52 protein-coding genes and 1 riboswitch (1 of these 53 cut by a window edge) are annotated in these 57671 nt (G+C 34.1%); of the genes, 30 read left to right on the top strand and 22 right to left on the bottom strand.

Annotation, left to right across the window (positions count from 1 at the left end; translation table 11 throughout):
- The first annotated feature begins 92 nt into the window (after nt 1-92).
- Complete coding sequence (locus P6733_RS14515; RefSeq protein ID WP_306353652.1) at nt 93-530, top strand: MarR family winged helix-turn-helix transcriptional regulator; 438 nt, start codon at nt 93-95, stop codon at nt 528-530.
- A gap of 32 nt (nt 531-562) precedes the next feature.
- Complete coding sequence (locus tag P6733_RS14510; protein WP_306353651.1) at nt 563-985, top strand: organic hydroperoxide resistance protein; 423 nt, start codon at nt 563-565, stop codon at nt 983-985.
- Between the two features lie 80 nt (nt 986-1065).
- Here the strand turns inward: P6733_RS14510 and P6733_RS14505 are convergent, their stop codons facing one another.
- The 3 genes from P6733_RS14505 to P6733_RS14495 are packed head-to-tail and all read right to left on the bottom strand — an operon-like array spanning nt 1066 to nt 3565.
- Nucleotides 1066-1497 (bottom strand): hypothetical protein, encoded by a 432-nt coding sequence (locus tag P6733_RS14505; RefSeq protein ID WP_306353650.1) that lies wholly within the window; start codon nt 1495-1497, stop codon nt 1066-1068.
- An 11-nt stretch (nt 1498-1508) separates the two neighbouring features.
- Nucleotides 1509-2204, bottom strand: a complete 696-nt coding sequence (locus P6733_RS14500; RefSeq protein ID WP_306353649.1) for a response regulator transcription factor — start codon at nt 2202-2204, stop codon at nt 1509-1511.
- On the bottom strand, nt 2201-3565 hold the full coding sequence (locus P6733_RS14495) for a sensor histidine kinase (RefSeq protein ID WP_306353648.1): 1365 nt from the start codon (nt 3563-3565) through the stop codon (nt 2201-2203). The genes P6733_RS14500 and P6733_RS14495 overlap by 4 nt, the downstream gene beginning before the upstream one ends.
- 275 nt (nt 3566-3840) lie before the next feature.
- Here P6733_RS14495 and P6733_RS14490 point away from each other — a divergent pair, with 275 nt between their 5' ends.
- The gene (locus P6733_RS14490) at nt 3841-6234 is read left to right on the top strand and encodes an outer membrane beta-barrel family protein (RefSeq protein WP_306353647.1); all 2394 of its coding nucleotides are present in this window, start codon (nt 3841-3843) and stop codon (nt 6232-6234) included.
- A 317-nt stretch (nt 6235-6551) separates the two neighbouring features.
- On the opposite strand, the gene gcvP is transcribed toward P6733_RS14490, so the two are convergent.
- Entirely contained in the window at nt 6552-9401 is a 2850-nt protein-coding gene (gcvP, locus tag P6733_RS14485) for an aminomethyl-transferring glycine dehydrogenase (protein WP_306353646.1), read from the bottom strand.
- Nucleotides 9402-9540: 139 nt separating this feature from the next.
- Here gcvP and P6733_RS14480 point away from each other — a divergent pair, with 139 nt between their 5' ends.
- A complete protein-coding gene (locus P6733_RS14480) occupies nt 9541-10371 on the top strand; it encodes a UbiA prenyltransferase family protein (RefSeq protein ID WP_306353645.1) in 831 nt (276 codons plus the stop codon).
- A 4-nt stretch (nt 10372-10375) separates the two neighbouring features.
- Here the strand turns inward: P6733_RS14480 and P6733_RS14475 are convergent, their stop codons facing one another.
- The 12 genes from P6733_RS14475 to thiS form a co-directional block, all read right to left on the bottom strand.
- The gene (locus P6733_RS14475; RefSeq protein ID WP_306353644.1) at nt 10376-10750 is read right to left on the bottom strand and encodes a hypothetical protein; all 375 of its coding nucleotides are present in this window, start codon (nt 10748-10750) and stop codon (nt 10376-10378) included.
- A 100-nt stretch (nt 10751-10850) separates the two neighbouring features.
- Nucleotides 10851-12878, bottom strand: a complete 2028-nt coding sequence (locus P6733_RS14470) for a M3 family metallopeptidase (RefSeq protein WP_306353643.1) — start codon at nt 12876-12878, stop codon at nt 10851-10853.
- 160 nt (nt 12879-13038) lie between these two features.
- Nucleotides 13039-13524 carry a 5-(carboxyamino)imidazole ribonucleotide mutase gene (gene purE / locus P6733_RS14465; protein WP_306353642.1) on the bottom strand — a complete coding sequence of 162 codons (486 nt, stop codon included), beginning with the start codon at nt 13522-13524 and terminating at the stop codon, nt 13039-13041.
- Between the two features lie 54 nt (nt 13525-13578).
- A complete protein-coding gene (locus P6733_RS14460; protein WP_306353641.1) occupies nt 13579-14730 on the bottom strand; it encodes a 5-(carboxyamino)imidazole ribonucleotide synthase in 1152 nt (383 codons plus the stop codon).
- A gap of 58 nt (nt 14731-14788) precedes the next feature.
- Complete coding sequence (locus P6733_RS14455; protein WP_306353640.1) at nt 14789-15862, bottom strand: HesA/MoeB/ThiF family protein; 1074 nt, start codon at nt 15860-15862, stop codon at nt 14789-14791.
- A 3-nt stretch (nt 15863-15865) separates the two neighbouring features.
- Nucleotides 15866-16972: a 2-iminoacetate synthase ThiH gene (gene thiH, locus P6733_RS14450; RefSeq protein ID WP_306353639.1), complete on the bottom strand. Its 1107-nt coding sequence runs from the start codon at nt 16970-16972 to the stop codon at nt 15866-15868.
- 4 nt (nt 16973-16976) lie between these two features.
- Nucleotides 16977-17750: a thiazole synthase gene (locus tag P6733_RS14445; RefSeq protein WP_306353638.1), complete on the bottom strand. Its 774-nt coding sequence runs from the start codon at nt 17748-17750 to the stop codon at nt 16977-16979.
- A complete protein-coding gene (locus P6733_RS14440) occupies nt 17740-18369 on the bottom strand; it encodes a thiamine phosphate synthase (RefSeq protein ID WP_306353637.1) in 630 nt (209 codons plus the stop codon). Before P6733_RS14440 ends, P6733_RS14445 begins: the two co-directional genes overlap by 11 nt.
- Nucleotides 18366-19121, bottom strand: a complete 756-nt coding sequence (locus P6733_RS14435; protein WP_306353636.1) for a hydroxymethylpyrimidine/phosphomethylpyrimidine kinase — start codon at nt 19119-19121, stop codon at nt 18366-18368. Before P6733_RS14435 ends, P6733_RS14440 begins: the two co-directional genes overlap by 4 nt.
- Nucleotides 19111-19683, bottom strand: a complete 573-nt coding sequence (locus tag P6733_RS14430) for a thiamine phosphate synthase (RefSeq protein ID WP_306353635.1) — start codon at nt 19681-19683, stop codon at nt 19111-19113. The genes P6733_RS14435 and P6733_RS14430 overlap by 11 nt, the downstream gene beginning before the upstream one ends.
- Nucleotides 19683-21536, bottom strand: a complete 1854-nt coding sequence (gene thiC, locus P6733_RS14425) for a phosphomethylpyrimidine synthase ThiC (RefSeq protein ID WP_306353634.1) — start codon at nt 21534-21536, stop codon at nt 19683-19685. Before thiC ends, P6733_RS14430 begins: the two co-directional genes overlap by 1 nt.
- A gap of 30 nt (nt 21537-21566) precedes the next feature.
- Entirely contained in the window at nt 21567-21776 is a 210-nt protein-coding gene (gene thiS / locus P6733_RS14420) for a sulfur carrier protein ThiS (protein WP_306353633.1), read from the bottom strand.
- 113 nt (nt 21777-21889) lie between these two features.
- Nucleotides 21890-21982: riboswitch (TPP riboswitch) on the bottom strand.
- A 316-nt stretch (nt 21983-22298) separates the two neighbouring features.
- Between thiS and hpt the strand changes: the two genes are divergently transcribed.
- From hpt to P6733_RS14380, 8 genes are all read left to right on the top strand, one after another.
- Complete coding sequence (gene hpt, locus P6733_RS14415) at nt 22299-22826, top strand: hypoxanthine phosphoribosyltransferase (protein ID WP_306353632.1); 528 nt, start codon at nt 22299-22301, stop codon at nt 22824-22826.
- Nucleotides 22827-22843: 17 nt separating this feature from the next.
- On the top strand, nt 22844-23416 hold the full coding sequence (locus tag P6733_RS14410; RefSeq protein ID WP_306353631.1) for an adenylate kinase: 573 nt from the start codon (nt 22844-22846) through the stop codon (nt 23414-23416).
- Between the two features lie 79 nt (nt 23417-23495).
- Nucleotides 23496-24719 (top strand): hemolysin family protein, encoded by a 1224-nt coding sequence (locus P6733_RS14405; RefSeq protein WP_372339305.1) that lies wholly within the window; start codon nt 23496-23498, stop codon nt 24717-24719.
- A gap of 12 nt (nt 24720-24731) precedes the next feature.
- Entirely contained in the window at nt 24732-25187 is a 456-nt protein-coding gene (locus P6733_RS14400) for a hypothetical protein (RefSeq protein WP_306353629.1), read from the top strand.
- A 111-nt stretch (nt 25188-25298) separates the two neighbouring features.
- Nucleotides 25299-26300 (top strand): GTPase ObgE, encoded by a 1002-nt coding sequence (obgE, locus tag P6733_RS14395; RefSeq protein WP_306353628.1) that lies wholly within the window; start codon nt 25299-25301, stop codon nt 26298-26300.
- Between the two features lie 233 nt (nt 26301-26533).
- Complete coding sequence (locus tag P6733_RS14390; protein ID WP_306353627.1) at nt 26534-28684, top strand: S46 family peptidase; 2151 nt, start codon at nt 26534-26536, stop codon at nt 28682-28684.
- Between the two features lie 150 nt (nt 28685-28834).
- Complete coding sequence (locus P6733_RS14385; protein WP_306353626.1) at nt 28835-29770, top strand: N-acetylmuramoyl-L-alanine amidase; 936 nt, start codon at nt 28835-28837, stop codon at nt 29768-29770.
- Between the two features lie 125 nt (nt 29771-29895).
- Entirely contained in the window at nt 29896-31257 is a 1362-nt protein-coding gene (locus tag P6733_RS14380; RefSeq protein ID WP_306353625.1) for a UDP-N-acetylmuramate--L-alanine ligase, read from the top strand.
- A 46-nt stretch (nt 31258-31303) separates the two neighbouring features.
- Here P6733_RS14380 and P6733_RS14375 read toward each other — a convergent pair whose 3' ends face one another.
- Entirely contained in the window at nt 31304-31885 is a 582-nt protein-coding gene (locus P6733_RS14375) for a DUF1287 domain-containing protein (protein ID WP_306353624.1), read from the bottom strand.
- 90 nt (nt 31886-31975) lie between these two features.
- Between P6733_RS14375 and radC the strand changes: the two genes are divergently transcribed.
- The 6 genes from radC (at nt 31976) to P6733_RS14345 (ending at nt 36606) form a co-directional block, all read left to right on the top strand.
- Nucleotides 31976-32671, top strand: coding sequence for a RadC family protein (gene radC, locus P6733_RS14370; protein ID WP_306353623.1), 696 nt, complete (start codon nt 31976-31978; stop codon nt 32669-32671).
- Between the two features lie 101 nt (nt 32672-32772).
- Nucleotides 32773-33402, top strand: a complete 630-nt coding sequence (locus P6733_RS14365) for an ABC transporter ATP-binding protein (RefSeq protein ID WP_306353622.1) — start codon at nt 32773-32775, stop codon at nt 33400-33402.
- On the top strand, nt 33399-34667 hold the full coding sequence (locus P6733_RS14360; protein ID WP_306353621.1) for an ABC transporter permease: 1269 nt from the start codon (nt 33399-33401) through the stop codon (nt 34665-34667). The genes P6733_RS14365 and P6733_RS14360 overlap by 4 nt, the downstream gene beginning before the upstream one ends.
- Nucleotides 34660-35154, top strand: a complete 495-nt coding sequence (locus tag P6733_RS14355) for a hypothetical protein (RefSeq protein WP_306353620.1) — start codon at nt 34660-34662, stop codon at nt 35152-35154. The genes P6733_RS14360 and P6733_RS14355 overlap by 8 nt, the downstream gene beginning before the upstream one ends.
- 8 nt (nt 35155-35162) lie before the next feature.
- Complete coding sequence (locus P6733_RS14350; RefSeq protein ID WP_306353619.1) at nt 35163-35852, top strand: YjjG family noncanonical pyrimidine nucleotidase; 690 nt, start codon at nt 35163-35165, stop codon at nt 35850-35852.
- 4 nt (nt 35853-35856) lie between these two features.
- Nucleotides 35857-36606 (top strand): hypothetical protein, encoded by a 750-nt coding sequence (locus P6733_RS14345; RefSeq protein ID WP_306353618.1) that lies wholly within the window; start codon nt 35857-35859, stop codon nt 36604-36606.
- Between the two features lie 31 nt (nt 36607-36637).
- On the opposite strand, the gene P6733_RS14340 is transcribed toward P6733_RS14345, so the two are convergent.
- Nucleotides 36638-37915 (bottom strand): replication-associated recombination protein A, encoded by a 1278-nt coding sequence (locus P6733_RS14340; RefSeq protein ID WP_306353617.1) that lies wholly within the window; start codon nt 37913-37915, stop codon nt 36638-36640.
- A 165-nt stretch (nt 37916-38080) separates the two neighbouring features.
- On the opposite strand from P6733_RS14340, the gene P6733_RS14335 reads away from it, so the two are divergent.
- On the top strand, nt 38081-38839 hold the full coding sequence (locus P6733_RS14335) for a rhomboid family intramembrane serine protease (RefSeq protein WP_306353616.1): 759 nt from the start codon (nt 38081-38083) through the stop codon (nt 38837-38839).
- Between the two features lie 59 nt (nt 38840-38898).
- Here P6733_RS14335 and rlmB read toward each other — a convergent pair whose 3' ends face one another.
- From rlmB to P6733_RS14320, 3 genes are all read right to left on the bottom strand, one after another.
- The gene (rlmB, locus tag P6733_RS14330; protein WP_306353615.1) at nt 38899-39636 is read right to left on the bottom strand and encodes a 23S rRNA (guanosine(2251)-2'-O)-methyltransferase RlmB; all 738 of its coding nucleotides are present in this window, start codon (nt 39634-39636) and stop codon (nt 38899-38901) included.
- A 73-nt stretch (nt 39637-39709) separates the two neighbouring features.
- Nucleotides 39710-41284: a SusD/RagB family nutrient-binding outer membrane lipoprotein gene (locus P6733_RS14325; RefSeq protein ID WP_306353614.1), complete on the bottom strand. Its 1575-nt coding sequence runs from the start codon at nt 41282-41284 to the stop codon at nt 39710-39712.
- Between the two features lie 18 nt (nt 41285-41302).
- Nucleotides 41303-44428: a SusC/RagA family TonB-linked outer membrane protein gene (locus tag P6733_RS14320; RefSeq protein ID WP_306353613.1), complete on the bottom strand. Its 3126-nt coding sequence runs from the start codon at nt 44426-44428 to the stop codon at nt 41303-41305.
- Nucleotides 44429-45073: 645 nt separating this feature from the next.
- On the opposite strand from P6733_RS14320, the gene P6733_RS14315 reads away from it, so the two are divergent.
- Nucleotides 45074-48172, top strand: coding sequence for a SusC/RagA family TonB-linked outer membrane protein (locus tag P6733_RS14315; RefSeq protein WP_306353612.1), 3099 nt, complete (start codon nt 45074-45076; stop codon nt 48170-48172).
- A gap of 11 nt (nt 48173-48183) precedes the next feature.
- The gene (locus P6733_RS14310; RefSeq protein ID WP_306353611.1) at nt 48184-49728 is read left to right on the top strand and encodes a SusD/RagB family nutrient-binding outer membrane lipoprotein; all 1545 of its coding nucleotides are present in this window, start codon (nt 48184-48186) and stop codon (nt 49726-49728) included.
- Nucleotides 49729-49835: 107 nt separating this feature from the next.
- On the opposite strand, the gene P6733_RS14305 is transcribed toward P6733_RS14310, so the two are convergent.
- Nucleotides 49836-51503, bottom strand: coding sequence for a BamA/TamA family outer membrane protein (locus P6733_RS14305; RefSeq protein WP_306353610.1), 1668 nt, complete (start codon nt 51501-51503; stop codon nt 49836-49838).
- Between the two features lie 181 nt (nt 51504-51684).
- Between P6733_RS14305 and rpsL the strand changes: the two genes are divergently transcribed.
- The 9 genes in view from rpsL to rpsS are tightly spaced (at most 27 nt apart) and all read left to right on the top strand, a layout consistent with a single transcriptional unit that may run on beyond the window.
- Nucleotides 51685-52065 carry a 30S ribosomal protein S12 gene (gene rpsL, locus P6733_RS14300; RefSeq protein ID WP_306353609.1) on the top strand — a complete coding sequence of 127 codons (381 nt, stop codon included), beginning with the start codon at nt 51685-51687 and terminating at the stop codon, nt 52063-52065.
- Between the two features lie 27 nt (nt 52066-52092).
- The gene (rpsG, locus tag P6733_RS14295) at nt 52093-52569 is read left to right on the top strand and encodes a 30S ribosomal protein S7 (RefSeq protein WP_306353608.1); all 477 of its coding nucleotides are present in this window, start codon (nt 52093-52095) and stop codon (nt 52567-52569) included.
- A 19-nt stretch (nt 52570-52588) separates the two neighbouring features.
- A complete protein-coding gene (gene fusA / locus P6733_RS14290) occupies nt 52589-54745 on the top strand; it encodes an elongation factor G (RefSeq protein WP_306353607.1) in 2157 nt (718 codons plus the stop codon).
- A 10-nt stretch (nt 54746-54755) separates the two neighbouring features.
- Complete coding sequence (gene rpsJ / locus P6733_RS14285) at nt 54756-55061, top strand: 30S ribosomal protein S10 (RefSeq protein ID WP_274782155.1); 306 nt, start codon at nt 54756-54758, stop codon at nt 55059-55061.
- A 24-nt stretch (nt 55062-55085) separates the two neighbouring features.
- On the top strand, nt 55086-55703 hold the full coding sequence (gene rplC, locus P6733_RS14280) for a 50S ribosomal protein L3 (protein ID WP_306353606.1): 618 nt from the start codon (nt 55086-55088) through the stop codon (nt 55701-55703).
- Nucleotides 55703-56332 (top strand): 50S ribosomal protein L4, encoded by a 630-nt coding sequence (rplD, locus tag P6733_RS14275; RefSeq protein ID WP_306353605.1) that lies wholly within the window; start codon nt 55703-55705, stop codon nt 56330-56332. The genes rplC and rplD overlap by 1 nt, the downstream gene beginning before the upstream one ends.
- Before the next feature lie 6 nt (nt 56333-56338).
- On the top strand, nt 56339-56629 hold the full coding sequence (gene rplW / locus P6733_RS14270; protein ID WP_306353604.1) for a 50S ribosomal protein L23: 291 nt from the start codon (nt 56339-56341) through the stop codon (nt 56627-56629).
- Between the two features lie 9 nt (nt 56630-56638).
- The gene (gene rplB, locus P6733_RS14265) at nt 56639-57463 is read left to right on the top strand and encodes a 50S ribosomal protein L2 (RefSeq protein ID WP_306353603.1); all 825 of its coding nucleotides are present in this window, start codon (nt 56639-56641) and stop codon (nt 57461-57463) included.
- A 10-nt stretch (nt 57464-57473) separates the two neighbouring features.
- A protein-coding gene (gene rpsS, locus P6733_RS14260) for a 30S ribosomal protein S19 (protein WP_306353602.1) crosses the window boundary here: on the top strand, nt 57474-57671 show its 5' portion. Its footprint extends 81 nt past the window's final position; 198 of the gene's 279 nt are visible here — the first part of the coding sequence; the start codon lies at nt 57474-57476; its stop codon lies off the right edge, out of view.

Here is a 57671-nt window from a genome sequence, read left to right as displayed (position 1 = left end):
AATTTTAAAATGAAGAATGTTAATGTTGTTATAAAACAATTGTATTTTGATTGTGCACAATATAATTTTACACAATCAAAATAATTCATCACATGGAAAATCTAAAACTTGACAACCAACTTTGTTTCCCGGTATATGCTTTATCAAGACAGATAACAGCGTTATACAGGCCTTACCTCGAGAAATTAGGATTAACATATCCACAATATTTGGTAATGTTGGTACTATGGGAAAAAGAAAAAGCAACCGTAAAAGAGTTAGGACAATCCCTCTGGTTAGATAGTGGAACGCTGACACCTTTATTAAAAAGAATGGAAGAGAACGGAATGGTGAGCAGAACCCGATCGGAAATGGATGAACGTGTTGTCAATGTAAATATTACTGCAAAAGGTCAAGCTTTGAAAGCAGAAGCGGCAGCAATACCAGAGAAGATGATGGTACACTTTGGATCCAATGAGCAGGAAATTCTACAATTACGAGAACAATTAAAACTAATATTGGCAGCTACTTCTGCTGAATGTAAACAATAAGTAACAAATTTAATTACTATAAATCAATAAATATGGAAGCATTATATACAGCAGTAGCAACCGCTACAGGAGGAAGAAATGGACACGTGAAAAGTTCAAACGGAGTATTAGATCTTGAAGTACGTATGCCAAAAGGTTTAGGTGGAGCAAATGATGACTATGCAAATCCAGAAATGCTGTTTGCAGCAGGATATTCAGCTTGTTTCGACAGTGCATTAAGTTTGGTGTCAAAAATGAATAAAATTAGTACAGGAGTTACGACAGTGACTGCTGAAGTGACAATTGGGAAAAACAATGAAGGTGGATTTGGCTTAGCAGCAAATTTAGTTGTAAATGTACCTGGAGTAGATCAGGCACAAGCAGAAGATTTGGTTGCAAAAGCACACCAAGTTTGTCCTTATTCTAATGCCACTCGTGGGAACATCGATGTGAAGTTTACGGTGACAAATAATTAATTCGCAAAATAAGTACCGATTATAAAAAAAACCGACAGATTCAATAGAATCTGTCGGTTTTTTTAAATAAGAAAGATAAATTATTTACTAGAGACTAAAGCGGAAATATCTTCCCCAAGGAGACTAAATTTTTTAGCCGCAGATTTTGATACTAATTTTTTATCGACAGATATTTTTACACTAGTTTCATAAAGAGAAACACTATAAGCGGTATCATCACTATCCTCTTTAATCCAACGGATATTTCCTGAAGAGGTAGTCGTCATGTAATTTTGGTCGAGGTTATCGATTAATAATTTTTTTAAGGCTTCATATTTAGATTTATTGAACTCACAACGCAAAGAATATGAATTACCGGATTCATGTATGGAAGTAGAACTACTAGATGAATTATGTTTACCATCATTATTTGTGTTGACAGAAGTTGAGGTAGAACTACTGGTTACTGTAGTTTGAGCTTGTGCAATTAGGACATTTAATATCGTAAAAGCAATGATGAAAATTGTTTTCATAGTGAGATTTTTTAAGAGTTAATGTTGAATTCAAATCCTATTCCGCGAACACTTGGAATAGCAATGGTGGGATCTTCGTTAAAATATTTTCGCAAGCGGCTAATAAAGACATCCATACTTCTGCCAGAAAAATAATCATCATTTCCCCATACAGCCTTCAGGATATCTTCTCTTTTTAGAAGTTTGTTTTTGTTAGTATATAAATGTTGTATTAATAAAGCCTCCTTTTCTGTGATGCGATGAGTTATATTTTCATGAATCAATATGTGATTTTCAATATCAAAAGTATAGTTCCCAATTGCTATTTGTTTCTCAACGATGGTTATAGTTTCGGGAGTTATTCTTTGGGTACGTTTAATGATGTTGGAGATTCTCAAGATTAATTCTTCAACTTCAAATGGCTTTACAATATAATCGTCGGCACCAAGCTTAAGACCTCTAAGTTTATCTTCTTTTAACCCTTTGGCAGTAAGAAAAATAATTGCGGTTTCAGGATAGTCAGATATGATTTTTTCAGTAAGAGTGAAGCCATCCATATTGGGCATCATGACATCAAATACACAAATGTCAGGATTGGTTTCTGGGAAAATACGAAGAGCTTCGATTCCATCTTTTGCCCAAGTTACTTTAAAACCAGAAATTTCGAGATATTGTTTTAAAATTGAGCCATAATCAGCATCATCTTCGGCTAATAAAATATGTTTCATGATTGTGGGATTGAAATTATAAATGATGATCCATTGCCTACTTCACTTTCTACAGTGATGGTTCCTTTGTACGATTCTACAATTTGTCGAATATAAAATAAACCCAATCCAAGACCTTTGGTATTGTGAATGTTTCCTTTTTCGATTCGGTAGAATTTTTCAAAAATAGCAGTTTGCTCTTTTTTAGGAATACCTATGGCATTGTCCTTTACTGTAATGGTATAGTTGTTATTAATTGTATTCAAGTTTACCTCAATCTGATTTGCTCCATATTTTACAGCATTATCCAGGAGATTGATTAAAACAGTATTCAAGTAAAAGGGATCTACTTTTAAGGCAGTTTCCTTTTGTTCAGTATGACATTGAATTTGAATATCAGGGCGTGAGATTTTAAAATCTTCAACAAATTCAATAATTTCTTTAGAACCCACCATTTGTATTTCATTCGGCTTTAAGGGAGCATCTTCTAAAGAAACCTCAGTAACCTGACGGAATAATTTTTGCAATCGATTATTTTGACGTTCAATCAGTGCAATAGTATTGTTAAAATGTTCGGGAGATAACTCAGCATTCTTCCGTTCCAATGTTTTTACGGCAATATCCATCGTGGCTAAAGGAGTTTGAAACTCATGCGTAATGTTATTGATGAAATCCGTTTTAATATCTGCAATTTTCTTTTGTGTGATTAAATTTTTTAAGGATAAATAAAACAGTAATACTACAAAAGCCAGTAAAAGAAAAGAAAAAACAAGTAATGCGACCATTTTTTTCAAGACGATTTCTTTCCAACTAGTAATGCTATAATACCGCTCCGTTTTGATTATAAAACCGTATTTTCCAGAATTATTAAGATCGGATGGATTGTTCTTGTTATTGATATTATGCAACCATTTACCTTCAGATGATAGTATTTCATGATCACTTTTAATACCATTGTTTAAAATTAATTTTTTCCCGCGGTAGATTGTATCGACTTTCCCACTTTCATTAATTACTGTTGAAGTTACATAAATGGAATAGCCCCATTTGTAATCGTTTTCATGCTCCCTTTTTTTTAGATACTGTGCAACTAATCTAGAAAGAGAATCTGTGTCTTTTTCGATAAGTGGAACAAAATCAGCTTTAGTAACAGTATGATTTCTATAATTCTCTATGAATTTTTCATATTTAGATTCCCAGACACTTTCTAATGAACGCCAATCCTCAGTGTCTTCAAATTCTGTAAGTTGATCTTTAATTTCACTATTAACTTCTTTCTCCCTGAGTTTATAGGTATTGTAGATAAAATACCCCTGAATGGTTGTTAAGGCCACTACAGAGATAATACATCCAATAATTAAAGCTATAATTTTTATTTTCATAAGTAAGGTGTTCAAGGAAATGAAACTATTTCAGGGACAAAGCTACTCGATTCTTCAATAGAGTATTCCAAAATGAGAGGGATTAACCCTTCGTTAACCAAGTTTTATTCAGAAATGAATGCTCAATACCTTGATTTTATTGGAAAGTAGTAAGAAGTGTAAATTACGAGATTAACGGATTTAAAATGATGAAAAAAGACATTAACCCATCGTTAACCCACCATTAACCCAGATATAGAAAGGCTTTGCGGAGATTTGCTTCAAATAAAATCATTATGAAAAAATATAGTATACTATTGTTTCTGATTTCTTTTGTGAGTTTTGCGCAAAAGGTAGAGATTACAGGACAGATTAAGGAATCGAGTAAAGAAGCCGTTGGCTACGCTGATATAGCAATATTAAAAGTCTCAGACTCTTTGGTCATTAAAAACGGAATGGCAGACGAAAATGGATCTTTCAAAATAAAGGAGATTGAAATGGGTGATTATATCCTAAAAGTAAGCGCTATAGGTTTTGCCGATTATTATAAAAATATATCCCTACAGCAAAATCAAACTGTAACAGTACTACTAGAACAAACTGTAGAGCTGTTGGATCATGTTGTGGTAACCTCAAAACGACCTGTGATTCAAAGAAAAATAGATCGTTTAGAATTTAATGTAGAAAACTCAATGCTATCCTCTAATAATGCATGGGAAATCCTTACCAAAACACCAGGAGTAAATGCTAGTGGAGAAGGTTCGATTGGCATACGAGGAAGTAAAAATATCTTGATAACAATAAATGATAAGAAAGTATATTTAAGTGGAGAAGAGCTAAAACAGTTACTGGAAAATACAAGTGGGGAAGATATTAAATCGGTTGAGGTGATTACAAATCCTCCAGCAAAATATGAAGCACAAGGAAGTGCAGTATTGAATATCAAGATGAAAAAGAACAATATAAGTGGCTATAAAGGAACGGTGAATACAGCCTATGTTCAATCAATGTATCCAAAAGGAGTAATCTCTACCAGTCAATATTATAAAGGAAAAAAACTAGCGGTATCAGGAGGATATTCATTTGGTACGGGGACATATTATCGCAGCAGTGTAGATGTAGCGCAGTATTCAGATCAAAATGGACAAACAACATCGAAATGGGAAAGTATTTTGAATAGAAAGAATAAATCATTATCTCAGAACAGTTATCGTTATGCAGCAGACTATGAAATTGATAGTTTGAATACAGTATCCTTTGGAAGCAATGGATTCATAGCCCTTAATAATAAAGGAACCTATAATGTGCCAACAACAATTTACAACAACAATAATCAGATTGATTCATCCTATGTTACTCGTAACGATCGCCGTACACCCAGAAGAAATAGTTCCTACAATGCAACGTTTGAACACAAATTCAATGAGAAAGAGAAAATAACCTTAAGCTCAGATTATACAGATTATTTTAGCAATGAAATACAGGATATATCTTCTGCATTTTCTTTACCGGGAAGCGATCCTTATCGAACGATTCGTTTTGTGAGTGATAATACTCAAAAAATAAAACTTTTTTCAGGACAAGTAGACTATAGTCGAGAAGGTAATGGAACAGTGGAAGCAGGAATGAAATTTGGAAAAGTAAAAGCAAATAGTACATTAGATTACAACGATGAAAAGAATGGAGTATTAGTCGTTAATCCAGAGCGTACTAATCAATTTTCATATGACGAGTCTATCTATGCTGGATATTTCAGTTATGGTAAAGAAATTGGGAAATGGAGCTTAAAAGCAGGTTTACGAGCAGAATATACTCAGTTAGAAGGAAATTCAATGACAACTGCTGAAGTCAATGAACAAAAATATTTTAAAGTATTTCCTACGCTCTATGCAATGTATAAACCTTCGGACGATCATACTATTGGTCTTTCATACGGTAAGCGAATCAGTAGGCCACAATACAGCTGGTTAAATCCATTCAAATCCTATTACAATCTATATTCTTATTTCACAGGAGACCCTAAATTACAGCCTACTATAACGCATAATATTAATGTACTGTATACACTCAAAAATAAATACAATTTTGATTTGTATTATAGAAATGAGAAAGACCCATCGATGGAAATCTCATACCAAGATTATGCAACGAATACCGTGGTGTACCACTTTACAAATATTGATCAAAATCAGGCTTTAGGACTGGATTTCAGTACAAACCTTGAATTCTTCGCTTGGTGGGAATCAAGCATTAATGCAGAATTAAGTTTTGTTGAAGATAAATTTCAGGGAATAGATGGAGGTTTGTATAAAAATTCGAAATGGAATTTCAATGGAAACATCAACAATCGTTTAACTCTAAATAAAGCCAAAGAATTTACTGCCGAAGTGAATCTCAGCTATCGTTCACCATCTGTACAAGGAACATTTACAATTACAGGAAGGTCAAATCTGACTTTAGCTGTACGAAAAGGAATGCTGAAAGGGAAAGGCCAACTATCATTGATTGCATCAGATATTTATAAAGGAATGAGAGAAAAAGTATCAACAAATTATGCCAATCAATCCAATTATTACGATAGTTATAGTGATAATCGTAGTATTCGTTTAGGATTCAAATATGATTTAGGAAATCAGAAATTAAAGAATCAAAAAAGTAAAAATCAAACAGAGGAACAGCAAAGATTGTAATAAGGAATATTGTAAACGGATATGGATGAGCAGAACGTGAAATATAAAAGAGTGAATTACTCGTGTGATAATTTTTGTACATTTGGACCTTATATCTCATAGGAATTCCGATGAAGAACTAGAAGTATAAATTAACTAGAAATATCCATTAATTCAATCCCTCGTAAACATGGAATATATTTTAATTCTTGTTGTCATCTTTTTGTTATTCTATGCTCCTAAACTATTTAAGAAGAAGAAATAATAAAACAGAAATAATCAAAATAAAAAACCCGATGTAGAATATACATCGGGTTTTTTTATAAATAGTTGGAATCTTAGTTTTCCATGTATACTTCAATAGGAGCACAAGAGCAAATTAAATTACGATCTCCATATGCATCGTCAACACGACGTACAGAAGGCCAGAATTTATTCTCTGCAATATACTCTAAAGGATAAGCAGCGTTTTCTCTGCTGTATGGGAAATCCCATTCGTTTGCCGTAAGCATTGCTAAAGTATGTGGTGCATTTTTCAATACATTGTTTTTATCATCCTCAGAAGCATTTTTAATTTCTTTACGAATAGAAATCATAGCTTCACAGAAACGATCTAATTCTTCCACATTTTCACTTTCTGTAGGTTCAATCATTAATGTTCCTGCAACTGGGAAAGATACGGTAGGAGCATGGAAACCATAATCCATTAAACGTTTTGCAATATCAACTACTTCAATTCCATTTTGTTTGAATGAACGACAGTCAATAATCATTTCGTGAGCAGCTCTTCCTTTCTCTCCAGAATACAATACATCAAAATGACCGTTTAGTTTTTCTTTGATATAATTTGCATTTAAGATTGCATATTGAGTAGCATTTTTCAACCCATCAGCTCCTAGCATTGTAATATAACCATAAGAGATTAGACATACTAATGCAGAACCCCATGGTGCAGCAGAAATAGCAGAAATAGCAGTTTCTCCACCTGTTTTAATTACGGGATTGCTTGGTAAAAATGGAACTAAATGTGCCGCCACACAGATTGGCCCTACACCAGGTCCACCACCACCGTGAGGGATAGCAAATGTTTTGTGTAAGTTCAAGTGACATACGTCTGCTCCAATAGTAGCAGGATTTGTTAATCCTACTTGAGCATTCATATTAGCACCATCCATATAAACCTGTCCACCATTTTCGTGGATGAGTTTTGTAATCTCAATAATAGCAGACTCATATACACCGTGAGTAGATGGATAAGTTACCATTAAACAAGATAAACGATCTTTATGTAAAATTGCTTTTGCTCTTAAATCTTCAACATCAATGTTTCCATTCTCTGAAGTTTTGGTCACGATTACTTCCATACCCGCCATAACAGCAGATGCAGGATTAGTACCGTGTGCAGAAGCAGGAATTAAAGCGATATTTCTATGGTGATCACCTCTAGATTGGTGGTACGCTCTAATAACCATTAGACCTGCATACTCTCCTTGAGCACCTGAATTTGGCTGTAAAGTTGTTCCAGCAAAACCAGTAATCACATTCAACTGTTGCTCTAATCTTTTCAACATAGTTTGGTAACCTTCCGCTTGCTCAACAGGAGCAAATGGATGAATATTATTCCAGTTAGCCATACTCAATGGTAACATTTCAGCAGCAGCATTCAATTTCATTGTGCATGAACCTAATGAAATCATAGAATGATTTAAAGCTAAATCTTTACGCTCTAATTTCTTGATGTAACGCATTAAAGCCGTTTCAGAATGGTAACGGTTAAATACATCATGCTGTAAGAACGTTGTTGTTCTGTTTGTGCTTGTTGGTATATAACTTTGTGTTGCTAAAGTTTCGATTGCAGTGGCTGTTTTTCCAACAACTTCTGCAAATACAGATACAATCGCATTTAAGTCTGCAACATTAGTCGCTTCGTTCAATGAAATTGATACTGTTTCAGCATCGATATAATAGAAATTGATTTCTTTTTGTTCTGCAATAGCCTTTACTTTTGTAGCATCTGCTTTTACAAGGATAGTATCAAAGAAAGCAGTGTTTACTTGCTTAATACCTAATTTCGCAAGAGCTTCAGATACAGTTGCAGCATATTGGTGCACTTTGTCAGCAATATATTCCAATCCTTTTGGACCATGATATACAGCATACATACCTGCCATCACAGCTAATAAAACTTGCGCAGTACAGATGTTTGAAGTTGCTTTTTCACGTTTGATGTGTTGCTCACGCGTTTGAAGCGCCATACGCAAAGCACGATTACCATTAGCATCTTGAGTTACTCCAATGATTCTTCCTGGCATACTTCTTTTGTACTCTTCTTTTGTAGCAAAATAAGCAGCATGAGGACCACCATAACCCATTGGAATACCAAAACGTTGTGTTGTTCCTACAACTACATCAGCACCCATATCTCCAGGAGCTGTTAATTTTACTAAACTTAAAATGTCCGCAGCAACAGCAATTTTAATGTCTTTAGATTTTGCCGTATTGATGAAACCAGCATAATCATAGATTTGACCATGTTTACCAGGGTACTGTAAAATAGCACCGAAGAAATCTGAAGAGAAATCAAATGTTTCGTGGTTACCAACTACTAATTCCACTCCAATTGGTGTAGAACGAGTTTGTAATACAGACAAAGTTTGTGGTAATATTTCTTCAGAAACAAAGAATTTATTGACGTTGTTTTTCTTTTGATCACGGTTACGTACATCAAACAATAAAGCCATAGCCTCAGCAGCAGCCGTTCCTTCATCAAGAAGAGATGCATTTGCGATTTCCATCCCAGTCAATTCAATAACGGTAGTTTGGAAATTCAATAATGCTTCAAGACGACCTTGAGCAATTTCAGCTTGGTATGGAGTATAGGCAGTGTACCATCCTGGGTTTTCAAAGATGTTTCTTTGGATTGCCGCTGGAACAACAGCAGGGTGATATCCTAAGCCAATGTATGATTTGAATACTTTATTTTTATTCCCTAATTGCTGGATGTGATTTAAATAATCAAATTCAGATAAAGCAGGATCTAAGTTTAATGGAGCTTTTAAACGAATATCGTCCGGAAGCGTTTCATAAATGAGTTGTTCTATTGAATCTGCACCAATAGTTTTCAACATGTGTTGAAGGTCGTTTTCTCTTGGACCTATATGTCTTAAAGCAAAAGAATCTGTTCTCATGAAAGATTAAATAAGTTGTGTATGTTAAGCAGGCAAAAATAAATATTAATCCGATAAATAAATCCTTTTTTAACATCGATTTTTGGGATTTTTTCAACTAAAGTATAATGTTGTTAACAGTTTGATTATTTTTGTCCATATGCAGTATCTGAAAAAGGTTTTCGATTTTTATATACAAAGTAGTATTCACGTAGCCGTAGCGGTATATGCTTTGGTACGAATGACTTATCATATGTTTTTAATTCCTCAGGATTTATACATGGAAGGTTTCGCTTTTTTTGGAACAATCTTCGGATATAATTTTGTGAAGTATGAAAGCTTATTCCGATTGAAGAAAGTAATTCGGAAACAACTACAAGCTATTTTAGCACTGAGTATTCTCTCTTTATTGTTGTCAACCTATTGTTTTTTTAAATTACAATGGGACACACAATGGGTTGCTGTTGTCTTTTTTGGATTAACATTTCTATATACAGTTCCAGTTTTTAGTAATAAACAGAATATCCGAAACTGGAAAGGAGTAAAAATTTATATTGTTGCATTCTGTTGGGCAGGAGTAACAACCTTATTGCCCTTGGTTAATTCTGAAACCGCCATCACAACCGATTTTTTTCTGAAATTTGGACAACGTTTCCTGTTGGTCATTATTCTAATACTCGTTTTTGAAATTATTGATTCAAAAAATGATGATCCTTCACTCATGACAGTTCCTCAAAAAATAGGGGTACACAATACTAAAATATTAGGTGTTTTATTACTGATTCCATTTTTCTTTTTGGAATTTCTAAGAATTCATATTGATCAAGATCAGCTATGGATTAATCTAATTTTGGTAGTGGTTACAGCACTTTTTACACTTTGTGCTACACCAGATCGATCCAAGTATTATACTTCCTTTTGGGTTGAAAGTATTCCGATTTTTTGGTTGGGAATGGTCGTTTTTATTGAACCCATAAAGAACCTTTTCTAAATTTTTATTCAGCAGAATTAATATTAATTTCTGTCTGTTTTTCCTCAATTTCCTTTTGAACTTCTTGGAATAAAATAAAAGAAAAATAGACCGCTAGAATAACGGGTGTAACGTACCAGATGTATAATATTTCCTTAATTTCAATAAAATAATAAGCAGAAACAAAATAGAGTACGGTTGTACCCAAATAAATCTGGAGTTGTTTGTTAGACGGCTGTTTAATAAATAATAGAATGCCAACAAAAACTTGATAAGCACCCGTTAGAGCAGTCAATAATAAAGCCCAAATGATAGTGCCATCATATACTAATGAAGATGCTGCAAGAAGAATAGGCAGTCCAATGACAAAATAATTAGTCAGGTTTAAAATACGCAGCATAGTACTCTTCATTTATTGTAAATATAGTGGATTTACTGAAAGAACTTTAATAAAAAAAGCCGAAGAATTATCCTTCGGCTTTTTTATGATTGTTATAAATTTATAGTAACCCCGCTCTTTTGAGTAAAGCTTCTGGTTTCGGTTCTTGACCTCTAAAGCGTTTGTATAATACCATTGGAGCTTCAGTTCCTCCTTTAGACAATACATTATCTTTGAACTTGGTTGCAATTTCGGTATTAAAAATCCCATTCTCCTGAAAATAGTCAAAAGCATCAGCATCCAGAACTTCCGCCCATTTATAGCTGTAATACCCTGAAGAATAGCCACCTTGAAATATATGAGAGAAAGCTGTACTCATGGCATTTTCTTTTACATCAGGGAATAACTGTGTAGAAGCAAACTGCTCTGTTTCAAATTGTTTAATATCTGTAATAGTAGACGGATCTTGACCATGCCATCCCATATCTAATAAACCAAAACTTAATTGTCTCATCGTTGCCATTCCTTCTAGGAAACTAGCCGACTCTTTAATTTTGTTGACATACTCGATTGGGATAATTTCTCCTGTTTGATAATGATGTGCAAATAAAGCCAAAGCTTCTGGCTCGTAACACCAGTTTTCCATAATCTGACTTGGCAATTCTACAAAATCCCAATATACACTAGTTCCCGATAAAGAAGGGTAATTAGTATTTGCTAACATACCGTGTAAGGCATGTCCAAATTCATGAAATAACGTAGTGACTTCATTGAACGTTAATAAAGAGGGTTTTGTACCCGTAGGTTTTGTGAAATTACATACAATAGAAATATGAGGTCTTTCATTGATTCCGTTTTCAATAAATTGAGATTTGAATGAGGTCATCCAAGCTCCATTACGTTTTCCTTTTCTTGGGAAAAAATCCGCATAGAAAATAGCCACTAGATTGGCGGAGTTGTCACGTACCTCATACGTTTTAACATCCTCGTGATATTTATCAATGTCAAAAACTTCTACAAAATTCAGATTATATAATTTATGAGCTACAGTAAAAGCACCCGCTAATACTTTTTCTAATTGAAAATAAGGTTTCAATTTCTCATCATCCAGATTGAATAATTTTTGTTTTAATTTCTCGGAATAATAAGCACTATCCCATTTTTGAACAACGTCAATACCGTCTAATTCTTTAGCAAACTCTGATAATTCTTTGTATTCTCTTTCCGCAGCAGGTTTTGCCTTGGCTAAAAAATCTTGTAAAAAAGTCTTTACTGTTTCAGGATTTTCTGCCATACGCTCTTCCAAAACAAAATGAGCATGCGTAGCATATCCAAGTATATTGGCTCTTTGGTGGCGTAACTGAGCAATTTTGATTACAATTTCTTGATTGTCCAATTCGTTATTTTGAAACCCTTTAGCACCAAAGGCAATGGCCATTTTTTTACGAAGTTCACGGTTGTCAGCATACGTAACAAAAGGAACATAACTTGGGTAATCTAAGGTGAAAATCCAACCCTCTTTATTATGCGTTGAAGCTAATTCACGGGCGGCTTCAATTGTTCCTTCTGGTAAACCAGATAAATCTTTTTCATCCGTAATATGTAATTCAAAAGCATGAGTTTCTGCCAAAACATTTTCACCAAAAGCTAAACTTTGCTTTGATAATTCCTTGTCAATTTGACGTAATTCATTTTTCTTGTTTTCTGAAAGATTAGCACCATTACGAGAGAAGTTTTTATAATTCTTATCTAATAATGTAATCTGTTCAGGCGTTAGATTCAAACTTTCTTTCTGATCATATATAGCCTTTACTTTTGCAAAAAGGCCTTCGTTTAAGCGAACATCATTTCCAAACTCTGAAAGTAGCGGAGAAACATCTACGGCTATTTTTTGAATTTCATCATTCGTTTCTGCTGAATGTAAATTGAAGAAAATACTCGAAACGCGGTCTAAGGTAGCACCACTATATGCTAAGGCCTCAATGGTATTCTCGAAAGTAGGTGTTTCAGGGTTATTTACAATAGTATCAATTTCTTTCTGAGCCAATTTAATAGACTCTTGAAAAGCAGGAAAAAAATCGTCTGTTTTTAGTAATGAGAAAGGAGCTGTATCGTGTTTAGTATTGAATTTTTCTATTAAATATTCCATCATATTGCTTTTAATCGATTAAATGTGTACTTTCGTCGGGATTTTGGTATTAAACAAGCGTTTAATGACAAAAGTGACTTTGCCCCCAAATTTACCTATTTTTATACGATAAATTTTATAATTTATTGTCAAAAGAAAAAAGCTCCGATTGGAGCTTTTTTTATGAATTTAGTTTTTGAGATGCCGCAATAACAGCTTCTTTCAAACGTTCTTTATACGCTATAATTTGATCCAGTACTTGTGGATTATGACTACCGATAATCTGAGCAGCCAGTATTCCTGCATTCTTAGCACCATTCAGTGCAACCGTTGCTACAGGTACTCCGCCTGGCATTTGAAGAATAGACAATACACTATCCCAACCATCAATAGAATTACTGGATTTTACAGGAACGCCAATTACAGGTAATGGAGACATAGAAGCTACCATTCCAGGTAAATGTGCTGCTCCACCAGCTCCTGCAATAATTACAGAAATACCACGAATGTGAGCATTTTTGCTATAATCAAACAATTTTTCGGGTGTGCGGTGTGCCGATACAATATCCACTTCAATATCGATATTGAATTCCTTTAATATGTCGATGGCTTCTTGCATAACAGGCATATCGGAGATACTACCCATTATAATTCCTACTTTACTCATATGCTATTTTGTATCGTTTGTTTCAAAGATAAAATTTATAATTCAGAATTGAGATTAAGCAATGACACGAATTGTGTTTTTGACTTTTTCTGCAATTTTTCGAGCTTCAGCAATATCCTCATTGACAATTGTAACATGTCCCATTTTTCGGAAAGGACGCGTTTCTTTTTTACCATAAATATGAGGAGTAACACCATCCCAACTTAATATGGTTTCGATGTTTTCATAAATTACATTACCAGAGAAATTTTCTGCACCAACAAGATTGACCATAATTCCTGCAACTTTACTATCGGTATTACCCAATGGTAAGTCTAATATTGCACGGATATGTTGCTCAAATTGTGAAGTATAACTAGCTTCAATGCTATAATGACCACTATTATGAGGGCGAGGAGCTACTTCATTAATTAGAATCTCGTCATCATGCGTTTGAAACATTTCAACAGCCAATAGTCCTACATGATTGAATTTTTCGGAAACATTTAAAGCAATTGCTCTCGCTTTTTCTGCAATTTTGGTATCGATTCTAGCAGGACAAATTACATATTCTACCTGATTAGCAGTTGGATGAAATTCCATTTCTACTACAGGATACGTTTTGATTTGTCCAGAAGGATTACGGGTGACAATTACAGCCAATTCATTTTTGAAAGGAATCATACTTTCTGCAATACATTCCACGGAAGGTAGTCCTTCAAAATCATGTGTAGATCGGATGACTTTTACCCCATTTCCATCATAACCAAACTGCGTGCTTTTCCAAACAAAAGGAAAGTCAATTTGTTTGTTTTCAACAGCGCTTTTTAATGCTTCAAGAGTATTAAATCGAGTATAAGAAGCTGTAGGAATATTATGCTCAGCATAAAAATCTTTTTGAGTACCCTTATTCTGAATTAGTTTTAATGTTTTTGGAGAAGGATATACTTTAATACCTTCTAACTCCAGCTGTTCCAAGGCTTCTATATTGACATGCTCAATTTCAAAAGTTAGGACATCTACCTGTTTACCAAATCGATAAACCGTATCGTAATCCATTAAATCACCTTGAAAAAATTGATTGCAGGCGATTTTTGAAGGAGCCTCATCACTAGGATCCAAAACATACGTTTGAATATCAAATTTTCGGGTTTCTGTAAGTAGCATTTTTCCCAGTTGGCCACCACCTAAAATCCCTAATTTAAATTCAGAAGAGAAATAATTCATTGTGTTGTTGTTTGTTGTCTGGGTGCAAAAATAATTATTTAAGCCATAAGAATCTTTATTAAGCGTTAGTTTTTAATAATCTTGTTAATCCACCTTGAAGACTATAGCATTTTATAGCCTTATTTTTAGTTATAAAAAAATGAAGAGCAAGTGTACTTCGAACCCCACTTTGACAGTAAAAAACGATTGGAAGATGAGTCGGAATTTGATTCCAATCGGCCTCTAGTGTACTCAAAGGGAAATGTAAACTATCAATTGCAGACTCTAGTCGTTCTTCGGGAGTACGTACATCAACAACAGTTATGGTAGCGGGATTAAGCTGTGTAAAATCAACTATAGAAATCTCATGATCAATGGATGATGTACTACAGAGTTCCTGAAAAGTATCGGATTCATGAGGTAGTCCATTGGTAGTCTTTTGAAAGTTCAAAATATAATTCTGTAGTGTTAAGCAGTTGATTACAAATAATTTTCCGCTTAGGACGGTTCCAATTTCGCAAACTATCTTTATAACTTCATTAGCCTGTATACTCCCAATAATTCCGGGAAGTACTCCCAGTACACCGATTTCGGCGCAAGATGGAGACAAATGAATAGGAGGTGGAGAGGGGAAAAGACAACGATAGCTAGGACCATTCTTGTAATTGAATACCGTAACCTGTCCTTCGAATTTAAAAATAGAACCAAAAACCACAGACTTGTTACAATGAATAGCCGTATCATTAATTAAATAACGCGTGGCAAAATTATCACTGCCATCTACAATGATATCATAGTGTGCAAAAATAGAAGTAGCATTTTGAGAGGTTAAGGCATAATCATAAGCCGTAATCGTGAGGTAAGGATTCTTTTTTAAAAGTACATTGCGAGCAATAATGGCTTTATTTTTTCCAATATCTTCAAAAGAATATAATAATTGACGATGTAAGTTTGAAACATCAATAGTATCATGGTCAACGATTCCAATATTTCCAATACCAGCACCTACTAAATAGGGAAGTGTGCTACAACCGAGACCACCTGCACCAATAACTAATACGCGTGCATTTTTTAATTTAAGTTGACCTATTTCTCCTATTTCAGGTAAAATAAGTTGGCGATCATATAATTTTTCTTCTTGTGTCGTGAGCATAATTTAATAATTTTTATCCCAATTTTTCCATACAACTTCATAGCCCTGATCTTGAATCATTCTTGCAATTTCAGGAGTAGGACGATCATCAGAAATTTCAAATTGTTCTAACGATTGAGGATCTACAACATAACCACCTGGATTTGTTTTAGATTCGGCACTGATAGAAGTAATTCCTAAGGGAATAATATGATTTCTAAAATTGATATTTTCACGGGTGGATAATGATAATTCCACATTCTCGTCTAATAAACGAAAGGCGCAGATTACCTGAGTTAAATCAGTATCGGTCATGATTACCTTCGGTTCCAATCCTCCAGAATGAGGTCGAAGTCTAGGAAAGGAAATAGAATAAATGGTACGCCAATATTGCTTCTTGAGGTACTGTAGATGCAATGCTGTGAAAAAACTATCTACCCGCCAGTCTTCCAATCCGTATAATGTACCCAGTCCCATTTTATGAATGTTGGCTTTTCCAAGCCGATCAGGCGTATTAATTCGGTATTCGAAATTTGATTTTTTTCCTTTGGGATGATGGATTTTATAACATTCTTCATGATACGTTTCCTGATAAACTAATACAGCGTATAGACCTTCTGCAATGAGTGTTTCATATTCATCAGTTTCTAATGGTTGAACCTCAATACTGATATTTGAAAAATGAGGACGAATGAGTTGGATTGCATTTTTTAAGTACGGTACACCAACCGTTTTATTGGCTTCACCCGTAACAAGTAAAATATGATCAAATCCTCTACTTTTCAGATGTAGTGCTTCCTGTAAAATTTCATCATCGGTTAAAGTGCGTCTCGGTATTTTATTGGTTAAGCTAAAGCCACAATAGGTACAGATATTTTGACACTCATTGGACAGATACAAAGGAGCATACATTTGCATTGTTTTGCCAAATCGGCGCTGTGTAATCTGATTACTCTGTTGCGCCATTTGTTCTAAAAAAGGTAAAGCAGCAGGCGAAATTAATGCTTTAAAATCTTCTAAATTTCGCTTGGGATTTTGCAAAGCAGATAGAACATCTTCAGTCTTTTTCTGATAGATTTCATCTAAAAGAGAATCCCATGAAAAGTTTTTAAATTGGCTATAAAAATCCATAATATCAGTTTTTTAAAAAAGAAGTAAGCGGACTACTAGCCTGTGCCTGTTGCTGAATTGGAGCTAGTTTGGCATTAAAGGCCATTCGGCCAGCCTGAACAGCTAATTTAAAAGCAACGGCCATTGCAACAGGATCATTGGAAATTGCAATAGCGGTATTAACCAATACTGCCGAAGCACCCATCTCCATAGCTTCTGCTGCCTGTGAGGGTGTTCCTAAACCTGCATCAATAATAACTGGAACAGTACTTTGTTCTAGAATGATTTCCAGGAAATCTTTAGTTTTTAATCCTTTATTACTACCAATTGGAGCCCCTAAGGGCATCACACACTGTACACCTACTTCTTCTAACCGTTTACACAATACTGGATCGGCATGGATATAAGGCATTACAATAAATCCTTGCTTGATTAATTCTTCTGCAGCAATAAGTGTTTCGATAGGATCCGGTAATAAATAGCGAGGATCGGGGTGAATTTCCAGTTTAATCCAATTGGTTTTTAAAGCCTCACGAGCAATTTGTGCTGCAAAAATTGCTTCTTTAGCATTGCGGACGCCAGACGTATTAGGAAGAAGATTAATATGAGAATGCTGTAATGAAGTATATAATGCATCTTCTTGATTTTGAATGTCGACTCTTTTAAGAGCAACAGTAACTAATTCACTCTCGGAATTCAAAATAGCTTCTTCCATTAGAGTATTAGAGCTGAATTTCCCTGTTCCAACGAATAATCGGGAATGAAATTCTTTTTCGGCAAGGATTAAATTATCGTTCATTGAAAATGTGATTGATGTAGTTTATAATTAAAGCAGGCTCTTTCGCGTGGGTGAGTAATCCAGAGAGCGCAATACCCGAAATGGCTGTTTCGGCGAGTAATGGAATGTCATCGAATTGTATTCCTCCAATAGCGACAATTGGAACCGTAATTTTAGCTTCGATTACTTTTCTAGAAATACTTTCGTATCCAGATAAATGGAGTAATGGGCTAAGGTTCTTTTTAGTGGTTGTTGATCTAAACGGCCCTAAACCAATATAATCTACTCGAGCAGCATTGAGTTCTTCAATATCTTCAAATGTATTGGCTGTCCCGCCAATAATGAAAGTGTCACCCAATAGTTTTCGAGCTTCTAAAGGAGACATATCTGTTTTTCCAATATGAACACCATCAGTCTGAATCTCTTTTGCAATAGTAACATAATCATTGATAATGAAAATTGCCTGATGAGTTTTACAAATTTTTTGGGCCTTAAGTGCTGTCTCTAAAACAATATCATCTGAATAATCTTTTAATCGTAATTGGATACAAGTGCCACCTGCTCTACAAATGGTTTCAATATTTTGTAAATGATCTTCCGGAGTAGAACCCTGTGAAATATAATGAGTGTATTGTTTCATGATGTATGATAACCTAATAAATGATTCGTAGATTCTAAAAAAGTAAAGGTGTATTCTTTTGCCATTTTACAGGCTTCTTCTAAGGGATTACCTAAGGCAAGAAAAGCAGCGATGGAAGAAGAAAGCACACAGCCACTGCCATGCTTTTCAAAGGAACTGATTGCTGTAGAGGGATATTCAATAATGTTTCCCTGATGTTGATATAGGAAATCTGTCCCTTTATGGATAGGATGGTGCCCACCTTTGAGAAGTATAGAACAATGTTGTTGAAGCAACTGGATTTTTTTAGCAGTGCTATTCCCTCTTGTTAACTGTTGTATTTCAGGATAGTTGGGGGTGATTAAATAACAATTACGAATTATACTTTCAAAACTAGACAAAGAGGTTTGATTTTGAAATGTATAATCGGTACTCGATTTCAGAATAGGATCCCAAATGATTTTGGTCGTACTATTTTTAGTCATTAAATAATTGATGATTTGATTTAATACTTCCCAGTTTTCAACGATCCCTATTTTAACAACAGGTATAGTAAATCGACTAAACAATATATCAAGTTGATCAAAGATTAATGCAGGAGTAGTCCATTGGCATTTTTCAAATGAAATATCATTTTGTACTGTTATCGCTGTACACACCGATAAGCCATAGGTGGATAGATTTTCGAACGTTTTTATATCGGCTAATAAACCGGCACCTGCCGAAGGATCTAAGCCGGCAATCGATAAAATATAAGGTCTACTATGCTCCATTTTTTATTTTTTTAAAAGCTTCAACAGGATTTTCATTCCTCCAGATGTAGCCGAGTAAGGCAGCTCTATCAAAGCCAAGGGATGTCAATTGTTTACTATTCTGTATGTCAATTCCTCCTAAAGCAACTATGGGAAAAATCGTTGCTAAAGACGAAATATTGAAATTTTGCCCAGTATATCCCAGTTTACTAATGCTATTAAAGATGGGGCTCAGAAATGCATAATCTATCGGGAGGTCTTGGGCTTCTATAATTTCGTTTACAGAATGGAAGGAAGTACTAATTATAAAAGAAGGTTTTTTTTCTTTTATAATAAAATCATGTTGTGCAGCAGGAAAATGAAGCCCTCTTAAATCAAATTGATTTTGCAATTGATGATGACTGTGTATCATTAATTGTCTGTGAAACTGAGAGTCAATTTTTGAAATAAACGTTGCATAAGATGATTGAGAAAGATGAGGTTTACGAATGTGTAAAACCGACAATCCTTCTTCAAACAATCGATGGATGATTGAAATTTCATTTTCTATTTCCTGCTCGCTAGTCATGATCAAATAGTTCATTATAGATAGATTTTGCTTCCTTTTTCCGTAAATTCTTTGGATTTATTTTGCAATCCTTCTACAATCTCTTTTTGTTCTTCCAGTTTAGAAAAGTCACGAATTTCCTGTGAAATTTTCATGGAACAGAATTTAGGACCACACATCGAACAGAAGTGTGCTATTTTAGCTCCTTCTGCAGGTAATGTTTCATCATGAAATTCTCGGGCAGTATCAGGATCTAGGGATAAGTTGAACTGATCTTCCCATCGGAATTCAAATCGAGCTTTACTCAAGGCATCATCTCTATATTGTGATCCAGGATGACCTTTAGCTAAATCGGCTGCATGCGCTGCAATTTTGTAGGTGATAACACCAGTCTTTACATCGTTTCTGTTGGGTAAGCCCAAATGTTCTTTTGGCGTTACATAACAAAGCATTGCAGTTCCATACCAGCCAATCATTGCGGCGCCAATTCCAGAAGTAATATGATCATAGCCGGGCGCGATGTCGGTAGTCAATGGACCTAGCGTATAGAAAGGAGCTTCGCCACATTCTTCCAATTGCTTGTCCATATTTTCTTTAATCATATGCATTGGGATGTGACCTGGTCCTTCAATTATTGTTTGCACATCATGTTTCCAAGCGATTTTGGTTAATTCGCCTAACGTGGTCAATTCTGCAAATTGCGCTTCATCATTGGCATCAGCTAAACTTCCCGGACGTAAACCATCCCCTAAGGAAAAAGCAACATCGTAAGCTTTCATGATTTCACAAATCTCTTCGAAATGAGTGTATAAGAAACTTTCTTTATGATGAGCAAGACACCATTTTGCCATGATTGAACCACCACGAGATACAATTCCTGTGACCCTTTTGGCAGTCATAGGAATATAACGTAGCAAAACACCAGCGTGAATAGTAAAATAATCGACCCCTTGTTCGGCTTGTTCTATAAGGGTATCTCGGAATATTTCCCATGTTAAATCCTCTGCAACTCCATTAACTTTCTCTAAGGCTTGGTAAATAGGAACAGTACCAATAGGCACCGGTGAATTTCTTAAAATCCATTCGCGGGTTTCATGAATGTTTTTCCCCGTAGATAAATCCATTATGGTATCTGCTCCCCATCGGCAAGCCCATACCGATTTTTCAACTTCTTCCTCAATGCTAGAAGTGACTGCGGAATTTCCAATGTTAGCATTGATTTTTACTAAAAAATTTCGCCCAATAATCATGGGTTCACTTTCAGGATGGTTAATGTTATTTGGGATAACAGCTCGACCTCGAGCTACTTCATCACGAACAAATTCAGGTGTAATTACTTTTGGAATACTAGCGCCCCAACTATCTCCTTTATGTTGTTTGCTGATGGCTTGAATTTCATGTAATTTCTGATTTTCCCGGATTGCAATAAACTCCATTTCGGCGGTAATGATTCCCTTTTTAGCATAATGCATTTGAGAAACGTTTTGACCTTTTTTAGCTTTAAGCGGTTTTCTTAAATGTTGGAATCGTAAAACATCGAGTTTAGTGTTGTTCAATCGCTCATTGCTGTATTCCGATGAGAAAGCTGTAAGTTGTTCTACATCATTACGGTTGATAATCCATTGGGATCGGATGGGTTCAATACCACGTGTAACATCAATGTCAATTTTTGGATCGGTAAAAGGACCGCTAGTATCATAAACAGTTACATCAGGATTTGGTTCGAGTATACCGAGGAATGTATTTCGAGTATCCTGTAATGCGATTTTACGCATAGGAACACGAATGTCTGGGAATAACTGACCGGGAACATAAATCTTTTCCGAACTAGGAAAAGGAGTTCTACTAATAGTTGGAACTTCGGTAGTTTTGTTTTTTGGATTGCTCATAAATAAGATTCGTTAGTTGTTAGAGTTGCATTAACCGCCTTGCGTTGCTTGAATGATGAGAATCTCTTGATTTGACAAAAGGGTATGGGAGGACCATTGCTTGTCTGGAATAATCTGTTGATTAATAGCAATAGCAATACCTTTTGGAGTAATTCCAAGCTTTTGTAATAAATCGTAAATGGTGGAGTTTGAATCAATGTCTAAGACATCGTTGTTAACCTGTACCTTGATTTTCTTCATCTTTCTTTAATTTTAAATAGATAAAAAAACCATAGGAGTGCATAAAGTGTATGCACGGATAACAAAATAAATACATAGAATAAACGGCATGAAAATGCAGTTCATTTATGTAGGTAAGTATCCAATCTTTTCCCTTCGCTGGTATTATCCAGATCAGGTTCAAAGGGTATTATCTCAGCTTTTATCAAGCACCCCTAAAGTTTATGTCGCAAATATAATGTATTTCTTGAAGTAGAATACTTTTTTAACGAATCTGTTTTTCTGATTATTTTTTCTTTTTAAGAACAAAAAATAAGGTAACATTCTCATTAACAAGTTTAATGAATTTTTAATTCGTAATAAATGTAAATTGATTGAAATAAGTGTTTTTTAACATAAAAATATTGTATTGCTTTGATTTTTTTATTTTTTTAGAGGGAAAATATATTCTTTAGGATTATTATGAAGCGAATATCTCAATGATGCATGCCAACTTCTCAATTCTAATTCAGTATATTTGCCAAAATTTAAATAAATAATCAGGTGATTCAGATTCACGATAAACAATTCGTTCCGTTTATCGCTGCGACAGAAATTGATGCAGCAATAGCGAGAATGGCACAACAAGTGGCTGAAAATATGGGTGATGAAACCCCTATTTTTGTAGGCGTTTTAAACGGTGCTTTTATGGTAGTTTCAGATTTTATGAAACATTACCCAAAACCATGTGAAGTAAGTTTTATAAAACTAGCTTCTTACGAAGGTACTTCTACAACACACGAAGTGAAACAACTAATCGGATTAAATCAGGATTTAACAGGTCGTACCGTTGTAATTATTGAAGACATTGTAGATACAGGAACTACTTTGGTAGAGTTAAAACAAATGTTTGAGCAACAAAAGGTAAAAGAGCTGAAAATTGCAACTTTATTCTTTAAACCAGAAGCATATAAAAAAGATATAAAAATAGATTATATTGGTATTGAAATCCCAAATAAATTCATCGTGGGCTACGGTCTAGACTATGATGGGCTAGGGAGAAATTTACCAGAAATTTACCAATTAAAATAAACCACTCAACACTACACATGATTAATATTGTATTATTTGGAAAGCCAGGTGCTGGAAAAGGAACTCAAGCTGAATTTTTGAAAGAAAAGTACAACCTTACACATATTTCTACAGGAGATGTTTTTCGTTTTAATTTGAAAAATGACACTGAATTAGGGAAAAAGGCGAAAACCTTTATGGATAATGGTGAATTAGTTCCTGATGAATTGACGATAAAAATGTTGCAGGATGAGGTGGAAAAACATATAAATACCAATGGGTTTTTATTCGACGGATTTCCAAGAACAATTGCTCAGGCAGATGCATTGGATGCGTTTTTAGCAACCAAAGGATGGAGTGTTACGGCAACAATTGCTTTGGAAGCAGATGATGAGGTACTAATCCAAAGACTATTGGAAAGAGGAAAAACAAGTGGTAGAATTGACGATCAAGATGAAGAAAAAATCAGACATCGTTACCAAGAATATAATGAAAAAACAGCGCCGTTAATTGCGTATTATCAAAAAGAAAATATATTTCATCCTGTGAATGGGATTGGTTCTATAGCTGAGATTACGGAGCGTTTAAGCACTGTAATAGAAAGTCTATAATTGATCGCTATTACATTTTAATCAACCTATGGAAATTGCAATAATATTTTTTTTAATTTTATTAAATGGTGTTTTTTCCATGTCAGAAATCGCATTGATTTCTGCGCGAAAGAATAGATTAGAAAATGCTGCTAAAAAAGGTAATGCCAGTGCAAAAACAGCATTAGAGCTAGCAAATTCTCCAAATAAATTTCTTTCAACAGTACAAATAGGAATTACCTTAATTGGTATTTTAACCGGTATATTCAGTGGAGATACATTAACGTCAGATTTGGCAGCCTATGTAACCCAATATGAAGCCTTAAAACCTTATGCTCATACAATTAGTGTTGGTGTAATCGTAGTGATTCTTACTTTTTTCTCTTTAGTATTAGGAGAATTAGTGCCTAAAAGAATCGGGTTGACCTATCCAGAAACTATAGCGAAAACGGTAGCAGTACCAATGCGTGTTATTTCTATTATAACAGCGCCTTTTATATGGTTATTGACCCATTCAACCGAGTTTTTATTGAAGATATTCAAAATAAAACCTTCAGCAGATGGTAAGGTAACCGAAGAAGAAATCAAAGCAATTATTAAAGAAGGAACTGAAGGTGGTGAAGTTCAAGAAATTGAACAAGATATTGTGGAACGTGTTTTTCATATTGGTGACCGTAAAGTAAACTCTTTGATGACACACCGTAAATCGGTTGTGTTTTTGCCATTGAATGCAGGTAGAAGTGAGATAAAAACAATATTACAACAAGAGATGCATTCGGTTTATCCAGTGTATAGCAAGAACTATGATGATATTGTAGGTGTTGTAAACTTAAAAAGTATTTTTTCACATATTGATGATGAACATTTTAGTTTAGAAACAATTATTACAGAAGCTCCTTTTATTATGGAGCAAACAACAGCCTATAAAGCTTTAGAGAACTTCAAGAATAGTGGTATTCATTATGCTTTTGTATCAGATGAGTACGGTGTTTTTCAAGGGATTATCACATTGAATGATATTCTAGAAGCGCTAGTTGGTGATGCATCAGATTTCTATAAAGAAGACTTTAAATTAGTGGCTCGTGAAGATGGAACTTGGTTAGTAGATGGTCATTATTCATTACATGATTTCTTAACGTTCTTTGAGCTAGATGAATTGATAAATGATTATGATGTAACTACCGTAAGTGGTTTAATTATGACGGAGCTATCCTATATTCCTAAAGAAGGACAAAAGTTGAAGTGGAATCAATTTGAATTGGAAGTGATCGATATGGATGGCGTAAAAATTGATAAAGTTTTAGTAAAGTCGCTGCAAGAATAAAGTAAAGTAGCTATGAAATTAGGACTTGCAACATACCAATGTGCAGACTGTTTACATACTTTTGATGCACCATTATTTAGGGAGGCATACGGTGAGTTTTTGTTATGGTCAAAACAGGGAAATGTAGCGTATTTAAATGCAATTGAAGATGTAGTTTATAAAGAGGTTGAGGATTTATTATGGACTCACCCTAAAACTTTAGGAATGAGTTCTTTGAATTGTTCAAATTTGCTTCAGAAAATATATGGTTCGTTAACCTGTGATAGAGATCAAGTGGGTAATAGTTTTGAAATAGGTACACACCCACCTTGTCCGTTATGTAAGAGTCAGAATATGGATGCATGGGATTTTAAAACACCATCAGAAGTTATAGAAGTTGAAGTAAAACCAATTACATATACCAATTGGGTTACTTTGACAGAGCAAGAGAAATTTAGATTACTGGATGTAAAGATTGGCACATTATAAGAGGTGCAATAGAAGATAAACTTAGATTAGGAAATAAGACAAAAAGAGATTGAGTTTGTGAGTCAAGGGCAGTGAGCAGTTGGGAAACAAATTCTAAAAATAGAAGAAAAGATGACAGAAGGGAATTTTGTAGATTACGTAAAAATATATGTTTCTTCCGGTAAAGGCGGTAAAGGATCAACACATTTACACCGTGAAAAATTTATTGAAAAAGGTGGTCCTGATGGAGGAGATGGAGGACGTGGTGGGCACGTTTATTTAAAAGGAAATAAAGGTTTGTGGACCTTATTTCACTTGAAATTTGCAAGACACATCAAAGCTGGTCATGGTGGAGATGGTTCTGGAGGTAGAAGTACTGGAGCAGATGGAGAAGACAAATACATTGAAGTACCATTAGGTACTGTAGTTCGAGATAAAGAAACGAATGAAATTTTATTTGAAATAACAGAAGATGGGGAAGAGAGAATTGTAGCAAAAGGTGGAAAAGGTGGTTTAGGAAACTGGCACTTTAGATCTTCTACAAATCAAACGCCACGTTATTCTCAACCTGGTTTACCTGCGGAAGAAGTAGATGTTATTTTGGAATTAAAAGTTTTGGCGGATGTGGGATTAGTTGGATTTCCTAATGCAGGAAAATCAACTCTATTGTCAGTTTTAACTTCTGCAAAACCAAAAATTGCAGATTATCCATTTACAACTTTAAAACCAAACTTAGGAATTGTTGCTTACCGCGATTTTCAGTCTTTTGTAATTGCAGATATTCCTGGGATTATTGAAGGAGCTGCGGAAGGAAAAGGATTAGGACATTATTTCTTAAGACATATTGAACGTAATTCAACATTATTGTTCCTTATTCCAGCTGATGCACCAAGTGTTAAGGAAGAATATGATATCCTTTTGAATGAATTGACGAAATACAATCCAGAAATGTTGGATAAAGAACGTGTAGTTGTCGTTTCGAAATGTGATATGTTGGATGATGAATTAAAAGCAGAATTAAAAGTAGAATTGGATGTTGCTTTTAAAGGGATACCTTACCTGTTTATTTCTTCTGTAGCCCAACAAGGGTTAACAGAATTGAAAGATAAATTATGGCAAATGCTTAATGAATAATCTTAATGAGAATTAAGATCTTTAGAAAACCAGTTTAGGAAACTTTACTGGTTTTTTTATATCCAATAGCTACGATTAATAGAGAGTATTTGGTGATTTATAGCGCATTTCTTTCAATATGATATATCAAAAGTTAAAATTGCTCTTAATATTATCTTTTTGTAAACTATTAATTTTAGTGGATTCTTAAAAAAAAGTATATTCGCAATTCAAAAAATAACAAACTATTAAATATGAAAAAAATTATTTTATCCTTAATCGCTCTTGTACTACTTGTTCCAGCAAGTGTAAAAGCAGATGAGGGGATGTGGTTCTTGATGTTTATTGAAAGACTTAACCATAGAGATATGCAAAAAATGGGTCTTCAATTAACTTCAGAAGAAATTTATAGTATTAACCATTCAAGTATTAAAGATGCTATCGTTCAATTCAATGGAGGATGTACAGCAGAAATTATTTCTAAAGATGGTTTAGTTTTAACAAATCATCACTGTGGTTACGATGCAATTGCGGAACTTTCTACTCCACAAGCCGATTATTTGACGAATGGTTTCTGGGCTTCAAATAGAAAAGCAGAATTAAAACCAAAACAATTATCAGTTCGTTTCTTCGTAAGAATGGACGACGTTTCTAAAAGAATTTTAGGAAAGGTAAATGATAAAATGTCAGAAGCTGAAAGAGAAAAAGCAATTAATCAAGAAATTGCATTAATTGAAAAAGAAAATAACGAAGGTGGAAAATATACTGTTTCTGTTCGTCCTTTCTTCAATGGAAATGAATATTACTATTTCGTTTATCAAGATTATACAGATGTTCGTTTAGTAGGAACACCACCAAGTAGTATTGGTAAATTTGGTGGAGATACAGACAACTGGGAATGGCCACGTCATACAGGAGATTTCTCTATGTTCAGAGTATATTCTGATGCAAATGGTAATCCAGCTGAATATTCTGAAAACAATGTGCCATTACAACCAAAACACCACTTACCAATCAGCTTAAAAGGAGTTCAAGAAAATGACTTCGCAATGATTTTAGGTTATCCAGGTAGAACAAACCGTTGGATGCCAGCTGGTGGAATTGAGCAAAATGTAAAATTTGCATATCCTGCATGGGTTGAAGCTTCAAAAGTAGGAATGGACAAAATGAAAGTTCATATGGACAAGGATACTCAAGTACGTCTTGATTATGCTTCAAAATATGCTTCAGTTGCAAACTACTGGAAAAATCGTCAAGGTATGATTGATGCTTTAACAAAACATCAAACGGCTAAAGCGAAGAAAAATAATGAAGTGAAGTTCAATAAATGGGCTAACAAAAAAGAAAATAAAGAAAAGTATGGTAATGTTATCGCAACAATTGATAACTACTATTCAAAAACAAATGAGAAAGCACGTCATGATAATTACTTAACAGGATTATTACGTACAAGTAGCTACGCAGCAATGCCATATAGATTAGGTGGTGCTATTGAAGCTTACATGAAACAAGGTGATTCTCAAAAAGCAGCGATGTTACCTAAAATCAATGCACAAATCGAAGACATGTACAGTGGATTATATGCTCCATTGGAAAAAGATGTATTAGCTGCACAATTAAATCTTTATGCTGCAAAAGCAAAAGGAGCTGGATTAGCACCTTATATCGCTGAATTAGCGAAAGCTAATAATGGTGATTTTACAGCAGACGTAAACAGTGCATTTGATAAAAGTGTTTTTGCTTCAAAAGCTACTTTAGAAGCATTCATGAAAAATCCAAATGCTGAAACTTTAGCAAATGATCCTTTATATAAAATCTCTACAGATTTATTAAACAGATACAGAGCAAAAAGCGAAGAACAAGCACAATTGGATAATGATTTTACAAAAGCATTCAGAGTGTTAGTAGAAGGTATGCGTACGGCAAATCCAAATACAAAATACTACCCAGATGCGAACAGTACATTACGTTTAACATATGGTAAAGTAAGATCATTACCAGCTGATAAAAGAAATGATGCTAAAATCAATAACTATACTACACTTCAAGGTACAATTGCTAAATACAAGCCAAACGATGAAGAGTTCGATTTACCTAAGAAATTAATTGAATTGAATGACGCTAAAGATTTTGGACAATATGCTGATAAAGCAGGTTATATGCCAGTAAACTTCTTGACTGACAACGATATTACTGGAGGGAACTCAGGTTCACCAGTATTGAATGGTAAAGGAGAATTAATTGGTGTTGCATTTGATGGTAACATTGAAGCTATGGCTGGAGATGTTATTTTTGATAAAGATTTACAACGTACAATTAATGTGGACATCCGTTACGTATTATTTATCATTGATAAATATGCAGGAGCAAAACACATTATTGATGAATTGACAATCGTAAAATAAGTTTATATACGCAGTTCAAATTTAAAAGCCATCTCATGAAAATGAGGTGGCTTTTTTGTTTGGTGATGATTTATTTTTTTATTTCTACTTTTATGTACAAATGAAATGGATTCAAATAATCGTTTTAATGATTATAATACAATAGCTATTATGAAATTGATATATAAAAAAACAGATGGAACAATTGCAAGGTTTTTTGCAATGCTTATACTTGCTTTTTTAATAAGCTCCTGTGGGTCAGCCAAAAGTATTGGTAAAACGGTAAATCATGGAGTAGTTCCACCACCAGGGGAAAAAATATATAAAAAATTAACGACAGATTATAGTAAAATTATAAAAGAAGAAGAACCAATTCTGCTTATTGGAGATTCTGCAAGTATCGTTCCTAGTATGTGGTATCCCACCGTTAATTTTAATTTACGGAAGCCTAATTTTGTCGTATTACATCATACTACACAAAGCTCTTGTGGGGCAACCTTAAAAGCATTTTCGATGGAGTCGAGAGAAGTGAGTAGTCATTATTTAATCTGTAAAGATGGTCAAGTATACCGTTTGTGTAATGATTACCTTAGAACATGGCATGCAGGGGAAGGAAAATGGGGAAATGTTGAAGATATGAATTCCTGTTCAATTGGGATTGAAATTGATAATAATGGATCCGAAGCTTTTACAGACAATCAAGTAAGTTCGGTTATTGTTTTATTGGATAGTTTACAAAAAAAATATAATATTCCACAAGCCAATATCATAGGGCACAGTGATTTTTCACCCAAACGTAAACAAGATCCGAGCGCCTTTTTTCCATGGGAGAAGTTAGCCAAACGTAATTTTGGATATTGGCGTGATGAAGTGTTATCCAGTACGCCGGCAGATTTCAATTATATATATGCCTTGAAAATGATAGGATATGATATTAGTGATGAGAAAAGTGCTATTATTGCTTTCAAGAGGCATTTTATTCAGAATGATTTAAAACCAGTTTTAACAGATTTTGACAAACAAGTTATCTATAATATTTGGGGAAAGTACATGGAATTAAAACCGAAGATAAAAAAGCCAACAAATCTAAATGGGCAAGAGAAATAGGAAAATGAAACCCGATGCACTTGAAATAAATTTTCCAGAATTAATATAGTACAGATAAAGAAAGGAAGCCGTATATGTCTTTTTTATTTGTTATTTTTGGAAGCAAGAATTAACACGATAGATAAATGCGTACACATTTTATAGCGATAGGAGGAAGTGCAATGCACAACCTTGCCTTAGCCTTACACAATAAAGGATCTCAGATTACAGGTAGTGATGACGCTGTATTTGAACCTTCAAAATCAAGATTGGAAGCCAAAGGATTATTGCCTCAGGAAATGGGATGGTTTCCAGAAAAAATCACAAATGATATTGAAGCGGTAATTTTGGGAATGCATGCCAAGGCAGATAATCCTGAATTATTGAAAGCGCAAGAATTAGGATTAAAAATTTATTCTTATCCAGAATTCTTATACGAACAATCAAAAAATAAAACACGTGTGGTTATTGGAGGATCACACGGTAAGACGACCATAACTTCCATGATATTGCATGTGATGCATTACCATAACATAGAAGTGGATTATATGGTAGGTGCACAGTTGGAAGGATTTGATACAATGGTTCATCTTACAGAGGAAAACGATTTTATTGTTTTGGAAGGAGATGAGTATTTATCTTCACCGATGGATCGCAGACCGAAATTCCATTTATACCAACCGAATATTGCTTTAATTAGTGGAATAGCATGGGATCATATTAATGTGTTTCCAACCTATGAAAATTATGTAGAGCAATTTGAAATCTTTATTCAGAAAATTACAAACGGAGGAATCTTAGTCTATAATGAAGACGATTCAGAAGTAAAGAGAATTGTTGAAGCTGCCACAAACCCAATACGAAAGTTAGCGTATAGTACACCAGCTTATACGGTTCAGGATGGAGTAACATTATTAGATACTCCAGATGGAAGTATGCCAATCGAAGTATTTGGACAACACAATCTGAATAATTTGGCGGGAGCTAAATGGATTTGTCAGAATATGGGCGTAGATGAAGCAGATTTTTATGAAGCTATTGCTTCATTTAAAGGAGCTTCAAAACGATTGGAGAAAATTGCAGAAAGTAAAAATAAGGTAGCTTATAAAGATTTTGCACACTCTCCAAGTAAAGTAGCGGCAACAACAAAAGCAGTAAAAGAACAATATCCAGATCGAAGATTGATTGCTTGTTTAGAATTGCATACCTATAGCAGTTTAAATGCAGCCTTTTTAAAGGAATATCAAGGCGCTCTAGACTATGCCGATGTAGCAGTAGTATTTTATTCGCCAGATGCAGTTAAAATAAAGCAATTGGATGAAGTTTCAGCAGAACAAATTGCAACAGCTTTTAATAAGGAAAATCTAATCGTGTATACAAATCCAGATGATTTTAAAGAATATCTGGCACAATTAAAATTTGATAGTGAGAAGTTAGCATTATTGTTGATGAGTTCAGGAAACTATGGAGGACTCAATTTTGATGATGTAAAAGACATGATTCAATAAAATTTAATAAATAAAACCCCGATAGCAATCCTATCGGGGTTTTATTTTATAGTGGATGATAGCGATAATGACCTGTGATTTTATATTTAAATAAACAATTTTCCAATACTTGTCCAGCCCCTACATTATGGACAATGAGATTTACTTTTCCATCCGAGGTCTTTTTATGAGATACAATCCCTATGTGGGGCATTTTACCTCCAATCATCCAAGTTACCAGATCACCAGTTTTATAATCGGAAGCCTTTTCGGAAATGGGAAGAGCCTGCCCAAAACGAGTGAAAAAAACTTGAAGATTTGGAACTCTCCGATGATCGATATTGGTGTCTGTCTTCTTTAGATTCCAGGTTTTTGGGTATTTTGAAAAATTCTTGCTCATATCAATGTGAACCTCTTTTTGGAGATCAATTCCTAATTTCCGATAAGCCCGTATAATTACATCTGTACAAACCCCTTTATCATTAGGAACATCGCCACCTGGGTATTGAATTGAAAAATAAGCAGAGTTATACTCTACTTTATCCTTCGTTAATGAAATTGCAGCATCCGAAAGTTTCTGACTAAAAGAAGCTTGGTGGTTACTAGCATGTATACTGAGAAAAAAGAAAAATAAGTACAGTAATTTCATGTTTTAAGGTTTAATAATGAAACGGTTAGATTTAATTTTTAGTATCTTGTAAGTGGAATACTATAAATTTATAAAATATAAATCTGAATTATGGAAAGCACCCCACTTCAATCGATAAAAAAATGGGCGGAAGAAGATCGACCAAGAGAAAAACTTAAAAATAAAGGAAAATCGGCTTTAAGCAATGCCGAATTAATAGCCATATTAATTTCTTCAGGCAATTATAAAGAAAGTGCTGTAGATTTGAGTAAACGTATTTTAGCGGGTGTCGACAATAATTTAAATGCTTTAGGGAAACTTTCAATAAGTCAATTGACCGTTTTTAAAGGTATCGGAGAAGCCAAAGCATTAGCGATAGAAGCCGCTTTGGAATTAGGAAGACGACGTAGAGCAGAAGAAACGGTGAATATGAAAAAAATTCAATCCAGTAAATCTGTTTTTGAAATTATGCAGCCCATAATAGGAGAGTTACCCCACGAAGAATTTTGGATTATTTATTTAAATAATTCAAATAAGATAATCAGTAAATCACAATTGAGTAAAGGAGGTATTACAGGAACATTAGTCGATGTTCGACTAGTCCTTAAAACAGCTTTAGAGAATGGTGCTGTAGGATTAATATTGTCCCACAATCATCCTTCAGGAACCCTAATTCCAAGCGAAGCAGATAAGCAAATTACTCATAAATTGAAGCAAGCAGCTGCTCATTTGGACATTAAAGTATTAGATCATGTTATAATTTCTGAGGTAGATTATTTTAGTTTTACAGACAGAGGAATACTTTAGTGAAAAATCGAATGCGATTCATGTATATAATTTAGAAACTAATTTTCAATTTTATTATATTGCAACACAATTGCGTTATAAATTTTAAATGAGAATAAGTTATGATTAAAACTCAGCATCTCGCTTTCTCTTACCATTCAGGATTGAAGTTTGACTTCCCTGACATCGTTTGTGATTCTGGCCAAAGCTTGTTGATTACAGGAGGCTCAGGTAAAGGGAAAACTACTTTGTTACATTTGTTGGGAGGCTTATTGCGTCCACAGGCAGGTAGTATCCAAATTGCAGATACAGACTTGGAAAAGTTATCCGAAAAAAAGTTAGATAAATTTAGAGGACAAAATATTGGAATTGTATTACAGCAATCCCATTTTATTGCATCACTTTCTGTTTTGGATAATGTAGTTTTAGCTTCTTGGTTTTCAAAAGGGAAGAAAGAAATTGAAAAAGCAAAGACGATTTTAGCGCAATTAGATTTAACAGATCAGATTCATAAACTACCTTCTCAATTAAGTATTGGACAACAACAAAGAGTATCAATTGCTCGGGCATTAATTAATAATCCTCAAGTATTATTGGCCGATGAGCCTACTTCTAGTTTGGATGATGAGAATGCTAATAAGGTAGCCGATTTGCTATCAGCATTATCAAAAGAATTTGGAACAGCATTAATCATTGTAACCCACGATCAAAGACTTAAAGAACGATTTTCTAACCATATTGCATTATCATGATAACAAAAATTGCTTGGAAAAATATAGTACATAAGCCTTTGAATACTACATTAAGTATTATTTTGTTAACAGCTAGTGTAGCAATTATATCGTTATTGATATTGTTGCAAAAACAATTTGAAGATAAATTCTCAAATAATATTGAAGGAGTAGACCTAGTGCTTGGAGCACAAGGAAGTCCATTACAATTAATTTTATCATCGGTATACCAAATTGATGCCCCGACAGGTAATATTGATTATGAAATTGCTAAGAAATGGATGAAGCATCCTTATGTTGAAAAAGCTATTCCATTAGCATTTGGAGATAATTACCACGGTTATAAAATTGTAGGAACAACCTCCGATTATATAGAGAAATATGATGCAAAATTTGCTCAAGGAACAGTCTTTAATAAAGATTTTGAAGTTGTAGTGGGAAGTGCTATTGCTGAAAAATTAGGATTAAAAATTGGACAAGAATTTTTTGGATCGCATGGAGATAGTGCAGAAGGAGAACTTCACGATCAACATGCCTACAAAGTAATAGGGATTTTAACTCCAACGGGCAAAGTAGTAGATAATCTTATATTAAGTAATATCAGTAGCGTATGGGCAATGCATGAAGGCCATGATCATGAAGGTGAAGAGCACGAACACGAGCATAAAGAAGGAGCAGAAGTACACAATCATGAAGACCATGAAGACCATGATCATCACGAACATGAAGTTGCTGAGGGAAAAGAAATTACAGCGGTATTAATAAAATTCAGAAATAAAATGGGTTTTATTCAATGGCCCAGATTAGTCGCTCAGAATACAAAAATGCAAGCAGTATCACCAGCTATAGAAGTAAATAGATTATTTTCTTTATTCGGCATTGGATTACAAGCACTGGAATACTTGGCCTACGGAATAATGTTTATTTCAGGAATCAGTATTTTTATTGCTTTATTCAATACACTAAAAGAACGCAAGTATGAGTTTGCTATTTTGAGGACTACAGGAGCAACTCGTTTTCAATTATTACGATTAGTATTATTTGAAAGCCTTCTATTATGTATTGTAGGTTTTATACTGGGAATTGTAGTCAGTCGATTAGCATTATACTATATTTCAATCTCTACGGAAGAACAATATAAATTTTCATTCAATCCCTTTGTGTTTGACTGGGAAAAAGAAGGTTATTTATTAATTGTAACTATCTTTGTAGGTATAATAGCAGCATTAATTCCTGCTATAAAAGCATATAAATTAAATATATCAAAAACATTGGCCAATGCTTAAGTCTTATTTATTATCATTTTCTCTACTTTTCATAAGTATAGTAACATTAAATTTTTCTAAAGGGAATACTTCTTTTCAAAACCATACAACAAAAGAAGTTCTTGTTAAAAGTCCAGATACATTAAGTTGGAAGCTACTAGGAAATATTAAATTTCTAAAAAAAGCAGACAAAGTTTATGGAGAAGTAATGTATCCTGTAATTAATGCACAACTGAAAGAAACCAATAAGAAAAAGATTGTGATGAGTGGCTTTATAATTCCAATAGATAATGAGAATTATGCATTAAGCAAAAATGTATTTGCTTCCTGTTTTTTCTGCGGACAAGCTGGTCCAGAAACTATTATGGGAATTAAATTTAGAAGTGCAAAAACAAAATTAAAAACAGACCAATACGTAACATTAGAAGGTAATTTGAGAGTCAATGATAAAGATGTTGAAGATTGGATTTACCACATTGAAGATGCTGTTATTGTGAAAGGAAAATAAAAATTACAATGCTAAATAATACAATATCCGACGTTTTTTTTGACTTAGATCATACTTTATGGGATTTCGAAAAGAACTCAGCATTAGCACTAGATGCAATATTAAAGAAGTACAATATCAAAGTCTCTTTAGAGGATTTTTTAGAGCAGTATATTCCAGTAAATTTTAAATATTGGGAATTATACAGAGAAGATAAAATATCACAAGAAACCTTACGTTATGGTAGATTAAAAGAAACCTTTGATAAACTAGGATTGGATATAGATGATGAAACTATTAATGTTTTATCTGTTGAATACATTGCCTATTTACCAAAGTTCAACCACCTGTTTGAAGGGACTATTGAGATTTTAGATTATTTAAAATCAAAATACAAATTGCATATTATTACAAATGGATTCCATGAAGTTCAGCGTTATAAATTAAAGAATTCAGAAATTCAGCATTATTTTGAAACCATAACAGATTCAGAAAAAGCAGGAGTAAAGAAACCAAATCCATTAATTTTTCAATATGCATTAAATGCTGCAAAAGCAAACCCAGCCAATAGTGTGATGATTGGAGATTGTTTTGAAGCCGATGTAAAAGGAGCTCTGAATTTTGGCTTAGATGCTATTTATTTCAATGAACACCATGCAGAAGTAACACAAGAAATTAAACAGATTAACCATTTATTAGACTTAAAAAGATACCTTTAATCCTATGAAAAAATATATTCTCCTTTTGTTCTTAATGACAGCCATTCTGGGTAAGGCACAAAATCAAAATCTAAATGCATATAAGTACGTTTTGGTACCAATGCGATTTGAGTTTTTTAAAGAAGACAACAAATTTCAATTAAATATTCTAACAAAATTTTTATTGAAAAAATATGGTTTTGAAGCCTTGATGTTAGAAGAAAATCTGCCAAATGATATTACAGGAAATAGATGTAATTCATTAATAGCAAATGTGGTAGAAGAGAATAATTTTTTAGTTACAAAACTTAAAGTAACTTTAAAAGACTGCTATGGTAAAATAATCTATGAAAGTAAGGTTGGGAAAAGCAAAGCAAAAGATTATAAGACAGCATATACAGAAGCGTTAAGAGAAGCTTTTACTTCATTCGAAACTGTACATTATGCATACGATCAAAATCTTGTTGTAACCCCAGCAGAGCCCGTAGAAACAACTAAACCAGTACAGAAAGTAAATACAGCAGTAGCCACTACAACAGTTCAAGCTACAGAAAATACAAATTCTTTATTTGCTCAACCTATTACGAACGGATATCAGTTAGTCGATAGTACACCAAAAATTGTTTTAAAGATGTACAAAACGAGTCAATCAGAAGTATATATAGCAACAAGTGATTCATATCAAGGAGTTGTGTACAAACAAAATAATCAATGGATCTTAGAATATTATAAAGACCAAAAATTAATGACAGAGTCATTGTCAATTAAATTTTAAAGAAAAGGCTGAATCAACGATTCAGCCTTTTTTAATATCCATATTTACCTTTCCAGCGATTTTTAAGAAACTCTCTTGTTCCATTTTCCCTTGAATTATTCCCTGGGTCATAAAAGGTCGTATTTTGAATAGCATCCGGTAAGAATTCTTGTTCTGCAAAATTATTTTGATAATCATGCGCATACTTATATTCCTCACCATAACCCAATTCTTTCATTAATTTAGTTGGCGCATTTCGTAAATGAATGGGTACCGGTAAATCCCCCGTTTGTTTTACAAATTGCTGTGCTTTTCCAATCGCTAAATAAGAAGCGTTACTCTTTGGAGAGGTCGCTAAATAAACAGCACATTGGCTGAGGATTATTCGGGATTCGGGATAACCAATTGTAGTTACAGCCTGAAAAGTATTATTAGCCATAATTAAAGCAGTAGGATTAGCATTTCCAATGTCCTCAGAAGCCAATATCAACATTCTTCGGGCAATGAATTTCACATCTTCTCCGCCCTCAATCATTCGTGCAAGCCAATAAACAGCACCATTTGGGTCACTCCCTCTAATCGATTTTATAAACGCTGAAACAATATCATAATGCTGTTCACCCGTTTTGTCATATAAAACGGTATTCTGTTGTACCAAACTAAGAACGCCCTGATTTGTAATTTCAACCCGGTCACCAGAAGTGGCATTAATTACAAGCTCAAAGATATTTAATAGTTTTCGTCCATCACCACCCGAAAGACGCATCAATGCTTCCGTCTCTGTCAGTATTATTTCTTTCTGTTGTAAATAAGTATCCTGTGTAATTGCTCTGTTTAAGAGAGCTTCTAAATCATTTTTTGTAAAAGCATTCAATACATACACCTGACAACGAGACAGTAAAGCAGGAATTACTTCAAAACTTGGATTTTCTGTTGTTGCACCGATTAAAGTAATCCAACCTTTTTCTACTGCAGCTAGTAAAGAATCCTGTTGTGATTTACTAAAGCGATGAATCTCATCAATGAATAAAATAGGATTCTTTGTCGTGAATAAACCACCACTTTGTTTGGCTTTATCAATAACTTCACGTATGTCTTTAACACCAGAATTTATAGCACTCAAAGTGTAAAATGGACGTTTGGATTCCTGTGCAATAATTTGTGCAAGAGTAGTTTTTCCAGTACCTGGTGGTCCCCAGAAAATTAATGAAGGTATAATTCCCTTTGCAATCTGTTGCGTTAAAGATCCGTTAGGACCAATTAAATGCTCCTGACTGACATAGTCTTCTAACTGCTGTGGCCGAATTCTTTCTGCTAATGGTGCTTCCATTTTACAAAAATAAAGCTTTTCTATGCAACGATAAATGTTTTTGAATTGAATTATAATAAAAGTATTCACGTCCAAAACGTACTGCTGACAAAATAGCACAAAAAAGTTTTTGGATACATTTTTGTAATCGAATGACTATATTTATAACACTAGATGCCTCAAAATATGTCAAATAACGAATTTAGATTTTCGCCCTCCGTGGTTGTATGGCCATTGTATTTTGTATTGTCGTTATGGATTGTATTTTGGGTCGAAGTTCGATTTAAAATTTACCTCTCAGATTATGGTATTTTACCCCGAACTCTTTCAGGTTTAAAAGGAATTGTATTTAGCCCTTTTTTACACGGTGACATTAAACACTTATACAATAATTCAATTCCTTTGTTTTTATTGATTGCAGCACTACGTTATTTTTATAGAGACCAAGCACTGAAAGTAATTGTATATGGAATTCTATTATCGGGATTCATTACATGGCTCATTGGTCGGGAAAGTTACCATATTGGTGTTAGTGGATTAATCTATGTATTGGTTAGTTTTATCTTCTTTAAAGGTTTAATGACAAAATATTATCGATTAATGGCCTTGTCCCTTATGATTGTTTTTATTTATGGTGGATTAATTTGGTATGTTTTTCCGAATGTAGAAGAGGGAATATCTTGGGAAGGACATTTAGGAGGAATGATAACAGGTTTAGTCTTTGCGGTTTTGTTTAAAACAGATACCTATCAGAAACCAATAAAATATGAATGGGAAAAACCAGATTTCAATCCAGATGAAGATCCTTTTATGAGCCGATTTGATGAAAACGGAAATTTCATTTACGTAACAGAAAAAACAATACCCGATGAATATATTGTCGTTTATAATTATGTTGAAACACCTAAAGAAATTGAGGTAGACTCTGAAACTAAAATAGATTAGACATAGAAAAGCCGCTTAATTATGAATTAAGCGGCTTTTCTATAGAATAGTTTTATTTTTTATAAACTTCTTTGACGGATGGTTTCATAAAGAAAAGCTCCACAAGCAACAGAAACGTTTAATGAAGAGATTGTACCAAACATTGGTAATTTTGCCTTTTCATCTACAATTTTTAATACGGAAGGATTAACACCTCTATCTTCAGACCCCATGATGATTGCAATAGGTTCATTCAATGCGATATCATAAATAGTTTGATCTGTTTTTTCTGTAGCAGCAATCGTTTTTATTCCTGAACCTTGAAGATGGAAAATAGCATCTTTTATATGTTCTACTTTACAGATAGGAACATTAAAAACGGCACCTGCGGATGTTTTTACCGTATCACCATTAACAGGAGCAGACCCTTGCTTCTGAACAATAATTCCATTAACACCAGTGCATTCTGCGGTACGGATTATAGCTCCGAAATTTCGAGCATCAGAAATTTGATCCAATATTAGAAATAAAGGAGTTTGGCCTGATTCTAAAACACTTTCAATCATTGTTTCTAAATCATGAAAAGAAATAGGAGCAATGCTTGCTACAGCACCCTGATGATTATTTGGAGTAAGTCGATTTAATTTTTCAACTGGAACATAAGAGAAGTTTACATTATTACGTTTCAAGACTTTCATTAAGTCTTTCATTAATTCACCTTGAGCTTCTTTTTGTATAAAAACCTTGTCGATTTCTTTACCAGCCTGTATTGCTTCAATAATTGCTCTAATTCCAAAAATTTGATGTTCTTTTTCCATGGTGCAAAGATATAAAAAAACCACCCGTATTTTATTACGGATGGTTTTAAAGTTATAGTAGAAAATTATAAGACTAATTTAAATCCCAAATTAGTTTAGTAGTTAAAAAATCTCCTCCAATATTTTGAGAAGCAGCATCATAATTTGCTCTGTTTAATGTTTGCACACTTACAGGATACGTTGCTCTTGCAGGCATTTCTGTTAAAGGAACTAGAGGTGTAAACACATAAGTTGTAGCTCCTTGGTAAGGATTAATAAGATTAGCCGTTTGACCTGGAAGTAAAAGAGTGTTAGGGAATCCAGTTCTTCTATATTCAGCCCATGCTTCAACAGGTTGCATAAATAAAGCTACATACTTTTGATTTAATACATTCGCTTGTGAAGCAGCTGGCAAAGCTCCTACAAAAGTAGTAATTTTTGCTGGGTCAACTTTCCATCTTTCCATAGATGCTTTTACTCCATTCTCATAATTTTGTTGGTTCCATCCATTGTTTTCTGATAATAAGAATTCAACTTCAGCATACTCCATGAAAATTTCTGTATAATCCTGTTTGATTACATTATAGCTAAATCCGGATGCATTTGCTCTTTGTGATGATGTCATTGCATCTGGGATTCCATAAGGCATTCCTTTGTATACAGTTAAATCATCTGATTCTTGATACGTTTGATTTTTGATTGCTCCAATTGAAGCTGTATTTGGCGCTACATATTTCTGTAATCTTGGGTCTAGTCCAAAAATACCACGGTCCCCTTTTAATAAATCAACCATAGTACTTGATACAGAAAAGTCATTTCGAGTACTTCCTATGAAATAAGAAGAATAGAATGGGCTAGGTAATACATCATCTTTTTGATAAGTAACTCCTACTGTATCATCATTAGACTGCATTACACCAGAAGCAATTGCATCCGTGATGTCGGCTGCAGCTGTTGGGATAACACCTTTTACTCTAGTGGCAATTCTTAAACGTAAAGAATTTGCAAATCGTTTTAGTTTTTCAGGATTTCCAAAAAGTTGATCACCTTCTGTAAATAAAGGTTCTGCTGTATCAATCATCGCAACAGATTCTTTCAATTCTTTAAGAATATCCGTATAGATTTTTGTTTGAGAAGCAAATTTAGGCATTAAGATTTCTTTGTCTTCCAATTGTAATGCTTGAAAATCTGGGTCAGGATTACCATAAGAATAATAAGGAATATCTCCATACATATCTACAAGTTGTAAAAACGAATAGCTTAGCATAATTCTTGCAGCAGCGATTTGATTTTCTAAATTACCATACTTAGCCATTTCTAAGCTAGTTTTTGGATTTGTATTTAACTCGATTATTGTTCTATAGTTTTTCGCTGCTAAATAAATATCTCTATATAAGCTAGAGTTTACCTCTTGTCTAAATTGAAAACGATCCTCTGGAGTATAATTTCTTTGTGCAGAATATTGTACCCATGGCAAAAACATTCTTCCAGAAGAAAATCCACCTCTGGTTCCATCCATGATTTGTTTATTCGCATTATTGAATAAACCGCTTGAGAGCACATTTTCGGGAAGATTTGGACTTGTGTTAATGCTGTCAAAATCTTCACTACAGCTTACAAAAGCAAATATTGAAGTTACTGCTAAGGCAGTTATAAATATTTTTTTCATTGTTTCTTAAGTTTTTAATTAGAATTTAAACTGAACATTCATACCATACGTTCTTGTTGAAGGCAATGATCCTCCTTCAATTCCCTGAACGTTTCCACTTCCATATGAAGCCATCTCTGGATCCATTCCTTTCCAATCAAGTCCCCATGTAAATAAATTTCTACCATAAGCTGAAATTTGAATTCCATCAAATGGACCTACATATTTTTTCGGTAAATTATAAGACAATGTAACTTCTCTTAATTTGAAATAATCAGATTTAAACACGTTTTGTGCATCTACACTATTGTTATGTGCTTTTGCCCATGCTTGAGCTGTAATGTTTTTAGTATTAGGAGTACCATCTGGTAGAACACCGTCCAACACAACTCCATTTTCTCTAATACCATTTGCAGCAGTATTCTCTAACATACCTGAGTATGTACCATACATATGTGTTGTAGAGAAATAACTACCACCTTTTTGCATGTCAATCAAGAAACTAAGACTTACATTTTGATATTTTATTGTATTTCTCAATCCCATGTTATAGTCTGGAGTAATAGAACCTAAAGATTTTTGTCCTGAAGCTACATATAAACCTGTATTAGGGTCGATTATTTTATTACCATTAGCATCATACGTATAATCCGTTCCGTAGATTTGACCGTATTGCTCACCAACAACAGCCAATAATCTAGCTCTAAAAGGAGCTTGTGCTATTTGTAAACTTTCTACTCCTTCATATAGTTCAAGTAGTTTGTTGTTGTTTTTCGCAAAGTTCCAAGTTACATTCCAGCTGAAATCTTCTGTTTGTATTGGCATTACATTCACTGTTGCTTCAAAACCTCTGTTTTGTAGTCTACCAGCATTGATGTATTTAGCTGTAAATCCAGTTGATGGATCTAGTTCTAATGGAGTAATAAGGTCTTTTGTGATCGCATCATAGTATGAAAGATCAATTCCAACTCTACTATTAAATAATCTCATTTCTAAACCAACCTCTTTAGTAGTTTTCATTTCTGGAACTAAACTCGGATTGTTTAATATTCTTGGGTTAGAATAAGTTACATCACCTTGGAAAGGTTGATTGATAGTTTTGTAATTAGCTAAACGGTATGGATCTGTATCATTACCAGCTTGAGCCCATCCTGCACGGATTTTACCAAAACTTAACCAGTTAGCTTCTTTCAATAATGTTGAAAATACAAAACTTCCTGTTACAGATGCATAATTTACATCTTTTGTAGTAGTTGAAAACCAGTCATTTCTGTCTGTTGCCTCAATAAATAACATGTCTTTGTATCCTAGAGATAGGAAAGCATAGGCACTATTTGTTCTTTTTCTTGACTCAGTGTTTTTCGCTAATGCTTGTGCAACACTATTACCAAAGTTGAATAATCCAGGTAGTTTTAGTCCTCCAACAGTTTCACCGCTTAATTCGTTCAAGATAAATTGTCTTCTGTTTACCCCTGCAAAAGCACTAACACTGAATTCACCAAAAGTTTTGTTGTAATGTAAACGAGCTTCGTAATTAATATCAGTTAATGTTCTATTAGTTTCTTTATAACTTGATTGTGCATTAGATCCAATTGCAACTCTTTCATTGGTTCTAAAGTTATAAGTATCTGCATACAAGTTCCCTACAACGAATAAATCAGGTGTAATGTTATAGGTTATTTTTGCATTTCCATACAAACGATTTCTCTTGTCTTCTGAAGTGTTTTCATAAATTGTCCAATATGGGTTGTCAGAATACAATGGAGTTCCATCATCATAAGATGTTCTATTCCATGATCTTTGATCACCATTAGCTAGTTTGTAATCTTTCAATGTATTGAAATCAAGTTGTCTTTGACCCCATTGGAAGAATTTCTGACCTAAAGAGTTATCTCCATATCCAACCTCTGGTCTATTAAAACCTTTAGTTTGAGTAAAGTTAACCATTGCTTCTACTTTTAATTTCTCTGTTAATTGAGAACTAGCATTGATATTAAAAGTGTTTTTGTTTAACTTAGAGTTTGGTACAATACCTTCAGTCATGTTGTTTGCGTAAGAAAAACGAACACTACTACCATCCTGAAATGATTTGGATAATGCAATAGAGTTATTTCTTGTAACTCCGGTGTTAAAGAATGATCTTACATCATTTTTTGAAGCACTCCATGCAATTGGTTTTAAATAGTCTCCAGCAAATTCTGGATCAAATGCATTCCATGGTAAGTAAGGTTGGTTCTCAAACTTTGGTCCCCAGCTTTCATCTGTATCATAGGCAGGGATGTTGTAAACTTGACCATTAATTGTTGCCGTATCAAATGTTGGACTTGAACCACCACCATATTGATTTTGAAGTTTAGGCATAATGTTTACAGATTCTAAAGTTAATCCTGAATTGAATACGATTTCAGTTTTTCCTTTTTTACCTGATTTAGTAGTGTACAAAATAGCACCATTACCAGCTCTACTACCATATAAAGCAGATGCTGGACCTCCTTTAAGTACTGTGATAGACTCGATGTCATTTGGATTGATATCGGCGGTTGCATCACCATAATCTCTTCCTCCTGCACCTCTTTGAGTATTCACGTCGTTGTAGTTTCCATTGTCTAATGGAATTCCATCAACAACAATTAATGGTCTGTTGTCTCCTGTTACAGAACCAACACCTCTTAGTACAATTCTAGATGACCCACCCATTGTAGATGGCGCTGTTACTTGAATACCAGCAACATTTCCAGAAAGAGCACTAAGTGCATTGTTTTGACCACTTTCAGAAATTAAATCTCCTTTTACTTCTTGTGAAGCATAACCCAAAGATTTTTTCTCTCTTTTAATACCTAAGGCAGTTACTACTACACCTTCTAATTCTACAGCATCATCTTGCATTACTAAATCCAGTTTAGCAGCTGTGATAACTTTCTCTGTCGTTTTCATTCCAATAAAAGTAAAAACTAAAACTTGTCCTTTGTCAGCTTTGATAGCGTATTTACCATCAAAATCAGTTTGGATACCAGTTTTTGCTCCCTTTATGGAAACATTTACTCCGGGTAACGGGAGTCCGCTATTATCGGATACAATACCCGAAACGGTAATTTCTTGTGCAAAGGATATCTGCACAAAAAGTCCTAGCAAAAGTGCCAAGAACACATTCAACTTGTTTTTCATTTTAATTTATTTTGATTAGAAATTCAAAAGTCATAAAATAAACTTAATTAACCTAACGATAACATTAAATATCGAACAATTTAACATATAAATTGTGTTATGTTATTTTATAACAATTTAAAATTTTATTCTCAATATAAATATGCTGTATGTTTTGCGAGGTCTATTGTTTGTTGTATATACTTTTTTACCAATACTTTTCTTGCTTTTTTTTCATCTCTTTTTTTGTTGAATTTTCACCTCTTTTTGTACTCAATTTAACATTTTTTATGTAGTCTTTTTACTGTTAACAATGTTTGTTTTAAAAGTAGGATATAGATTACATTATTAACATAAGGTTAACTATATCGTGGTTGTTTAGTATATGTTAAAAAATTAACAATTTATAATTATAGAGTAAATGAAGTTTTAATTGATTTTTTGATTTTTTATTGATGTTAAATTTTATGTTCAAGATATTTTTTTAGTTAAAATATTAATATATACTTACTTATTTAAGGTGTTAAAGTTTGTGTCAGTTGTTTCTTGTTTTAAAGGAGATTTTGTTATAAATTAATTAATTAACATTTTTATTGTTAATTAATATTTGTTTGTTTAAGTTTTTTTTATGATTTTTGGCTAATATTTAACTAAACTATAACAAATATGAGATCGAAGTTTAAATGGATTTTTGCGCTATTATTAGCGTTTACAATACAGTTTTCGTTCGCGCAGGAGAAAACTGTTTCCGGGGTAATTACTGAAGGGGGATTACCATTACCAGGAGTCAACGTTGTTGTCAAAGGAACATCACGTGGAGTCCAATCTGATTTTGATGGTAAATATGCCATTAAAGCAAAAGCAGGTGATGTATTGGAATTTACATTTTTAAGTATGAAAAACCAGACGGCAACGGTTGGAGCATTGAATACTGTAAATGTAAAAATGGAATTAGAGGCTGAATCACTTGTAGAAGTAGAAGTAACGGGTGCTTTAGGTATCAAGAGAAAAGCAGATGCGATTACTTCAAGTTACCAAGTAGTAAAAGCTACGGAGTTAACGCAAGCGAATAACCCTAACGTTATTCAAAGTTTAACAGGTAAAGTTTCTGGTTTACAAATTAATCAGACAAATAATGGTGTTGATGGTACTTCAAGAATTGTATTGAGAGGTAGTAGATCGATAACAGGAAATAACCAAGCCTTAATCGTTATTGATAACGTAATCTCTTCTGCAACAGTTTTGCAACAATTACCTCCAAGTATCATTGATAATGTCAATGTAATAAAAGGTATGCAAGGTGCTGCGCTTTACGGTGAGCAAGGGGTGAATGGTGTAATCATTGTTACTACTAAAAAAGGTAGTGGAAATGAAAAATTAACAGTAAATGTAAATTCATCTATAGATTTTGAAAAAATTTATTTGTTGCCTAAAAGACAAACGAAGTATGGTCAAGGTTGGGATGGAGAATTTGATAATGGTGAAAACTCAGGATGGGGACCATTATTAGATGGATCTTTACAGCCAACAGGATTGCCGCAAGCAAATGGTGAGGTAATGTTATTGCCATATTCTCCAATTAAAAATAATATTAAACCGTTTTTTAATACTGGAACCATTAAGCAAAATGGATTCACATTAAATGCTGGTGGTGAGTCTGGATATGCTATATTGACTGTAAATAAGCAAAATTCTGAGTATGTAGTGCAAGGTGATGCTTTGGATCGTACAAGTGTTTTGTTTAAGGCTGGTAGAAAAGTAGGTAGATTTTCAGTAGATGGAAATGTGAATTATATTTCACAAAAAACACAAACGACATCTCCTGATTTATACCAAAGATTAATGATGACAGCATCAAATATTCCGGTAGAGAAGTTTGCAAACCCAAGTAATGCAAATCACTGGACCTATTTCTATAGTAGTCCATACTGGATCAGAGAAAATGATAGAAGAGAAAGCAGAAGTGATTTTGTAAATGGTATTGCGACTTTAGGATATGAAATTAATAAAAATATAAATATTACATATGTAGCAAATATACAAGTAAGACAAACGGGGTTTGAATCACATGTAAATGGATATAAAGATTTGTTAACTACGGCTGATTATCAATATGCTGAGGGTTCACATTCAATCGTTTCAGAATACGCATCAAATAATTCTACAACTAGAAACTTTTATGGTGATTTATTGTTGAATTTCAATTATATGTTAAGTGATGATTTGTCATTAAAATTTAATATTGGTAATAATCTTCAAGATAATTATTTTAAAGTTACTTCAGTTGGAGGAACTAATTTAGATATCCCTGGATTCTATAATATTACAAACGTTTTACAACCATCTTTACCGTCTGAACTAGATAATAGAACAGTAAGATCAAGAAAATTTTCAGTTCTAGCGAATGCGGATTTAGGATTTAAAGATTATTTGTATTTGAATTTAACGGCGAGAAATGACTGGTCTTCTGTATTGCATGCACCAGGTAAAAAAGATAATTATTTTTACCCAAGTGCTGGTATATCATTCATTCCTACAAAAGCTTTCGAAGGCTTGCAAGGGGATGTGTTGAGTTATGCTAAGCTTTCAGGAAGTATCGTGAAAGTAGGTAATACTTCAGCGGTTGCGCCTTATGCAATTAATGAAATCGGAGTATTTCCTGCGGGATATCCATTTGGAAGCTTATCATCTTATATTCTAAATCAAACACCAACAAGTAAGCAAATCAAGCCAGAGTTTATTACGACTAAAGAGGTTAGTTTGAATTTAGGATTCTTTAATGATCGTATAACATTAGATGCATCATATTACAGAACAGATACGAAAGATTTGATCACGAATGTGACAGCATCTTCTGCTTCAGGTTTAGCGAATAGTAGATTGAACATTGGTGCGATGAAAACAACAGGTTATGATATTGACTTAGGTTTTACGCCAATTAAAACAAAAGATTTCAAATGGGAAAATAGAGTAAGTTATTCTACAAATAAATCAATTGTTACAAGAATTACTGATGATACTAATGAGGTTAATTTAGGTGGAACTAGTAATGTGGGTATTTTTGCTGTTGTAGGAGAGCAATTTCCATTAATTAAAGGTACGGCTTATGTAAGAGATCCAGAAGGAAATGTGGTTATTAACCCAAATACGGGTACACCACGTGTTAGTTCTACATTTCAGAAATTAGGAAAATCTACACCAGATTATATCTTAGGATTTAATACAGCGGTAGAGTACAAAGGGTTAAGATTGAGTGCTGTTATGGATTATAGAACAGGTCATCAGTTTTACTCTGGAACAAAACAAGAACTAGCTTATCACGGACACTTATTAGAATCTGCAGATTTTGATAGAGATAATGGAGGATTCATTTATCCAAATTCTGTAATTCAAACAGCGCCAGGAGTATATACGCAAAATACTACTGTGCTTACTGGTGGAACTACTTACCCAGCTGTAGCGTCTTATTATGCTAGACAATACACAACAGTAGGAGAGAACTTTGTTTTAGATGCATCAGCATTTAAAGTAAGAGAATTAGCGTTGAGTTATTCTTTACCAACGGAATTGATTAAAGATGCAGGTTTGACATCAGTACGTTTTGGAATAAACGCAAGAAACCCATTCACTGTTTTGGCTAAAGACAATAAAAATTATAATGATCCAGAAACTTCAAATACTTCAGGTAATGCTCAAGGTTTAGCAGCGGCTGGTCAATATCCAGCAACTAGAACTTTCGGATTTAGTATGAACTTAACTTTTTAATGATAGAAACGATGAAAAAGATAAAAATAGGAATGCTTTTAGTAGCATTGTCGTTGTTTTCATGTAGTGATTATTTGGATGTGAACAACACGCCAAATAGTCCATATGAGAAAGATATACCGCCGCATTTGCTTTTACCAGGTGCTCAGTCTAGTATTTTCCGTACACAGACTTTAACAATGAATGCATTAGGAAATGTGTGGATGAATAATTGGGCTTCAAATACCAATCAGGTAACTGGAGCATTTTCAAGAGAATTTTCTTTACAGATTAGTAGTACATTTTACTCTGGTATTTGGGATGGATTGTTTAGGAATCTTGGGAATTTCCAAGCTATAATTGATTTTCCTTTGGAGAATCAAGAAAATTATGTGGCAATTGCTAAAATTATGAAAGCACACTATTATCAATATATAGTTGATATGTATGGTGATGCTCCATATAGTGAAGCATTCAAGAAGCAAGGGAATTTAACGCCTAAATATGATGACGATCAGGCAATCTATAGAGCTTTAGTGGTAGAATTAGATCAGGCTGTTGCGGCTATTGATGCTGCTGCTCCAAATGCCGATGCTGTTGGAGCTCAGGATATTATGTTTGGTGGTGATATGTCAAAATGGAAAAAATTTGCTAATACGATTAAATTGAGATACTTGTTAAGACAAGCTAAAAAAGCAAGTGTTGATGGAGCTACAATGACCTATATCACACAACAATTGAATACTTTGGCGACTGCTAACTTTGTTGACACTGATGTGACAATTAATCCAGGATATAATGCAACAAATGACAGTAGACAAAATCCATTTTTCAATGCTTATGGATCAACGTCAGCAGGTACTGTTCAGACTAATCGTGCTGCGGTTATTCCTACAAAATATGTTGCTGATTTCTTGAATGGTGATCCAGCGGTAGCGAAAGCGTCAGGGTTAGTTGATCCAAGAAGAGGTAGAATATTTACTCTAGTTGGAGGTAAAGTTGTAGGTTCTATTCAAGGAGCTACATTAACTCCTGCTAGTACATCAAGGTTTGGTGTAGTGCTTATTCCTGGTACTGCGGGAACTCCAAACGTAGCAACTGGTTCTGTTTTGGATGGATATGTGATGACTTTAGCGGAAAGTAAATTTTTGCAAGCAGAAGCGGCGGCAAGGTTTCCTGGGGTTTTTACAGGGAATGCCAAAACACTTTTTGAAGATGGTGTTAGAGCTTCATGTACATTCAATGGAGTTAGTGCAGCAGCAGCAAATACATATATTACTGGGGCAAATACAAGATCTGGTTTAGGTTGGGATGCTTCAGCTTCTTTAGATGCTAAAATTGATGCAATTATGACACAAAAATGGATTGCGTTAATCAATATCCATGCTTTAGAGTCATTTATTACTTATACAGCGACGGGTTATCCAAATACTCCGCTTGCATCTACGGCTGGTTATCCAACTAAGCCAAAACGTTTGATCTATCCACAATCAGAATATGTGTCGAACTCTGCGAATGTTCCAGATGTTCAATTAGATCAAGTTTTTGTTCAGGGACCATTTTGGTATGTGCCATAATTTAAGTTTTATATATTTGAGTTACTTACTTTAGGCATTTATTTTAGCCCTCAGAGATTTCGGTCTCTGAGGGTTTTTTTATTTTATGTAGTGAACTTTTGAGTGCTTTAGAAGTTTGTCTTAAAGCTAATATGAACGATAGAGTTCGAGAGTTTTATTTCTTGATTTTTTGTGCTACCGTTTGCGTATACGATATTAAATAAGCCATTTTTAGTCAATAAGCCGAATCCAAACCCAAGTCCGACTAAATTATCTTCCAAATTAGAGCTCTTGTCTTGGAAGTAGCCGTAATCAATTATAGAGTGTACATATATAGTTGGTGCAAGTACATAACGATATTCGGTTAATAAAGAAGTAAATAAATTGCCCTGTAGGCTGTTTTCGTTAAACCCGCGTATTGAATTGATTCCTCCAAATCGATGGAGTTCATTTATGATGTATTCTTGACTTTGTAAATAATAAGATTGTGTTTTAATATTGATAATATTTTTATCATTGAGATAGAAATTGTTTTTAGTGCTTAGGTTGACAAAAAACTGATTATTGGTATTTAGGTTAGAGGTTCTCTTTCCAAACCCTCCTTTTAAGATAATTGAAGTTTTTTCGGGAAAAAGGATATCTTCATTATTGTAGGTGACAAATTCAAAGGTGGAAGTGGTAAAAGAATTTTTATAATCACTAATGCTATAATTGTTTTTATTCTGAATGTCATTTGATTCGGTAGATTGATAGCCAAGATATAAACGCGTGTTATAATCAAAGAAGTATCCAAGATCAATGGCTGTCTGTGTGTTTTGAAATGTGCTATCTTGTTTGAAAATATTAAGTTGAGCTTTTAAGCCTAATGGGCTTCTAAATATATAAGGTAATTCAATAGCGGTGTTGAATGTTTTTTGCCCATTACCATCACTCTTCCAATATAAGGTGAATTTCTCTCCTACATTTAATGCATTATTAAGAAGTAAATCTAAATAACCATTGAAAATTACATTTCCCTCTTCGTTGTTGGAGAATCCAATAAAACCATCAAAACGGTTGGGTTTCGATTTTTCCAAATAAACATATACTTTGGTGGAATCCTCAGTAAATAAAATTTCAGGATATTTAATTTGATTTACAAAACGGAATTTTTCAAAATCAGAGTGAAGCCGTTTTAGGTTTTCCTGATTAAAGATTTTATTTTTATAAAAACGCTTTACATTTTTTTTATGCCCTGCAGGGAACTTATCGTAGCCTACAATGACAATGTCATTAAGCTGTCTTAGTTTTTGTAGATTAAGATCTAAGTCTGCATATACGGTATTGTTTTTTTGTTGGATATTAATCAGTTTTAATTTGGCTAAAGAATATCCCTTGACTTCAAGTTTATGAAGCGTTTCGTCTAAGAAGCTTTCTATTTTTGAAAAAGCAAGCGTTATAGTGTCTTTTTTATCTTCAATATGATTAAGCGCTTTTATTTCGGAAGCTTTACCTATATATATATGAGCAATTGTTGTTTTATTGCCAAGGCTGAAATTAAAAACAAATGTAGAATCATTTATTTTTTTGTTTCCTTCAATATAATGCTCTAAGAAACCATTTTTTGTTAATGAAGCAGATACCAGATTGATGTTGTCGGTAATTGATTTTGTGTTTGGATGTATCTTGTTGTATCCAATGGAATCAATTATAGAAGTTTCGACTTCGGTTTTGCCGTTGATTTTGAGGTGAATATCTTGGGCATAACACGTTAAATAAAATGAAAATAAAAATAATAAAGTGCTGATTCTTTTCAAAACAAATTGAGTTTAAGTAAATGTAACGCAAAAAAGTTCAAAAATATATATAAAATGAAATAGGAGCAGAATCTAATTGAAAATTAATAGTTTAAGGTTTGTAAAGTTTAAAATATTTTATATATTTGCAACCCCGTAAAAAGCGGGAAATTTAAAACATAAGAAATTTTTATTAATCATTATGCCAACAATTCAACAATTAGTAAGAGCAGGGAGAACCCAGATAACTAAGAAGAGTAAATCGGTTGCCTTAGATTCTTGTCCTCAAAGAAGAGGGGTTTGTACGCGTGTATATACTACAACGCCAAAGAAACCGAATTCTGCAATGCGTAAAGTTGCAAGGGTTCGTTTAACCAATGGTAACGAAGTAAATGCTTACATTCCTGGAGAAGGACACAATCTACAAGAGCACTCGATAGTATTAGTTAGGGGAGGAAGGGTAAAAGATTTACCAGGAGTTAGATACCACATTGTGCGTGGTGCACTTGATACATCAGGTGTAGCAGGAAGAACACAAAGAAGATCTAAGTATGGTGCTAAACGCCCGAAAGACAAAAAGTAATTTTAAAAAAACTTTTAAAGTAAAGACATGAGAAAAAGAAAGGCCAAAAAAAGACCTCTTTTACCGGATCCAAGATTTAATGATCAATTGGTGACACGTTTTGTGAACAACTTAATGTGGGATGGTAAGAAATCAACTGCTTTCAAAGTATTCTATGATGCAATTGATATCGTAGAAGCGAAAAAGCAAGATGCTGAAAAATCATCATTAGAAATCTGGAAAGATGCATTAACAAACGTTATGCCTCACGTAGAAGTAAGAAGCCGTAGAGTTGGTGGAGCTACATTCCAAATTCCAATGCAAATTAGACCAGATAGAAAAATTTCTATGGCGATGAAGTGGATGATACTTTATGCTAGAAGAAGAAATGAGAAATCTATGGCGCAAAGATTAGCTTCTGAAGTTTTAGCTGCGGCTAAAGAAGAAGGTGCTGCTGTTAAAAAGAGAATGGATACTCACAAAATGGCAGAGGCTAACAAAGCGTTCTCTCACTTTAGATTTTAATCATAAGGAAATTTAAGAAATGGCTAGAGATTTAAAATATACAAGAAACATTGGAATTGCTGCTCATATTGATGCTGGTAAAACAACAACAACTGAGCGTATTCTGTTTTATACTGGAAAATCACATAAGTTAGGTGAGGTGCACGATGGTGCAGCAACTATGGACTGGATGGCTCAAGAGCAAGAAAGAGGTATTACAATTACTTCTGCTGCTACAACTTGTGAGTGGGGTTTCCCTACAGAGCAAGGTAAACCATTGCCAGAAACATTACCTTACCATTTTAATATCATTGATACCCCGGGTCACGTAGATTTTACTGTAGAAGTAAATCGTTCTTTACGTGTACTTGATGGGTTGGTTTTCTTGTTTAGTGCTGTTGATGGTGTTGAGCCACAATCAGAAACAAACTGGAGATTAGCAGATCAATACAGAGTTCCACGTATGGGATTCGTTAATAAAATGGACAGACAAGGATCTAACTTTTTGAAAGTATGTCAGCAAGTTAGAGATATGTTAAAATCTAACGCTGTTGCTATTACTTTACCAATTGGTGAAGAAAATGATTTCAAAGGAGTTGTTGATTTAGTGAAAAACCAAGCGATTGTTTGGCATGACGCTACTCAAGGAGCTACTTTTGATATTGTGCCTATCCCTGAGGATATGATTGCAGAAGTGAAAGAATACAGATCAATTCTTATTGAAGCAGTAGCTGATTATGATGAGAATCTGTTAGAGAAATTCATGGAAGATGAAGATTCTATTACTGAAGAAGAAATCAATGTAGCTTTAAGAGCTGCGACTATTGATATGGCTATCATACCTATGATTGCTGGTTCTTCTTTTAAAAATAAAGGTGTTCAATTTATGTTGGATGCAGTTTGTAAATATTTACCATCTCCAATGGATAAAGAAGGTATCGAAGGAATTCATCCTGATGATGCTGATTTACTAGAAGAAGATCAAACAAAAATATTACGTAAACCAGATGTAAAAGAGCCGTTTGCTGCTTTGGCATTTAAGATTGCGACTGACCCATTCGTAGGTCGTTTAGCTTTCTTCCGTGCTTATTCAGGACGTCTTGATGCTGGTTCTTATGTTTTGAATACACGTTCAGGAAATAAAGAAAGAATTTCTCGTATCTACCAAATGCACGCGAACAAGCAAAACCCAATCGAGTTCATCGAGGCTGGTGATATTGGAGCTGCTGTTGGATTTAAGGATATTAAAACTGGAGATACATTGTGTGATGAAAAACACCCAATCATTCTTGAAAGTATGAAATTCCCTGCTCCAGTAATTGGTATTGCAATTGAGCCAAAAACAAAAGCAGACGTTGATAAAATGGGTATGGCTTTAGCTAAATTAGCTGAGGAAGATCCTACGTTTACTGTAAGAACAGATGAAGCTTCAGGTCAAACGATTATATCAGGTATGGGTGAGCTTCACTTAGATATCTTGGTAGATCGTATGAAACGTGAATTTAAAGTTGAAGTGAACCAAGGTGAGCCTCAAGTTGAATACAAAGAAGCATTTACAAGATCTGCTACACACAGAGAAACATACAAAAAACAATCAGGAGGTCGTGGTAAATTCGGTGATATCGTATTTACACTTGAGCCAGCTGACGAAGTTGATGGAAAAGTACCTGTAGGTTTACAGTTTATTAATGCTGTAAAAGGAGGGAATGTTCCTAAAGAATATATACCATCTGTAGAAAAAGGTTTCCGTGAAGCTATGAAAACTGGTCCTTTAGCAGGATACCAAGTAGATAGTTTAAAAGTAACTTTAACTGATGGATCTTTCCATCCTGTGGATTCTGATGCGCTTTCTTTCGAATTAGCGGCAAAAATGGGTTATAGAGAAGTAGCTAAAGCTGCTGGAGCTGTAATTCTTGAGCCAATCATGAAAATGGAAGTGATTACGCCAGAAGAAAATATGGGTGATATTGTTGGTGATATTAACCGTCGTAGAGGTCAAGTAAACGACATGGGAGATAGAAATGGTGCAAAAACTATTAAGGCAGATGTGCCTCTATCAGAAATGTTTGGATATGTAACTACTTTGAGAACATTGTCTTCAGGTAGAGCGACTTCAACAATGGAATTTTCACACTATCAAGAAACGCCTTCTAATATTTCAGAAGCGGTTATTAAGAAAGCAAAAGGAAACGCTTAATTTTAAGAAAATGAGTCAAAAAATCAGAATAAAATTAAAATCTTACGATCACATGTTGGTAGATAAATCTGCTGAGAAGATTGTAAAAACTGTAAAAAGTACAGGTGCAGTAGTAACGGGACCAATTCCATTACCAACACACAAAAAGATTTTCACTGTATTACGTTCTCCACACGTTAACAAGAAATCTAGAGAGCAATTTGAAGTAATGTCTTACAAGAGATTGTTAGATATCTACAGTTCATCATCTAAAACGATTGATGCTCTTATGAAATTGGAATTACCAAGCGGAGTTGAAGTAGAAATCAAAGTATAATTAGTAATTAATAATTAGTTTAATATGTCTGGGTTAATTGGTAGAAAAATCGGCATGACTAGCATTTTTGATGAAAACGGGAAAAATATTCCTTGTACAGTAATCGAAGCTGGACCATGCGTTGTTACCCAAGTCAGAACCAAAGGGGTTGACGGGTACGAAGCGTTACAACTTGGTTTCGATGACAAAACAGAGAAACATTCCACAAAAGCGGCTTTAGGTCACTTTAAAAAAGCGGGAACTGTTGCGAAGAAAAAAGTCGTTGAATTCCAAGGTTTTGAGAACGAACACAAATTAGGTGATGTTGTCACTGTTGATGTATTCTTAGAAGGTGAATTTGTAGATATTCAGGGAGTATCAAAAGGTAAAGGTTTTCAAGGGGTTGTTAAACGTCACGGATTTGGTGGTGTTGGACAAGCAACTCACGGTCAACACAACCGTTTGAGAGCACCAGGTTCTGTAGGAGCATCATCTTATCCATCTAGAGTATTCAAAGGAATGCGTATGGCTGGAAGAATGGGAGGCGACAATGTAACAATTCAAAACCTTAGAGTTTTAAAAGTAGTTTCTGATAAGAACTTACTTGTTGTTAAAGGGTGTATTCCTGGACACAAAAACTCTTATGTAATCATTCAGAAGTAATGGAAGTAAAAGTTTTAGATTTCAACGGAAAAGAAACTGGCAGAACGATCACTCTTTCTGATTCAGTATTCGCAATTGAGCCTAATAATCACGCAGTATATCTTGATGTTAAACAATATTTAGCAAATCAAAGACAAGGTACTCACAAAGCTAAAGAAAGAGCTGAAGTAGCGGGAAGTACGCGTAAGATTAAGAAGCAAAAAGGTACTGGTACAGCTCGTGCCGGTAGTGCAAAAAACCCTTTATTCAAGGGTGGTGGAACAGTGTTCGGGCCTAGACCAAGAAGTTATTCATTCAAATTGAATAAAAACTTGAAACGTTTAGCTAGAAAATCTGCTTTCGCAATCAAAGCAAAAGAGTCAAATTTAATAGTGCTTGAAGATTTTAATTTTGAGACTCCAAACACTAAAAATTTCATTAACGTTTTGAAAGCTTTAGGGTTAGAAAATAAAAAATCTCTATTTGTGTTGGGTGAATCAAATAAAAATGTATATTTGTCGTCACGCAATTTAAAAGCTTCTAACGTAGTAAGTGGCTCAGAATTAAGTACTTACGCAATTTTAAATGCGAATAACTTAGTTCTTTTAGAGAGTTCTTTAGAAGGAATTGAAGCAAATTTAAGCAAATAATAGGCCATGAGTATTATAATAAAACCTATAATAACTGAAAAAATAACCAAAGAAAGTGAAGTTTTTAACCGCTTTGGTTTTGTTGTAGATAAAAAAGCAAACAAGATTCAGATTAAGAATGCTATTGAGGCAGCTTATGGAGTTTCTGTTGTGAATGTAAATACAATGAACTATAGAGCAGATAGAACTACAAAATTCACTAAAAGTGGTTTGATCAATGGAAAGACAAATGCTTATAAAAAAGCAGTTGTACAAGTACAAGAAGGAGAAACAATTGATTTTTACAACAATATCTAGACTAGAAAAATGTCAGTAAGAAAATTAAAACCTATTACCCCAGGTCAGCGATTTAGAGTTGTGAATAGTTTTGACGCTATTACAACTGATAAGCCGGAACGCTCTTTGTTGGCGCCGAAAAAAAACTCTGGAGGTAGAAATAGTCAAGGAAAGATGACCATGCGTTATACGGGTGGTGGTCACAAGCAGAGATATCGTCTCGTAGATTTTAAAAGAACTAAAGTGGGAATTCCTGCTGTTATAAAATCTATTGAGTATGATCCAAACCGTACAGCTTTTATTTCTTTATTAGCTTATGTAGATGGTGAGAAAACTTACGTTATCGCTCAAAATGGTATGAAAGTTGGTCAGACTGTGGTTTCAGGACCAGAGGCTGCACCAGAAATTGGTAATACATTACCTTTAAGCAGAATTCCTTTAGGAACTGTGATCTCTTGTATTGAGTTAAGACCAGGTCAAGGAGCAACTATTGCTCGTAGTGCTGGAACTTTTGCTCAATTAATGGCAAGAGATGGAAAATATGCTACAATCAAAATGCCTTCTGGAGAAACAAGATTAATCTTGTTAACTTGTATGGCTACAATTGGAGCTGTTTCTAATTCAGATCATCAATTGGTTGTGTCTGGTAAAGCAGGTAGATCAAGATGGTTAGGTAGAAGACCTAGAACAAGACCTGTTGCTATGAATCCTGTCGATCACCCAATGGGTGGTGGAGAAGGCCGTTCTTCTGGTGGACATCCACGTTCAAGAAATGGAATACCAGCTAAAGGTTATAGAACTCGTTCTAAGAAAAACCCGAGTAATAAGTATATCGTAGAACGTAGAAAGAAATAATAAGTAAGGTATGGCACGTTCATTAAAAAAAGGACCTTTTGTTCATTATAAATTAGATAAGAAAGTTCAAGTAAACATTGAAACTGGTAATAAAGGAGTGGTAAAGACTTGGTCTAGAGCTTCTATGATTACTCCAGACTTTGTTGGACAGACTATTGCAGTTCATAACGGTCGTCAGTTTGTACCAGTTTACGTTACAGAAAACATG

Origin of the sequence: Flavobacterium aerium, from assembly GCF_030766725.1 — a bacterium.
Classification (GTDB): Bacteria; Bacteroidota; Bacteroidia; order Flavobacteriales; family Flavobacteriaceae; genus Flavobacterium; species Flavobacterium aerium.
The sequence above is the reverse complement of the archived record's forward strand: the minus strand, read 5'-3'. Positions and strand labels throughout refer to the sequence as shown.

Excerpts from the sequence above, each read along its gene's own strand:
- P6733_RS14515 (WP_306353652.1), top strand. The coding sequence starts at position 93 with ATGGAAAATCTAAAACTTGACAACCAACTTTGTTTCCCGGTATATGCT.
- P6733_RS14510 (WP_306353651.1), top strand. The coding sequence starts at position 563 with ATGGAAGCATTATATACAGCAGTAGCAACCGCTACAGGAGGAAGAAAT.
- P6733_RS14505 (WP_306353650.1), bottom strand. The coding sequence starts at position 1,497 with ATGAAAACAATTTTCATCATTGCTTTTACGATATTAAATGTCCTAATT.
- P6733_RS14500 (WP_306353649.1), bottom strand. The coding sequence starts at position 2,204 with ATGAAACATATTTTATTAGCCGAAGATGATGCTGATTATGGCTCAATT.
- P6733_RS14495 (WP_306353648.1), bottom strand. The coding sequence starts at position 3,565 with ATGAAAATAAAAATTATAGCTTTAATTATTGGATGTATTATCTCTGTA.
- P6733_RS14490 (WP_306353647.1), top strand. The coding sequence starts at position 3,841 with ATGAAAAAATATAGTATACTATTGTTTCTGATTTCTTTTGTGAGTTTT.
- gcvP (WP_306353646.1), bottom strand. The coding sequence starts at position 9,401 with ATGAGAACAGATTCTTTTGCTTTAAGACATATAGGTCCAAGAGAAAAC.
- P6733_RS14480 (WP_306353645.1), top strand. The coding sequence starts at position 9,541 with ATGCAGTATCTGAAAAAGGTTTTCGATTTTTATATACAAAGTAGTATT.
- P6733_RS14475 (WP_306353644.1), bottom strand. The coding sequence starts at position 10,750 with ATGCTGCGTATTTTAAACCTGACTAATTATTTTGTCATTGGACTGCCT.
- P6733_RS14470 (WP_306353643.1), bottom strand. The coding sequence starts at position 12,878 with ATGGAATATTTAATAGAAAAATTCAATACTAAACACGATACAGCTCCT.
- purE (WP_306353642.1), bottom strand. The coding sequence starts at position 13,524 with ATGAGTAAAGTAGGAATTATAATGGGTAGTATCTCCGATATGCCTGTT.
- P6733_RS14460 (WP_306353641.1), bottom strand. The coding sequence starts at position 14,730 with ATGAATTATTTCTCTTCTGAATTTAAATTAGGGATTTTAGGTGGTGGC.
- P6733_RS14455 (WP_306353640.1), bottom strand. The coding sequence starts at position 15,862 with ATGCTCACGACACAAGAAGAAAAATTATATGATCGCCAACTTATTTTA.
- thiH (WP_306353639.1), bottom strand. The coding sequence starts at position 16,972 with ATGGATTTTTATAGCCAATTTAAAAACTTTTCATGGGATTCTCTTTTA.
- P6733_RS14445 (WP_306353638.1), bottom strand. The coding sequence starts at position 17,750 with ATGAACGATAATTTAATCCTTGCCGAAAAAGAATTTCATTCCCGATTA.
- P6733_RS14440 (WP_306353637.1), bottom strand. The coding sequence starts at position 18,369 with ATGAAACAATACACTCATTATATTTCACAGGGTTCTACTCCGGAAGAT.
- P6733_RS14435 (WP_306353636.1), bottom strand. The coding sequence starts at position 19,121 with ATGGAGCATAGTAGACCTTATATTTTATCGATTGCCGGCTTAGATCCT.
- P6733_RS14430 (WP_306353635.1), bottom strand. The coding sequence starts at position 19,683 with ATGAACTATTTGATCATGACTAGCGAGCAGGAAATAGAAAATGAAATT.
- thiC (WP_306353634.1), bottom strand. The coding sequence starts at position 21,536 with ATGAGCAATCCAAAAAACAAAACTACCGAAGTTCCAACTATTAGTAGA.
- thiS (WP_306353633.1), bottom strand. The coding sequence starts at position 21,776 with ATGAAGAAAATCAAGGTACAGGTTAACAACGATGTCTTAGACATTGAT.
- P6733_RS14410 (WP_306353631.1), top strand. The coding sequence starts at position 22,844 with ATGATTAATATTGTATTATTTGGAAAGCCAGGTGCTGGAAAAGGAACT.
- P6733_RS14405 (WP_372339305.1), top strand. The coding sequence starts at position 23,496 with ATGTCAGAAATCGCATTGATTTCTGCGCGAAAGAATAGATTAGAAAAT.
- P6733_RS14400 (WP_306353629.1), top strand. The coding sequence starts at position 24,732 with ATGAAATTAGGACTTGCAACATACCAATGTGCAGACTGTTTACATACT.
- obgE (WP_306353628.1), top strand. The coding sequence starts at position 25,299 with ATGACAGAAGGGAATTTTGTAGATTACGTAAAAATATATGTTTCTTCC.
- P6733_RS14390 (WP_306353627.1), top strand. The coding sequence starts at position 26,534 with ATGAAAAAAATTATTTTATCCTTAATCGCTCTTGTACTACTTGTTCCA.
- P6733_RS14385 (WP_306353626.1), top strand. The coding sequence starts at position 28,835 with ATGAAATTGATATATAAAAAAACAGATGGAACAATTGCAAGGTTTTTT.
- P6733_RS14380 (WP_306353625.1), top strand. The coding sequence starts at position 29,896 with ATGCGTACACATTTTATAGCGATAGGAGGAAGTGCAATGCACAACCTT.
- P6733_RS14375 (WP_306353624.1), bottom strand. The coding sequence starts at position 31,885 with ATGAAATTACTGTACTTATTTTTCTTTTTTCTCAGTATACATGCTAGT.
- radC (WP_306353623.1), top strand. The coding sequence starts at position 31,976 with ATGGAAAGCACCCCACTTCAATCGATAAAAAAATGGGCGGAAGAAGAT.
- P6733_RS14365 (WP_306353622.1), top strand. The coding sequence starts at position 32,773 with ATGATTAAAACTCAGCATCTCGCTTTCTCTTACCATTCAGGATTGAAG.
- P6733_RS14360 (WP_306353621.1), top strand. The coding sequence starts at position 33,399 with ATGATAACAAAAATTGCTTGGAAAAATATAGTACATAAGCCTTTGAAT.
- P6733_RS14355 (WP_306353620.1), top strand. The coding sequence starts at position 34,660 with ATGCTTAAGTCTTATTTATTATCATTTTCTCTACTTTTCATAAGTATA.
- P6733_RS14350 (WP_306353619.1), top strand. The coding sequence starts at position 35,163 with ATGCTAAATAATACAATATCCGACGTTTTTTTTGACTTAGATCATACT.
- P6733_RS14345 (WP_306353618.1), top strand. The coding sequence starts at position 35,857 with ATGAAAAAATATATTCTCCTTTTGTTCTTAATGACAGCCATTCTGGGT.
- P6733_RS14340 (WP_306353617.1), bottom strand. The coding sequence starts at position 37,915 with ATGGAAGCACCATTAGCAGAAAGAATTCGGCCACAGCAGTTAGAAGAC.
- P6733_RS14335 (WP_306353616.1), top strand. The coding sequence starts at position 38,081 with ATGTCAAATAACGAATTTAGATTTTCGCCCTCCGTGGTTGTATGGCCA.
- rlmB (WP_306353615.1), bottom strand. The coding sequence starts at position 39,636 with ATGGAAAAAGAACATCAAATTTTTGGAATTAGAGCAATTATTGAAGCA.
- P6733_RS14325 (WP_306353614.1), bottom strand. The coding sequence starts at position 41,284 with ATGAAAAAAATATTTATAACTGCCTTAGCAGTAACTTCAATATTTGCT.
- P6733_RS14320 (WP_306353613.1), bottom strand. The coding sequence starts at position 44,428 with ATGAAAAACAAGTTGAATGTGTTCTTGGCACTTTTGCTAGGACTTTTT.
- P6733_RS14315 (WP_306353612.1), top strand. The coding sequence starts at position 45,074 with ATGAGATCGAAGTTTAAATGGATTTTTGCGCTATTATTAGCGTTTACA.
- P6733_RS14310 (WP_306353611.1), top strand. The coding sequence starts at position 48,184 with ATGAAAAAGATAAAAATAGGAATGCTTTTAGTAGCATTGTCGTTGTTT.
- rpsL (WP_306353609.1), top strand. The coding sequence starts at position 51,685 with ATGCCAACAATTCAACAATTAGTAAGAGCAGGGAGAACCCAGATAACT.
- rpsG (WP_306353608.1), top strand. The coding sequence starts at position 52,093 with ATGAGAAAAAGAAAGGCCAAAAAAAGACCTCTTTTACCGGATCCAAGA.
- fusA (WP_306353607.1), top strand. The coding sequence starts at position 52,589 with ATGGCTAGAGATTTAAAATATACAAGAAACATTGGAATTGCTGCTCAT.
- rpsJ (WP_274782155.1), top strand. The coding sequence starts at position 54,756 with ATGAGTCAAAAAATCAGAATAAAATTAAAATCTTACGATCACATGTTG.
- rplC (WP_306353606.1), top strand. The coding sequence starts at position 55,086 with ATGTCTGGGTTAATTGGTAGAAAAATCGGCATGACTAGCATTTTTGAT.
- rplD (WP_306353605.1), top strand. The coding sequence starts at position 55,703 with ATGGAAGTAAAAGTTTTAGATTTCAACGGAAAAGAAACTGGCAGAACG.
- rplW (WP_306353604.1), top strand. The coding sequence starts at position 56,339 with ATGAGTATTATAATAAAACCTATAATAACTGAAAAAATAACCAAAGAA.
- rplB (WP_306353603.1), top strand. The coding sequence starts at position 56,639 with ATGTCAGTAAGAAAATTAAAACCTATTACCCCAGGTCAGCGATTTAGA.